Raw genomic sequence first — 42757 nt, forward strand, 5'->3', positions numbered from 1 at the left:
GTATTTTTGCATATGCCTGTTCGCTATTCATAATAGGTGAAAATTTAATAAGTATATGGCGAGCTTTCACTTCGGTAACCGAAATCGGCATATTGCCACTTTGTATATCATTAAGTTTTAGGATATGAAAACCGACACTAGAACGTATAGGTCCAATGATATCGCCTTTTTTAGCATGCTGAATTCGTTGAGCAAAAACGGTTGGCAATTCTTCAACTTTACTCCAGCCCATTTGCCCGCCTTTTAAAGCATTAGGATCGGCAGAGTAAGTAATGGCCAGCTTACCAAAATCAGCGCCTTGCTTTAATTGGGCGATAATTTTATTTACCGTAGCCATCGCTGATTGACTTTGTTCATTAGTTGGATTTTCTGGTAATGGGATCAAAATATGGCTTAAGTTAACATTAGCATCTTGGCCAGCTTGTGAATTAAGTTGGGCAGCCAGTGAGTCTACTTCTTGCGGCAGGACGGTTATCCGTCGACGAACTTCATTATTACGTACTTCTGCGATCATCATTTCTCTACGAACATCGCTGCGGTAATTTTGTATATTGATACTATCCATTGACAATCGTTGTTGTAGTTGGCCAACCGTTAATCTATTTTGGGCTGCAATATTGGCGATAGTAGCATCTATTGCTTGATCAGGGATCTGGATCTGCATTTTTTCGGCTATTTGCATAATAATTTTGTCAATGATCAAGCGTTCTAATATTTGTTGACGTAATGCATTTTCATCAGGAATTTGTTGTCCTGCATTTCTGGCGTTTATTCTTACTATATCTAGCATATTATCTACGTTACTTTGTAGCACAACGCCATCATTAACAATAGCAGTCACTTTATCCAATGGTTGTGGCGCGGCCAGTGTGGTAGTGCTAACAGTGAACAACAAGCCAATAATCAGTTTTCTCCAATAATTCATAAGGTTCTCATTTTGTTCGATTATATTAAGGTTTGATCCTATTTCAGGTTTCTTCTATTTGATAGTTGAAAATATCAATTTTATTAGAAGGCTCGTTGATAAGGTAAAATACCACTAGCAAGCATATCCTGACTTCCCAAATTATGATTATTATTTAGGCCTCTTAGTTCCACATTGATTGACCAGCGATTATCATAGTCACTATTGAAGTTTTGTTGTTGCCAGCCGACGATTTTACGCTCATAGCCCATATTAATTGACCAGCAGCACGTACTATATTGTAAACCGATTAATCGACTGGCGGGTTGGTTTTCTTTTAGATCATGATAGTATGAGCCAACAAAACCCCAGCGCTCACCTAAAGGCCAGCTCACTACCACCCCCATTTGAGAAATTCCTTTTTGAAAGGCTGGTGCGTTTCTAACTGTTGCTTGAATATAATCGCAATCGACAAAGCGGTAATTTAGCTGAATTAAACGATCTGAATCCAGGCGATATTCGGTCACAACATTCCCCATTGTAATATCACCCAGCCGTCTATCATACTGGAGCCCACCACGCAGTCCCCAGTTATCGGTTAAGAGTAAATAAGTATCACCGGCCCATAATAATGAACCGGTATTACTTTTATCTTCAATTGGTAAATTGGAATCTTCAGTTCTGGGCCGCTCAAAATAGTATATTTGTCCGACAGAAAAATTAAAACGTTCGGTTAATTCTTCATCATAAATACGCGTAGTGATACCGGTCGTTAATTGGTTAGCTGAAGCGATACGATCTAAGCCGCTATAAATGCGGTTACGAAATAAACCGTTATAGTCAGCCTGTAGCAGGGATGAATCATAATTATTAATATCACTTTGGTCGCGATAAGGTATATAAAGATATTGCACCCGAGGTTCTAACGTTTGTACATAATTGCTATTTGTCAGCAGGTCACGTTCGAAAACCAGTTTCGCATCAGAAGTTACTGACGGTAAGACGCGAGTAACATGTTTTTTTAGCGTGCCATTAGCCAGTTTGTCAGGGATATCCTGATCATAATAAGTTGCCATTACCCTTACAGTATTGTTAATACTGGCCCAATCATTTGCTAGTGGTAGGTTCAATTCTGGCTCGATATGTAACCGAGTAGCATCAGGATTATTGGCCCCAACACTGGTAATACGCGCTGCTTGGGCATAAGTTTTCAGATCAAATGGCCCCAGATCATATTTATAAAAATTTAGGTCTAATTGCGGTTCAGTTTTGTAAGCTTTACTATTCGGTGAATCGACAAAAACCTGAAACTGTTTATGTGTTAAGGTTGCATTCCAGTTAGGTTGTGCATAACCGACACTGAATTTCTGAGTGGCATAGCCGTCAGTACTATTACCATATTTAGAGGTAAAATCGGTGAAATATTTTGGATCACTGACTTTGGTATAATCGATATTAAAACGCCATACTTGATTGAGTACGCCCGAATGACCCCAATATAGAAGCCAGCGATCATCACTATCACGAGCGGGATACTTGCCACTATTTTTATCTTTAATATAACTGCGGTCGTGTTTTAGCCAATCAACGGCAACGGTACCGGTTCCAGCAATTGTCAGATAACGAAACTCGTTATTCAGTTTTACGCCACGAAAGGTCATAAATTGTGGCGTAATGGTTGCATCGTAGTTAGGTGCAATATTCCAGTAAAAGGGTAGTGCAAAGTCTAAGCCTGAACCTTTAGAATAACTACCATTAGGTAGTAGAAAACCGGATCGACGTTTATTGCCAATCGGTAATTGTAAATAAGGGCTATAAAAAACAGGTACATTAGCAATGCGAAAACGTGCATTCCATATTTCGGCAACCTGTTCTTGGCGGTCTAAAATAACTTCTGAGCCAACAACGCTCCAGCTATCATTACCTGGAAGGCAGGCAGTAAACATGCCTTTTTCTAAAATGGTGTAGCGATTTTCTCCGCGTAATTTCATTTTATTTGCGTAGCCGCGACCCTGACGCCCGACCATCAAATAGTCACCTTTTTCGACATCGGTATCTTTATTACTAAGATTTGACCATGCCTTTGGCCCTTTTAGGATGATTTGTGGATCATCATAATGTACATTTCCTGTTGCTACTACCGTACGTAATGGATTTTTACTTGTCGTTTCTGTTTGGGTCAATTTAACTTCATCGGCGGTGAGAGTCTGGTTACCTTGTTGAATATCTACATTACCTTTATACTCGATGAAATGAGGATATTCACCAGCCACATCTTTTGCGGTGATATGGATGGGTAGATCATTGGGATTACCTTTCACGATGGGTTTAGTATATACCGGTACCCCTAGCATGCATTGTTCTGTTAGATCAGCATGGGCCTGTTGGCTATGAACAGCTATCCAAATCATGGTAGCAAGTAGTGTCGGGTGACTTTTTTTCATCATTCTGTATGTAGTTCCTTCATCGATATTATCGTGTAGGCAAAAGTTCAACAATTAACGTACTTAACGGCTCTCGTCTGTATAAAACCATCAGCTATATATTCAGGTTATTAGGCACAGAGTAGAATGAGTAGTATGATAATGCAAAATTATACTCAGGGCATTGGGGAATTGAGAAGTTTATGCGGTATTGGGGAAAAATTATTGGTGTTATGTTGGGGATCATGTCTGGCACTCATATTTGGGGTGTTATCATCGGTTTCATTATCGGTCATGCATATGATAAAGCATCAGAACAGCAAAATTTAGAGAAAACAGGCACTAAGCAGAGCCGTCAGGCACTTTTTTTTGTCAGCACATTTCAGATTTTAGGCCATTTAACGAAAGCAAAAGGCCGAGTCACTGAAGTTGATATTCAACTAACAACAAACCTGATGGATAGAATGCAGTTGCATGGTGATGCCAGAATTTCAGCACAAAATGCATTTAGAGAAGGTAAGGAACAAAATTTTCCTCTAAGACAAACGCTGAAAAAATTACGCCGAGCTTGTTTCGGTCGATTTGATCTTATCCAGATGTTTCTGGAAATTCAAATACAAGCTGCTTTTGCCGATGGCGCTTTACATCCAAATGAGCGAAAAGTACTGTTTATTATTGCTGAAGAGTTAGGCATTTCACATAATCAGTTTGAACAATTCTTACATATGATGGAAGGCGGTCGACGGTTTGAGCATAGTAGTAACTATTCTTATGGTTCCAATCGCTATCGACATACTGCTCAAGGACCAACATTAGCGGATGCTTGTAAGGTATTAGGTGTGCAACCTGATGATGAACAAACCAAAATTAAACGTGCTTATCGTAAATTAATGGCTGAACATCATACAGATAAATTGGTTGCTAAAGGATTACCACCAGAAATGATGGAAATTGCCAAACAAAAAGCACAATCCATTCAATTAGCTTATGATTTAATTAAAAAAGAGCGTCACTTTAAATAGTATATAATATTAAACGTTAGTTGAATAAATTTTCCAGCTGTTAAAAATCGGCTTTACACGTGAAGTGGATAGGTGACCCATAAACTGGGTGCGTAATGTAAAGCGCTTCTGCGTGTAATTGTAAACGTGAAGAGAGTATTAGCGCTGCTTGATGAGCATAGAATCGATCACCAATAATAGGATGACCCAGTGACAGCAAATGAACACGTAGTTGATGTGAGCGACCTGTAATCGGAACAAGTTTAACTCGCGTTGTTTGTTCTTCATAAGCTAACACTTCGTATTTAGTTTGTGCTTGTTTACCGGTTGTAAAGCACACTTTTTGTTTAGGCCGATTAGGCCAATCGCAGATCAGAGGCAGATCAATAAGTCCTTTTTTATTGGTAATAAGACCCCAAACCCTTGCTTGATAAATTTTTTGTGGCTCTCTTTCACGGAATTGACGTTTTAACTCTTTTTCTGCGCTTTTATTCAATGCCACGACCATAACTCCGCTGGTTGCCATATCAAGGCGATGAACGGATTCAGCTGTTGGAAAATCCGCCTGAACCCGTGTCATAATACTGTCTTTATGTTCGGCGGCTTTACCAGGTACTGATAACAAACCACTAGGTTTGTTCACCACAATAATATGCTGATCTTGATAAAGAACGTGTAGCCAGGGATCGATAGGCGGATTGTAAAACATATCAGTTGCTCCAACGTGGCCAAAAACTTTATTGTTTCTGGCGATAAATAATTACTGATGGGTAACAATCACCAGGCGTATAGAATCTAATCGCCAATTAGCTTGATCAATATTGAGCAATAATTGTTGGCGTTCATATTCAATAGCGCTTAATTCATCAGGACGAATATTCGGATTGACAGATTTTAATGCCTCTAATCGCGAATACTCTAACGATAATATTTTATCCGCTTGTGTTTTTGCTTCGGCAATCAACATGCTTGCTTCTTTTTCTATTATGGCTTTAGAAAGTTGCAGTATGTTATGTACCTCTTTTTGTACGGCATTTACCAGTTTACTACCAGTATGGCGATTCACAGTATTTAGCTGACGATTAAAACTTTCAAATTCTACTTGCTTAGCCAGATCATTACCTTTTAAATCCATTAGAATACGAATTGGCGTTGGCGGTAAAAAGCGAGTGACTTGTAGATTTTTGGGTGCTTGTGCCTCAACAACATAAATTAATTCAGTAAGTAGTGTACCGACTGGTAAGGTTTTATTTTTCAATAAAGACACAGCACAACTGCCAATTTCGCCAGAAAGGATCAAATCCATACCATTACGAATAATCGGGTGTTCCCAGCTAATAAATTCGGTATCTTCTTTAGACAATGCTTGAGTACGATCGAAGATAATAGTACAACCATCTTGCGGCAAGCCAGGAAAATCAGGTATCAACATATGTTCAGCAGGCGTAAGAACGATCAGATTATCACTGCGATCTTCTTGGTTAATACCAATGATATCGAACAAATTTAATGAAAAATTAATCAAATCAATACTATTATCTTGTTCTGCAATTTTTTTGGCTAAATCTTGACCAATTTCGCCACCATTAGAATTCATTTCTAATAAGCGATCACGCCCTTGCTCTAATTGGGTTTTGAGTTGGTTATGTTTAGCTCGGCAAGCTTTAATAAAATCGTCAAAGTTATCAATGACGGTGGGTTTAGCCAAATACTCAACCAGTTGCTGATAATATTGATCATAAATAGCGCGACCAGTTGGACAAGTATACTCAAAGGCATCAAGCCCCTCATGATACCAACGTAGCAAAATAGCTTGGGCAGTATTTTCAAGGTAAGGTACGCTAATTTGGATATCCCGATTTTGACCGATACGATACAGACGTCCAATTCTTTGCTCAAGCAAATCAGGATTAAAAGGCAAATCAAACATAACTAACTGGTTGGCGAATTGGAAATTACGTCCTTCAGAGCCAATTTCAGAGCATAGTAATACCTGGGCACCTTGTTCTTGGGAGGCAAAATAGGCAGCCGCCCGATCCCGTTCGAGTAATGATAGATTTTCATGAAAAACGGCCGCTCTGATCGCTTCTTTTTCTCTTAGTACCTGTTCCAATTGTAAGGCAGTAGTTGCTTGAGAGCAGATAACTAAAACTTTTTCTTGCCGATGAGTTGTTAAGAAATGCTTTAGCCATTCAACCCGGGGATCAAAATTCCACCAAGTTGCATTTTCACCTTCAAACGTCTGATAGATTTGTTCAGGGTAGAGCATCTCCCGCGCACTGATATCAACGGATTTCTTAGCATTCATGATGCCAGCAACTTTAATCGCCGTTTGGTACTGTGGGGGTAAAGGTAATTTAATAGCGTGTAATTCACGCCGAGGAAAGCCTTTAACGCCATTACGGGTATTGCGAAATAGTAAACGGCTCGTTCCATGACGATCCATCAACATGGTAATCAATTCGCGACGTGCTTTTTTACTTTCTTCATTATCAATGTTACTGGCTTTAAGAAGAGGCTCAATATCCTGCTCCTTAATTAATTCTGTTAGTAAATTTTGCTGCTTATTATTTAATTTTTCACCAGAAAGGAGCAAACTAACGGCTTCGGCAACCGGGCTATAATTTTGTTGTTCTTCAATGAAGTGTTGATAGCTATGAAAGCGATTAGGATCCAGTAAACGTAGGCGAGCAAAATGGCTCTCTTGACCCAGCTGTTCAGGGGTGGCGGTTAATAACAGCACTGAAGGAATTTGCTGAGCCAGCGTGTCGATAGCTTGGTATTCGCGGCTAGGCGACTCTTCACTCCATATCAGGTGATGGGCTTCATCAACAACCATCATATCCCAACTGGCTTCTAGCAGATGATCAAAACGTTTTTTATTGCGGCGAACGAAATCAAGAGAACAGATGACCAGCTGCTCTGTTTCAAAAGGATTCTCACTATCGTGTAATGATTCGGTATAACGGCTGTCATCAAACAGCGAAAAACGCAAATTAAAACGACGTAGCATTTCGACTAACCATTGGTGTTGCAAACTTTCAGGTACGATAATCAGTACTCGTTCAATACGTCCAGCAAGTAACTGTTGATGAATGATCATTCCTGCTTCAATAGTTTTGCCTAATCCAACTTCGTCCGCTAATAAAACACGTGGATGGTGGCGTTTACCTACTTCTTGAGCAATATAAAGTTGGTGAGGGATCAAATTGGCACGCATACCTCTTAGTCCACCGATTTGGTGACCAAATTGTTGGTATTGGAAACGCAAGGCGCGATAGCGTAATGCAAAACGATCCATTCGATCAAGTTGACCGGCAAACAAACGATCTTGTGGTTTATTAAAAGTTAACTTGCTATCAAGAAACACTTCGCGCAGGCTGACGTTTTTTTCATCAGAATCGATACGAGTTCCTGTATAGACAAGTACTCCCTCGTCTTGTTGTACATTGTCAACTCTCAACTGCCAGCCTTCATGGCTGGTGATCAGATCGCCTTCATTAAACATAACGCGTGTAATTGGTGCATTATTTATTGAATAAAGGCGATTTTCTCCACTTGCAGGGAAAAGTACTGTAACCATGCGGCTATCAATAGCTACCACGGTACCTAATCCAAGTTCACTTTCTGTATCGCTTATCCAGCGTTGACCAAGAATAAATGGCATAAATTTTAACTCAGTTTATCCGTATGTTTGAGAAAATTATGGGTTGTTCATTTTGAAGAGAGTAATTATATTAATCATAAAACAATATCTTACTCTCTTTTTGAAAGGACTGTATGTTAATAAATGCGGTGCCAATAGTCGCCTATAAAAATGCTTTTTTATAAGATATTATTATTTATTTGTGTTTTAACAGAGAATGTTAAGGTATTAAGCAGATGAAAAAAAGAACAAATCACCATTTTTTATTATTCTACATCCTACTGTTTTTGCTCATTAATTTATAATTAACTAATATATAAAGAAAATTATATAGATGTTATGGCTAATTTAATATTGATAAAAATAAAGCATAGAAATAAAAATGCTACGTTATTTAAAATTTTTTACTGGAGGATAAATATTTTTATCACATCTATTAAAATTATCTGCTTAATTTCTAAAACCCAACTTAATCTAATAAATATTAGTATAAATAATACATCAATATTAGATTAAGATTGGGTAGTTAATTAACTTTTTTCTATAATTTCTGAAAAAATAACATTAATCATCATTTTTTAAGATTAAATCAAAGTGGAAGCCATCAACTCTTTCGAATTCTAATTCAAATGGTAAGGTATCTGAATTGACTTCAATTTGATTTTCTACAGCATTATATTCAAAGTAAGTAGCAGTGTTAAATTTAACTAAATTATATCTATCATAAATGACGAGATGAGCAACATGTTGCATACCATCATCAAGAATATCACCAACTGTTACAAAATCTTTGTCTGAATCGATATTTGCTGGTTCGTCGATTCCATGTACGCGGATAAAAGCCCGGTAAGGAAAACCATCACCAGTTTTGTTTAAAAAACGAATGGCTAATTGTTCTTTATTATTTGACATATATAACCTCATCTAGTATTTGGTATATTAAAATTTTGCTAATTAGATGCGCATCTATATTTTATATAACACATAAGCTACATTGCTTTAAGTTATATATAAAATCAAATTTAAAATTTAGAATTTTCATTATTAAATTTTGTTATTATTTTTTTATTGTTATTGAAAAAATGGATTTTTATATAAAGTATAAAAAATAAATTTTATTTATATAAAAATATAAGGTAATGATATAACATCATGATGAAAATTTTTATAAGATTAATGAAGTTATTATAATATTTTTAGTCTTCAATTATTAATTCTTAAAAGTATAAAATAAACATGGTTATAGTTAATAATAAATTTAACAAAGTATTTGATATCACTCTTTAATAATTTTTTAGTTATTTAACAAATTAAAATTAGCTTTATTATTTTTGGTTAATTGCTTTCGCATATTAGTCATTTTTATTTTTTTAATCACTAAAAATAATTAGTTAAGTTAGTTATTTTGTAATTAGTGAGCAACAATCTTAGCTTTTTATAATAATATTATATGTAATAAAAATTTTCGTTTAATATATCCATTCATTTAATAAAATTTTGTGCTATTTTAAATAATCTTTTAAAAAAAATGTTTTTTTATCGATATTATATAATAAGTTATTTAATTTTTTGTTAAATTGATAGAGTACTATAATCGCTTATATCTATGTTATTCTTGCTAAAAGCGAGATGAAATAATCAATATTAAGATAAAAAATGATGGAAAAAGTTACGCTTAATTTTATTTACTCAATTATTGATTCTTCTATATCATATAAAAAAATAAATAATTATTAAATTTTGTTATAATTTGTGACATGTAGGTATTTTGTTTTAAATATTTATTTTATGTTCTCAATTTATTGAAAAAATAAATTTTTTGTGGATTGATATTTTTAATATTTAAGGATTTTTTAAATAAAAAACAAAAAATAGATACGTTTTTAATAAAATTGTGAAAACATATATCTTTGTATTAGAAAAAGTAGTCTGAGTATTAATACAACAAATAGTATTATAAAGGTCGAAAAATACCATCCAATTTTTTGCCAAAGTGTGAATTAATAATTAATTATTATAAATAATGTCAAAAATGAGATATACCCAGCAGTTTACTTGCGGGTGTTAATCCATTAATTAAACAATCTGGTTGACCATCATAGGCAATTTTTCCATCTGCAATTATGATAGACCGAGTTGCTATTTGGCTAGCATCTTCCAAATTATGGGAAACCATCAGTAAGGTTAATTGGCGTTCATCACACACCTGTTTAAGTAATGTTAACATTTCATTACGTAAAGCTGGATCGAGAGCAGAAAAAGGTTCATCTAACAATAAAATCGGTTTTTGGCGGATCAAACAACGAGCTAACGCAGTACGTTGGCGTTGTCCGCCTGATATTTGTGCAGGCAAACGAGTGATACAATTATTAAGAGAAACTTGTTCTATGATCTGTTTTACTGCGCGATGTTGAGCTCTTTCTAATCTTAAATTTGGTGAAATGCCTAACGCAATATTTTGCCAAACAGTTAAATGAGAAAAGAGGTTATTTTCCTGAAAAAGGATAGAAACTGGCCGCTTGGCGGGTGGTGTAGCAGTATGATTTTGGCTATTTAGCCAAATTTCCCCCTGTTTGGGATATTGAAATCCAGCGATCAAATCCAGTAGAGTACTTTTTCCTGCGCCACTAGGGCCTAATATAGCCACCCTTTCAGCTCTATTTACTTGAAAATCAAACTGCATTGTTAGATTTTCATAACAATAGACAAGTTGATCTAATTTAATCATGCTCTTTTCCTGATAAATATTCTAATAAACTGAATAAGCTGAAACAAAGTAATAGCATTAACAACGCGGTAACTGCCGCATCATTATTACGGTAAGAGCCTAATTGTTGATAGAGATAATAAGGTAGGGTACGAAAGTTCTCATTACCAAACAGTGCAATAATACCAAAATCACCTATTGAGAGTATACAGGCAAAAGCGAAGGCTTGTCCTATTGTACGTTTCAAAGCTTTTAATTCAATTAGAGCTAGTCGATTTATGCCTTTGATCTGTAATGAAAGGCATAATAAATTATAGCGTTCAGCTAAGTCATCCATCTGATTTTCTAATATTTTTAAGGCATAAGGAATAGCCATTAAAGCATTCGTCAAGATGATTAAACTATAAGGCGAGTAGGTTAAATTAATAGTATTATTTAGCAATAAAAAGAAGCCGGTAGCTAAAACTATGCCTGGCATTGCAAGTATTAATAATCCACTTAATTCGAAAGTTCGATAAAGTAGTATTGAGCGGCGCAGACGTAATTCACGACTACTCCAAAGCAACATCATAGTAAGAATAATACAAAGTACCCCAGCACTAATAGCGATAAAAATCGAATTAATGGCTGCTTGCCATAAGCCAGGCTGTTGTAACACGTGTAATAGCGTTAAGTTTAAACCATCAACGATAATAGCCAAGAAAGGCGGAATTAAGAAAAATAGGGTCATACTAATCAGTAATGTATCCCACCATTTCTGCCATCGACTATCAGCTGGATTTGTCCACCGCAATTGTCGACTAGCACCGACGGAAAAGACGACATTTAATTTTTGACTTAATAATACTAGCCCTAAACAGCAAAAAAGTTGGATCAGAGCCAGCAAAGCAGCTTTATTGAGATCAAAATCATAACTTAATGATTGATAGATAGCGAGTTCAATGGTGGTTGCAGCAGGCCCCCCGCCAAGCGTCAGTACGGTAGCAAAACTGGCGAAGCACAACATAAAAATCAGAGCTGATGTTGGTAAAATTTGTCGTCTAAGATAAGGCCATTCAACAATCCGAAAATGTTGCCATTGGTTCATGCCGAGTTGTGCGGTAAGCTGACGTTGCTCAACTGCAATATTCTCTAGCGCAAGCAACAGCATCCGCATAGCTAATGGTAAATTAAAAAAGACATGTGCTAATAAAATGCCTTTTAGGCCGTAGGGGGTAAATTGGTAATTAATACCTAACCATTGACAAAATTGAGCAATCCATCCCACCCGACCATAGACGGTTAATAAGCCAAAAATGGCCACTAGTACTGGCAATACCAGTGTCATCGAACATAAGCGTAAAAACAGTATCCGACCCGGAAAATGGCGTCGAAAAAGGGCTTTGGCGAGAAATATTGCAGGGATAACGGATAAGACGGTCGATAGTAATGCTTGCCAAAATGTAAAGCCAATGACGTGCCATAAATAGCTGGCATCAATAAATTCTTGCCAGCTTATTTGCGGGGCATGTAACCATAAAGTGCTGAAAGTAACTACCGCAATAGTGATTAATAGGCCGGACACAACTATGCCAGGCCAAAGTGAACTCCCTATTGGTGGCTGACGGCATTTTGCCATAAATTGATCCATTGATTGCGATGTTGAGTAATATCTTCTGCATTAAATTGTAATGATTTTTTTTGCACAGGTATTTGTTGATAAACGTCGGGTAAGGGTATATCAATGACTGGATACATCCAATTGGTTGTCGGCAACGTTTTTTGGAACGTTGGTGATAGCATAAATTGCATGAATTGTTGAGCTAGTTTAGGCTGCTTGCTGGTTGCTAATTGGGCAGCCACTTCAATTTGCAGATAGTGCCCCTCACTAAATAGTGCCGCAGCATAATTATTTTTTTTATCATTTAACAGATGAAAACCTGGTGAAGAGCTATAACTGAGGACAAAATCGCTTTCACCTTTTAAAAACAATCCATATGATTCGCTCCAACCTTTAGTGACGGTTACGGTTTTTTTGGCTATTTTTTGCCAAGCCTGAGCACTGTTTTGCCCATAAATTTTTTGTATCCAAAGTAATAGCCCTAAACCTGGTGTACTGGTACGTGGATCTTGGTAAATAATTTTCCATGGCTGGGGGCCATTAATAAGTTCATCAAGACTTTTAGGCACTTCGGTGATCCGCGTCTTATCATAAATAAAAGCAAAATAACCATAATCGTAAGGGATAAAAATATTGTTATCCCATTTTATAGGTAATTTCAGTTGACTGATGTCAATTTTACTTTCAGTAAATAAGCCCGTTTTTTTTGCTAGATCAATTAAGTTATTATCAAGTCCGAGCACAATATCAGCTGGGCTATTTTTTCCTTCCATTCTAAGGCGATTTAATAACGCAACCCCATCACTTAGGCCAATTAGCTTCAGTTCACAATGACAGATTTGTTCGAAGGCAGGCTTTATTGTAGGCCCTGGCCCCCAATCTGCGATAAAGGAATCATAAGTGTAAACGGTTAATATAGGTTTTGCCTGAAGAGCGAAAGCTGAACAACAAATTAAACCAATACTAACTATTTTTAGCAGTATATTCTTCAATACTGAGTTCTCCTATATAATTAAATAAAAGTGATGCTCTAGGATCTGAGGAATGGACAGTAATGAAGCTATTTATTGATGAATAAATCATTAGAGTGGCTCAAATCCCTACGCCGATGTTAATCGGATCAGGTTCGACGAGTTTTTCTCAGCCAGCTATTAACAATATTAATCATAGCAGGCACCCCGTTGAGATGGCCTTATTGTAAGATGTTATCTTATAATTGCAAATACTATATTTGATAAAGGCTTACCATATAGAGTAGTATGAAACAATAAGTTATCTTTTAAATTTTTAACGAGGTAGTCAGATGGTTGACAATGATGGCTACCGCCCGAATGTAGGAATTGTAATTTGTAATCGGCAGGGCCAGGTATTATGGGCTCGTCGCTATGGGCAACATTCATGGCAGTTCCCTCAAGGGGGCATTAATCCTGAAGAATCGCCAGAACAGGCAATGTATCGGGAATTATTCGAAGAGGTTGGGTTGGATCGTAAAGATGTTAAAATATTAGCGTCTACCCGGAACTGGTTACGTTACAAATTACCTAAACGTTTGGTGCGTTGGGACACAAAGCCAGTTTGTATAGGGCAAAAGCAACGTTGGTTTTTGTTACAGTTGGTTTGTAATGAATATAATATTAATGTGCAAACAAGTAAAACGCCTGAATTTGATAGTTGGTGTTGGGTGAGTTATTGGTATCCTGTGCGTCAGGTTGTTTCTTTTAAACGCGATGTTTATCGGCGTGTTATGAAAGAATTTGCTCCGATGGTTATGTCACTGCAAAATAGTACAATGACATCAAATAAAAGCCATACCTATAGGCGTAAACGTGGCTAAATAAATTTAGCGAAAGAAAGTAGGTTTATGTTTATTTTAATAGCCAACTTTTGTCGTTTTGAAAGCGAAGTGAGAGTAGTGAAAGCTACTCTTGTTTATTTTTTGGAAAATTTACTAGCCAAAGTATGCATTAGATAGATTTGTTGATGAATTTAATCAATAAAATACTATTAGATTTTAAACCGCATGCAGTCATGCAATTCTATCAAGCTCTATAAAACTAAAGAGTGGAGACGATGAATAATAGTTATATTGTGTTTCCTAATATTGATCCTGTTATATTCTCGATTGGTCCAGTAGCCCTTCATTGGTATGGTTTGATGTATTTGGTGGGATTTGTTTTCGCTCTATGGTTGGCAAAACAGAGAGCCGGAAAAGCAAATAGTGGCTGGACCAAAAACGAAGTTGAAAATCTGCTCTATATTGGTTTCTTAGGTGTCTTTATCGGTGGACGTTTAGGCTATGTTTTATTTTATAATTTGCCGGCCTTCCTGAGCAATCCTTTGTATCTATTTAAAGTTTGGGACGGAGGAATGTCTTTTCATGGTGGGTTAATTGGTGTGATATGCGCTATGTGGTGGTATGCACGCAGAACTCATCGCCATTTTTTTCAAGTTGCCGATTTTGTTCCCCCATTAATCCCATTTGGATTAGGTATGGGACGTATTGGTAATTTTATTAATGGTGAACTTTGGGGACGTGTAACATTAGATACACCATGGGCAATGTTATTCCCAGGCTCACGAGCAGAAGACATTCAGATTGTTAGTCAAGACCCTTCTTTATTACCGATTTTAGAGCAGTATGGCGTATTACCACGACACCCTTCCCAACTTTATGAGATGTTTTTTGAAGGGATCATTTTATTTATTATTTTGAATCTGTTTATTCGTAAACCACGCCCAATGGGCAGTGTTTCAGGATTGTTTTTGATTGGTTATGGGGCTTTCCGTATTTTTGTTGAATTTTTCCGTCAGCCGGATGCGCAGTTGGGGCTATTTGGTGGTGTAAGTATGGGACAAATTTTGTCAGTTCCTATGATCATTATTGGTATTTTAATGATGATCTGGGCCTATAAGAAAGATAGCCATTGTACGGACTATTCCATTACTAGCAAGGCAGAAAAGAGTAAGTAGCAGAAAATTTTAATACAGTGTTTTTATTTATAGTATTAAATAATAGATTCTAAGCGAGTAATAATAATGAAACAATATCTGGATTTATGTCAGCGTATTATTGATAAAGGTCAGTGGGTAGCAAATAAACGCACTGGAGTTCGGTGTTTAACGGTTATCAATGCTGATCTTGAATATGATGTCGCAAATAACCAGTTTCCTTTAATTACGACTCGCAAAAGTTTTTATAAAGCGGCTATTGCTGAATTATTAGGTTATCTAAGAGGTTATTCTAACTCTGCACAATTTCGTGATATTGGCTGTAATACATGGAATGCCAATGCGAATGAAAATCAGGCATGGCTCAATAATCCGAACCGTAAAGGTGAAGATGACATGGGGCGAGTTTATGGTGTTCAGGGGCGTTCATGGCAACGGCCTAATGGTACTTATTTAGATCAGCTGCAAAAAGTTATTAGCAACCTTTCGGCAGGAATAGATGATCGTGCCGAGATAATCACTTTTTACAATCCGGGTGAGTTTGAATTAGGTTGTTTACGCCCTTGTATGCATACGTACACTTTTTCTCTGCTAGCTGATACGCTTTATTTAACTTCATATCAACGTAGTTGTGATGTTCCTTTGGGACTAAACTTTAATCAAATTCAATGTTTTGTTTTACTGGCACTGGTTGCTCAGATCACGGGTCACAAACCAGGTAAGGCTTACCATAAGATAGTGAATGCTCACATTTATGAAAATCAACTTTCGATTATGCGTGATATCCAGTTGAAGCGTACTCCTTATTCTTTGCCGCAACTACGTATTAATCCTAATATTAAAACATTAGAAGATATTGAAACCTGGGTGACTAGTGATGATTTTGAAGTAATTGGTTACCAATATCATGATGCAATTAAATATCCATTTACGGTATGACATTTTTTATGGGTTGCTTTGATCATTAACATCAAGAAGGTGACTACCATCTTATTTGCTGTTTTTAATTAATATTATGGTTTAATTAATAAATAGCTACTAAAAACATTAAAATCTGGGAGGCGTTTCTATCTTTGCTCCCCAGTTTTTTGTAATACCAATTTTTTAATAGATCTGTTTCCCTTCTATCTTATTTGAGCATTTATTTTTTTATCCTAAATACATAACAATAGTTTGCATTAATTGTGCTACATATGGCAAAAATATATGCGCCAACAAGGGTTCACTCTGCTTGAAATTATGATTGCGATTGCCATAGCAGCCTTGATTGCTGTTGTTAGCATTAAGGGGTGGCGAAATTATCAACAAAAAATACATTTAATTGTTGTTACGCAAAAAGTTGCCGCTTTTATTGCCCGTCATCAAATGCAGGCGGCTTATTTGAATCAAGAGAGGCAATTGATAGTTCAAACGGATAAAACTTCAAATTGGATGCTGATAGTTGCAATTAAAGGTAAAAAAGATACCCAGCAAAGTACGGAGATGAAGTGGATTAATAGGCATAATGAAGTAGTGTTGCATAATTACAGTCGAATATCGACCTTGTTGCTAGGTAAAAGAGGAACGGAATTACCGACAACTTTACGTTTTAGCAATCAATCAGCAGAGATCTCGATCATTATTTCGGGTTTGGGACGAGTGCGTTTATGTAGTAATCAAAGGCTGGGGGGAATAGCTAAATGCTAAATAAACACATTTCTTTTAATTGTAAGCAACAAGGTTTTTCTCTGATAGAAGTCCTAATCAGCTTAATAATAAGTAGTATTGTTTTTCTCGCTATCATAACGCTATATCCATTACTGACGCAGCAAATCAATCGATTATATCAAGCTTATCATCTTGATATTGTGGCGAGACAATTCTTATTAATGTTGGAAAAAGATGTTCGACGTTCAGGTTATTGTTTTGGTGATTGTGTCGGAGTGGCATTGAAAATTAGTGAAAAACGAGGCGAGGCAAAGCATTCCTGTATTCATCTTATTTACGATTACAATTTAGATGGCAAATGGCAAAAAGCAACAGATGAGACTTCTGATTTCTTTATCTATCGTATTCATCGAGGTAAGCTGGAAATACACCGTAGCGGAGTAGATTGTGAAGGGCAAGGATGGATAAACCTATTTGATCCCAAACAGATAATAGTTTCACAATTTGCTTTAAAAGAGGTGATCATGGATGAAAAACGTTTTTTAGCTGTATTTTTAAGTCTATCTCCGCGAGCATATCCAGATCTATTAGGGGAATACCAACTAAAAATTTATTTAAGAAATCAATCGATATGAAACTGATAAATTGGTTTTTTCCTCACAAGTTTGAACAGCAAGGGAGCGTTTTATTAATGGCAATAATAATGCTTATTTCTATGAGTTTATTAATGTTAAAAGCGTTGCATCATCATCAGAATAATATATTGCAGATGTTGGAAAGTGAACGAAGTTATTGGCTTTTTTTGAGCAAGCTGAGTCTGCATTGGCTTGGGGAAAATATCAACCTTGGGTTATGACTAAGCAAAAAAATGCCTCATGGTCTTGTCTGCAACCGTTAGGCGCTAATTTTAAAAGTTGTTTGCGTTACTATAAAAATGATTATTATCTATTAGCTGGCCATGCTTATTTTGAGGGTAAAGCTATATTTACACTTTATCAATGGCTTAAGAAAGATAAAAATGCCATATCTGGTTTTGTTCCTCTAAAACAGGGATGGTTGGATTTTTGTCCAGTTAAAAGAGCGGAATTTTGTCAATGAAAAATTCTAAGCCTAACAGGCAATCTGGAATGGCAATAACCGAAGTTATGGTAGCTATAGCCTTATTTGCTATTTCAGCTATCGCATTAATAAAATATGTTCATAATCTAATGGCTGGATTTTCTCTCGCATGGCAAAAAACACAGCAATTTCGCATGATGCACACTTTTTTTGAAAGTGGAGAAGCGATGCTAGGCATTGACTCTATTAGTGCCGATATAACAAATAATATGCCTAAAAATATTGATTTATCATATCGTTACGTGAACATTACAGATAATTGTAAGCAGATATTAGTTACATTTAAGATGCCTTATTAACCAATTAACTGCTGCATCAAGGTGGTACTGTTCGTCAGGAAAAGATTATGCTACAAATTTATCATTCTAATCAATTAGATATTCACAAAGAGCTTATTTCTAGTTTGATCAAAAATAATCCCTTGACACAGCCGTTTGAGCAAGAAATTATTTTGGTTCAAAGTCCAGGTATGTCGCAATGGCTACAAATAGAGCTTGCGCAAAGCTTGGGAATTGCCGCTAACATTTCTTTTCCGCTACCGGCAACTTTTATTTGGGACATGTTTACTCGGGTTTTATCTGATATCCCATCAGAGAGTGCTTTTACCAAAAAGGCAATGACTTGGAAATTAATGACAATTTTACCTTCCTTACTACAAGAACCTGAATTCAAGCCTCTTAGACAATATCTTAATGAGGATATGGGTAAACGTAAGTTGTATCAGTTATCAGCTCGGATTGCGGATCTGTTTGACCAATATTTAGTTTACCGTCCCCAATGGTTAGAAAGCTGGCGTAAAAAACAACTAATTGAGGGCTTAAGTGATAATCAGCAATGGCAAAAACGTCTTTGGTTAGCGTTGACAGAGTATACGGAAAAGCTTAATCAATCTAAATGGCATCGGGCAAATCTCTATCAACAATTTATACAAAGTTTGCATGCTAATCTGCCTTCACATATTAGGTTGCCGAAACGTGTATTTATCTGTGGTATCGCCGCATTACCTCCGGTTTATTTGCAGGCATTAAATGCCCTTGGCCAGCATATTGATATTCATTTAATGTTTACTAATCCATGTCGTTATTATTGGGGAGATATTCAGAGCTATGCTTCTTTGGCAAAACTTGAACGACGCAAGTTAAAAAATTATCGAAATAACCATGAAATTGCGCGTTTCAAGGGAGAAAGTTCGCCTGATACGTTATTTAATCAACAAGGTGAACAATTTCTAACTAATCCGCTATTAGCTTCTTGGGGTAAATTAGGCCGTGACAACCTCTATTTTCTGTCTCAGTTGGAGCTATCTAATGAAGTTGCTGCCTTTGTAGATTTACCACGTGATTGTTTGTTGCACCAAGTTCAGCGAGATATTTTAGATTTAGAAGATCATGCGCAACTTGGTTTAACCGAAGCGAGTTATAATAATAGTCTTTCAAAAAGACAATTAAGCAAACAAGATAAATCATTGACATTTCATTCATGCCATAGCCCACAACGTGAAATTGAAGTATTGCAAGATTATTTATTGCGCCTCTTTGAAGACGATCCAAATCTAACACCCAAAGATATAATTGTAATGGTGGCAGATATTGATAGTTACGCACCTTATATCCAAGCGGTGTTTAGTCATGTGTCCCCTGAACGTCGGTTACCTTTTTCTATTTCAGATAGAAAAGCCAGGCAGGTACATCCTATTTTGCAAGCTTTTATTTCGTTACTTGATTTACCCCAAAGTCGTTTTACCACAGAACAAGTATTAGCTTTATTAGAAGTGCCAGCAGTGGCTCGTCGATTTTCTATTTACGATGATGAATTACTTTTATTGCGACGATGGATTAACGAATCAGGTATCCGTTGGGGGCTTGATGATGAAAACATTGCAATGCTGGAATTACCAGCAACAGGGCAAAATACCTGGGCTTTTGGTTTAAATAGAATGTTGCTTGGTTATGTGATGGATAGTCATGTAGGAACTTGGAATAAAATTTTACCTTATGATGAATGTACAGGGTTATCCGCTAAATTAGCTGGGCAGCTTGCCGCATTTATTGATTCATTGGCTAGTTGGAGAAGTAAACTTAATCAGGAAAGAAAATTGTCAGAATGGTTGCCATTATGTCAATGCCTGTTAGATGCTTTTTTTGAGACTGATGAACAAATTGAAGCGATATTCATATTTATGCTCCAGCAATGGCAAAAAACGATTGAGACTGGAATAGTGGCAAAATATGAAGAAATAGTTCCTCTATCGCTTATTCGTGATGAATTAGCAACCTGTTTTGATGATGAAAAGATCAGTCAACGTTTTCTTGCAGGGGCAATTAATTTTTGTACTCTAATGCCTATGCGTTCTATTCCTTTTAAGGTTGTGTGTTTATTAGGTATGAACGACAGGATATATCCACGCTCAATACCTCCACTGGGTTTTGATTTAATGGCTGAGCAGCCACAACGCGGTGACAGAAAGCTTCGGGATGATGATCGCTATCTATTTTTGGAAGCTTTAAATTCCGCTTCTCAACTATTTTATGTTAGCTATATTGGGCATGCTATACGTGACAATCAAGAACATAATCCCTCGGTGCTAGTAAATGAATTACTTGATTATATTAGCCAAAGTTTTTGTTTAGAGGGTGATGAACATTTAAATATTGATCTTAGTGCTGATAGAGTAAAAGAACATTTAGTGATTAAACATACGCGAGTACCTTTTGCGACAGAGAATTATTTGCCTAATAGCATTCATCAGAGTTATGCTAGTGAATGGTTATCAGCAGCCAGAAAACAAGGTAATCCACGGCCTGAATTCTGTACTCCGTTAATGCCAATGATAGAACATGACAATGAAATATTATTAGAGCAGTTACTCTCTTTTTATCGACACCCGATCCGGGCTTTTTTTCAACAAAGGTTAAAAGTTAATTTTTTTAATGAAGAAGTACAATTACCGGAGGATGAGCCTTTTATTGTAAATAATTTACAACGATATAAATATAATGAACGCTTACTTAAGGCGATGATTTATGAAGAGTCACTGGAGGAGCTGTTAACGACTTTGCGTGCAACGGGTGGATTACCGGCAGAACATTTTGGTCAAATTTATTGGGAAAAACAGATCCAAGATATGCAGCCATTAGCTGATAAAGTAAAGATAAATTGTCATGAATATTTTAATAAACTATTTGTCGAACCCTTTGAGAATATTCGTTTGGCTGGACAATTACGAAATATTCAGCAAAACGGTATTATTCGTTATCGTCCTGCAAATTTAACGATTAATGATGGTTTATCTCTATGGATAGAACATTTAATTTTTTGTTTAACTGTTAGATCTGGTGAAAGTTACTATTGGGGAAGAGATAATAGTGAATGGTGTTTTGAGTCAGTGGACAAATATCAGGCGAAAGTATATTTACAACAGCTCATTAATGGTTATCAAGAGGGGATGAATTCGCCATTACCACTTTTTAATAAAAGTGGTTGGAATTGGTTAATGTCATGCTATAACAAAAAAAGTGAACAATTTGATTTTGAGTCTGAGGCTGTTTTGCGAAAAGCAAAAATGCAGCTTATCCACTCCTTACAAGGTATCTATAATCAGCCAGGTGAAATGGAAGATAGCTATATTGGTCGTGCTTTCAGTAAAATAGATAGTAATTTGCTTGAAACAATACAAAAAAAGGCACGTACTTATTTATTGCCAATGGCAATCTATAGAAAAAATAAAAAGAGGATGTAATAAGATGCTTAAAGTAACAAGGGTTGTTATGAAAAACATGATAGTCGTGCTCTTATTACTATTTGGTACGGTAAGTTTTGCTAAGCAGAATTGGCAAGTTTTACCTGATAGGATAAACAAAAGTGAAAAACATACTCGAGGGTATCAGGCGATAAAACTTTCTAATAATATGATTGTATTGCTAATATCTGATCCGAAGGCCAGTAAATCATTAGCTGCGGTTACCTTACCAGTTGGCACAATGGAAAGTTCTGATCAAGAACTTGGTTTGGCACATTACCTTGAACACATGGTATTGATGGGCTCTAAACGCTATCCTGAGTCAGGTGAAATATCAGAATTTTTGCAAAAACATGGTGGCAATCATAATGCTAGTACGGCTTCTAATCTTACTGCTTACTATTTAGAAGTTGAAAATGGTGCTTTAAAAGCAGCCACAGATCGCTTGGCAAGTGCATTAGCCGAGCCATTACTTGATCCTAAAAATGCCGATCGAGAACGTAATGCAGTCAATGCAGAATTAACCATGGCACGTGCTCGCGATGAAATGCGATTATGGCAAGTGCGTTCTGAAACACTTAATCCGGCTCATCCTAATTCACGTTTTTCTGGTGGAAATTTAGAAACCTTAAGCGATAAGCCTGGTAGTCATTTACAGACTGAGCTCAAGAATTTTTATTATCGCTATTACTCAGCTAATTTAATGAAAGGTATTTTGTATGGCAATGACTCATTGAGTCAATTAGCCAAAATCGCAGCTGAAACTTTTGGTCGTATTCCAAATCGAAAGGCTATTGTTCCTGAAATAACGGTACCCGCTATAACCGATAAAGAAAAAGGAATAATAATTCATTATGTGCCAGCACAACCTAAAAAAGTTCTGCAACTTGAATTTAGTATTGCAAATAATTTAACAGAATTTCGCAGTAAGTCAGATGAATATATTGGCTATTTGATAGGAAATCGAAGTCAAAATACCCTTGCTGATTGGTTACTAAAGAATGGTCTTGCTGAAGAGATTAATGTTGACGTTGTACTAGATGTTGATCGTAATAATGGCATTTTTTCAATAAACGTTTTATTAACGGATAAGGGATTGGGAAATAGAGATAAGATTATTGTGGCAATATTTTCCTATATTGATTTATTAAAAGAACAAGGTATTAAGAGTGGTTATTTTAACGAGATCGCTAATGTTCTGAAGCTTTCATTTCAACATAATTCTATTGTTCGTGATATGAATTATATTCAGCAACTATCTAATCAAATGTTGAATATCCCAATTGCACATGTGCTTGATGCTAATTACATTGCTGATCGCTTTGATCCAAAAGCAATAAGCAGCCGTTTAGCAGAATTAACTCCCTATAATGCCAGAATTTGGTTTATCGCACCGAATGAACCACATAATAAAGAAGCCTATTTTCTCAATGCTCCTTATCAAGTTGATAAAATTAACAGCCAACAATATCAACGATGGTCTGAATTAAAAAAATCAATGCATTTTTCGTTACCTGAATTGAACCCTTATATTGCTGATGATTTTTCTTTAATTAAAAGTTCTCGTCATTATCAGCATCCAGAATTGGTATATGAGCAAGGAAATGTGCGGGTAGTCTATATGCCAAGTCAATATTTTGCTGATGAACCTAAAGGTGGGATTGCGATAGATTTACGTAATGAGCAGAGCAGTAAAACGGCAAAAACTCAAGTTAGTGCAGTGTTATTAGAATACCTGGCCTCTTTAAAATTGTCTCAATTAAGTTACCAAGCTTCCGTCGCCGGAATGGAACTGGTGGTATCTTCAAATTTAGGCCTGCAATTGAAAACCAGTGGTTATACTCAACATCTAGCGGAATTGACGACAAAAATGGTTAAGGAATTTCTTACCTTCACAATTTCTGCTGACGAAGTTACACAAGCAAAATCATGGTATAGGGAACAGCTTGAAGTTAGCAATAATCTTAAAGCCTTTGAGTTGGCAATGCAGCCGAAACAACGTTTAGAAAAAGTACCTTATTTTGAGCAAGAACAGCGCTTGAAGGCCCTGGAAACGATCACAGCAAATGACATCCTAAACTACCGTCAAGAGACTATTGACAATGCTGCTTTACAAGCGATTGTATTCGGCAATCTAACACAAAAGCAAGGCATTGATATTATTAAGTCTATTGCCCATTTATTGAATAATAAAGGCAAGAATTGGTGGAGAGGGGATATTATTGTTGTTGATAAACAGCATAAAGTAAATTTCCAACATCAGGTAAATAGTACAGATAATGCGTTAGCAGAAATATTTATTCCGACAGGATATGATCGTTATAGTGGATTTGTCTTATCAAATATTTTGGCCAATATTTTACATCCTTGGTTTTTTGAGCAACTTAGGACGCAAGAACAATTAGGCTATGCTGTTTTTGCCTTTACTACTAGCCTTGGTGAGCAATGGGGATTAGGTTTTTTATTGCAAAGTAATAATAAAACCCCTGCGTATTTGAATACACGCTATCAAAACTTTTATCAATTAGCCTTTAAAAAATTAAATGCAAATGCCAAAAAAAGAATTTGAGCAATACAAAAAGGCACTATTGACGGAAATGGAACAGCCTCCGCAAACTTTTTATGAGGAGATAGATCGTTTTTTACCAGATTTTGCGAGGAATAACTTTGCTTTTGATAGCAGAAAAAAATTAATCAAAGTATTGAAAACGGTTACACAGCAAGATCTATTAACTTTTTATAACAATGCCGTTTTGCAACAAACAGGTTTAGCTTTTGTTTCACAAATTATTGCAAAAGAGGTTAATAAAGAAGGCTATGCTCAATTGAAAGATTGGATAACTTATCCGACTGCATCTGAATTACAAAAGATTTTGCCAATTGAGGTAGATGCTAAGTGAGTAATCGGCGAATACAGGCTTATCAACTGGATCCTTATTGTTTGCCTCTCTATGGCCAGCGATTGATAGAAGCTTCAGCAGGAACAGGAAAAACCTATACGATAGCTTTACTCTATTTGCGATTGTTATTAGGTGTTGGGCAAAAAAATGCATTTTCTCGCCCATTAAGTGTTGAAGAGATTTTAGTCGTCACTTTTACTGAAGCGGCAACCGATGAGTTACGATCACGTATTCGCCACAATATTCATCAAATGAGAATGGCCTGTATTAGAGATGGTATTGGTTTTGATGAAAATTCAATATTCCGAATCTTACTATCTTCTATTGCAGATAAAGAGGTGGCTGCTCAATGGTTACTTGCTGCTGAACGTCAAATGGATGAAGCGGCAATTTATACTATCCATGGATTCTGTCAACGCATGTTGGTGCATAATGCTTTTGAGTCAGGTATGCTATTTGAGCAATCAAGAATAAAAGATGAATATACCATACAAAAACAGGCTTGTGCTGATTTTTGGCGCTGCAACTGCTATCCACTTAATTATTCTATATCAAAAGTTATTGTTGATGAATGGAGTGACCCAGAGGCACTTTTAGCCGAAATAAAGCCTTATTTACAAGGCGATATTCCGAATCTTGTTAACCAATCGATTGAAGCGCAATCAATAAAACAGCGTCATCAGACCCTAATTGACAGGATAAAAAAAGTAAAAGCGTTGTGGCTTTTAAATTCAGCAAGTTTCATTGATTTAATTACTAATTCCGCTATTAATAAACGTAGTTATAGTCGCCGTAATTTACCGGGTTGGATAGCCGTGGTCACTGGTTGGGCTCAATCAGCAACAGTCGATTATAAAACCCCTAAAGAACTAGCTCGTTTTTGCCAATCTGAACTGATAGATAAAACACCGACAGGTCAAGTACCTGAACATGAGGTTTTTCGTGCTATTGATAATTTGATGCAACAATCACTTACATTACGCAATATCATTATTTCAAAAGCGATTATTGACGTTCGTCAAACAATTGTTAAAGAGAAAAGACGACGTGGAGAGATTGGATTTGATGATTTATTAAGTCATTTAGATCAGGCACTACATGCAGAAGGTGGTGAGCTATTATCTAACACGATCCGTAATCGTTACCCGGTTGTTATGGTTGATGAGTTTCAAGATACTGATCCGCAACAATATCGCATTTTTCAACGTATTTATCAGGGGCATAATCATTGTGGTTTGTTATTTATTGGCGATCCTAAACAAGCTATTTATGCTTTCCGTGGGGCGGATATTTTTACTTATCTTAAAGCTAAAGATCAGATTGAATCACACTATACTCTTGATACTAATTGGCGCTCTTCACCAAGTATGGTAGCAGCTATTAATCAATTATTCAGTCGGGCAACAAAACCGTTTTTATTTGAGCAAATACCTTTTAACACAGTTGATTCAGCCTCTTCAAATCAGCATTTAGCATTTATTCATAAAACAGCAAAATTATCAGCTTTAAATTTTTGTTATTTAGATAAAGAAGCGGTTTCAACCTTGGACTATCAACAAACGATGGCCTATCAGTGTGCTAGTCAGATTTGTGATTGGCTTAAAGGGGGTGAGAATGGAACAACCTGGCTGTATCGAAATGATGTAAAACAGCCGGTAACAGCTGCGGATATTATGGTGTTAGTCAGAAGTCGTCGCGAAGCAGTAATGATACGAGAAGCATTAAGTAAATTTAATATTTCGTCAGTTTTTCTTTCTAATCAAGAAAGCGTTTTTGCTACTGATGAAGCGCGCGATCTATTATGGTTATTACAAGCCGTGCTCTCACCTGAAAAGGAGCGTACGCTGCGTTGTGCATTAGCTACTCGTTTAGTTGGACTAAGTGCACAAGATATTGAGCAATTAAATCAAGATGAAAATCAGTGGGAGATACGGGTTGAAGAGTTTGCCAATTATTTATTGATTTGGCAGCGACATGGTATTTTGCCTGCATTACGAGCTATTATGGTTAACCATCGGATTGCTGAAAACCTACTGATGGATAATATAGATGGTGAAAGGCGCTTGATGGATGTGATGCATCTGAGTGAATTGTTGCAAGAAGCTGAATTACAGCTTGAAAGTGAGCATGCTCTAGTTCGTTGGTTAGCTCAGCAGATCGATCACCCCGATCCGTTAGTAGAAAATCAGCAAATACGTCTAGAGAGTGATAGTCACTTGGTGAGTATTAGTACGATCCATAAATCTAAAGGTTTAGAATTCCCGATTGTTTGGTTACCTTTTGCCTGTCAATTCTCGCAGCAAAAATTGGCAACGTTCCATGATCGTGATAATTTTCAAACTTGTCTTGATCTGGCCCAACAAGAAGAGAGCATCAGGCTGGCTAATGAAGAGCGTTTAGCCGAAGATCTGCGGCTGTTATATATTGCACTAACGCGCTCAAAATATCATTGTAGTGTTGGTATTGCACCTTTAATAAAAGGTCGTCCTAGTGGGGAAAGTGGTAATACGGATTTGCATCAAAGCGCATTAGGTTATTTATTGCAAAATGGACAGCCAGGTAATGCGACTTTATTGCGTGATGCTCTAGGTGCATTAGCGAGTGAAAATATTAGCATCACACCTGTTAGTGATATTAACTTATCGCCTTGGTACCCGAAAGAAAATACACCCGTGAAGTTATTGGCTCGAAATTTTACAGGACAGATCCAAAATACCTGGCGGGTTACGAGTTATTCAGGATTAACCTATCATGATATGTATTCTGATAAATTTACTGCTAGTGATATAAGTATTGAGATTGCTATACAAGATTTGGCACCTAAAATGGACGTTGATGCACAAGGTGACAGCTCATTGGTTCAAGGTGAAATAGCAGAGTGGAGTGTTCATACCTTTCCTAAGGGGGCCACAGCAGGAACTTTTTTGCATTCCCTGTTGGAATTACTGCCATTTAATCAACATCCACAAGAGTCTTGGTTAGCTGAAAAATTAGAGCAAGCCGGTTTTTCCGCTGATTGGGCACCGGTGCTTAAAATGTGGCTAATAAATATTTTTGACACACCTTTACTTAGTGATAGCCTCAGCTTGTCAACGATCACGCCAGAGAATCAATTAAATGAAATGCAATTTCATTTACCGATAGAAAAATTGTTATTGCCATCTGCATTAGATAGGCTAACTCATCAATATGATGTTTTATCTCAACGTTGTCCACCGCTTAGTTTTGAGCCAGTAACGGGCGTTTTAAAAGGTTATATTGATTTAGTTTTTTGCTGGCAAGACAAATTTTATCTGCTTGATTATAAATCAAATTGGTTAGGGGAAAATGGTCTGGCATATAGCCAGGAGGCCATACAGAATGCCATGATTGATCATAGATATGATTTACAGTATCAGCTTTATACATTAGCTATGCATCGTTATTTACGGAATCGTTTACCTAATTATGATTATCAAAAACATTTTGGTGGGGTTATCTACCTTTTTTTGCGTGGATTTGATGCGAAAAACCCTGGTTATGGTATTTATCACACTATTCCTCCTTATGCGTTTATTAATAGCCTGGATGAGTTATTTAATGCAACTAATCGAGGTGAGCAATGATGATAACTTTACTAAAGCGAGCTGCTGAGCTTAATTTGTTTAGTTGTTTAGACATACAACTTGCTATTCGGTTAGCTGATGATGAAAACCCATTATTGTTATTAATATTTGCAATATTAAGTGCTGAAACTCGAGCAGGTCATGTTTGTTTATTTATTGATAAGCTCGAACCCGCTTATTTATTTGAAGGTAGACAGACGGAAATGGCTTTTATGCTCTGGGAAATGGCAGGAGCACCTGATAGTAACAGGATTTATTCTGAGCTTAAACAATGTAATGCAGTTTGTGAGGCACCTCAATTAGCAGCAAAACCATTAGTATTATCAGATAACAAACTTTATTTTCAGCGGATGTGGGCTGATGAAGGACTAGTGGCTGATTTTTTTTCTCGCCATTTGTTAGAAACCGTTGATGAACAGCGATTAGCGACTATTTTAACTGGTTTTTTTGCGTCCTCGAAAACTCAAGATTGGCAAAAAATAGCTGTTGCTGTTGCAGTAACCAGTCGGATCGCAGTTATTTCTGGTGGGCCGGGTACAGGAAAAACCACGACAGTGGCACGTTTATTAGCTACTTTAGTCCAATTAAGTGATGAAAAGTTAATCATTCAGCTAGCGGCGCCGACAGGAAAAGCGGCTGCTCGATTAACGGAATCATTAAATAATGCATTATTAAAACTGAATTTATCTGCTGATGAGTATGCGGTTATGCCAGAACAAGCGCAGACTGTGCATCGATTATTAGGCGCTCAACCCAATAGCCAATTATTACGTTATCACAAAGACAATCCACTTTTGCTAGACGTTTTAATTATTGATGAGGCATCGATGGTTGATCTGTCTATGATGGCTAGATTAATTGAAGCTCTACCAGATCATGCCCGTGTCATTTTGCTAGCTGATAAAGATCAATTAGCTTCTGTTGAAGCGGGCGCTGTCCTAGGCGATCTTTGTCGTTTTTCAGAATCGGGATACAGTCGTGAAAGAGCGGCACAACTGACTAAAATCACAGCTTGTAATTTATCTGATTTTATATCGAATGATGGGCCAGAGGTTAAAGATAGTATTTGTTTATTACGAAAAAGTTATCGTTTTGATGCGCAATCAGGAATTGGTCGACTAGCTACTACAATTAACAAAGGTAATATTAAACAGGTTGAGCAACTATTAGCGCAGCAAAATGCGGATATTGCTTTTCATTCAATTGCTTCGTCTGAGAAATATGGCAAATTACTTTTTGATGCGGCTGAATGTTACCGTTGCTATCTGGATATGATAAAAACGGGTCGAGATCCCGAAGAAATCCTGACTACTTTTAATCGTTATCGTTTATTAGCTGCTTTGAGGGAAGGACCATACGGGGTTACAGGGTTAAATGATAAATTAGAACAGCTTTTACATCGTCAAGGAAGTATTCGACGGCCTACCTATACCTGGAATAAAAATTATGAAGGTCGTCCAATAATGATCACCAAAAATGATCGTCCTCTTGGCTTATTTAATGGTGATATTGGTGTTATGTTACGGGATGGTCAACAAGATTTAAAAGCCTATTTTCAGTTGCCTAATGGGGTGATAAAAAAAATACAACCCAGTCGTTTACCTCAGCATGAAACTGCGTTTGTTATGACAGTACATAAATCTCAAGGATCAGAATTTGAACATGCCGCATTAGTTTTACCGCCAATTTTTACTCCTATTATTAGTAAAGAGCTTATTTATACTGCAATTACCAGAGCAAAAATTCAGTTGACGATTTATGCTGAGCGTCATGTTTTTGCTAAAGCGTTAATGACCTCAACGGAACGGCATAGTGGTTTGACTGAGCGCTTACTTTAATGAAAGTAGAACCCATTTTATTCGTTATTTTGTTTGATATTATTAATAGTGAATATTAATAGCGATAAAAGTAAAAAATAATAAATATTTAATTGTAGCGAACTGAATTGAAGTATTGCGATATATAACTTTAGTTTTTGCTTTAATTAATTAGTAACTTATTGCTATCAATTATTTTAATTCTGCTATTGATTGTTTTTTAGAAGTATAAATGATTGATATTTGAGATGCTGCAAAATATCTTTGCGATTTACTCTTATTCAATGGGAGGATACAAATAAAATGTTAAATTCAACATATCAGATTGGGAATTATTCATCTCAAATAGTTAATCAACAGGTTGCTTCTGCGCAAATGGATACGACTACGAATACAGAGAATAAACTTAGCTCTCAATTAAAAACAGTAGGAAATTCTAGTATCGATCTACTTGCGGTAAAAGAAAAGGAAAATGATTTATTTGAGGTAATTAAAAGTAATGAATATCTTCTAACTATTGCCAATACATCTCAATCTACTGAGCAAGCTGATAGGTTTTATCGAGCTGGATTAGCTGTCGGGATTGTTAATGATTTTTCAACCTCTGATATAGAGGTACAAATAGACCACGCAAAAATTAAGACTAATAACATTTGTGGAGATTTTCCTGTAGAAAATTCTTCTATAGAAAATCAAAGTTATGACCAAAAAGCGGCAATTAAATATAGAGGGATAGGTTTTGTGAAGAGTCTTCTATCAGTTGCTTCTAGTACTCCTTTGGACTCGACCGTCTATGCTCAGGCATTAAATATTGGTAGTGTGGCTAAAAATAGGGGAGTGACCGACAGTACAATGGTTAAGCATTTTTCAACTATGTGGAATGTGCGTGATGGTTTACATCAAAAGCAGCCGCACCACTTGCAGCAGCAATAAAAAATAATTAATTAACCGTTATTTTATTTTCGGCTCTTCTCTTCGTTAAATATAGAGGAGCCGATATTTTTTGTTTTTTGCTTAAGAGTAATAGAAAACGTTATTTATTTAAATAGTGCATTTTTTTATTGTAATTGGGTTTATTAATTAAATTTTTAATTAATTTTATGGTATTTAATTAATATTAAGTATTAAAATTTTTGAGCATCGTTGATAATTATAAAGCGCTTGTTTTTTTATTGGCAACATATCAACTTTTGCTGGAAAAAATCCTCTTTCTAGAAACCAGTGAGTACTTCGGGTTGTTAATACAAAAAGTTTTTCTAAATTTAAATTGTTGGCTTGTAGAGTAATGTGTTTAAGCAGTTTTTCACCCCTTGATAAATTACGATAATCAGGATGTACAGCCAGGCAAGCCATTTCTCCAGACTTTTCTTCTAAATAGTCATAAAGTGCTACGCAAGCGATGATCATATTTTCTCGCTCGATGATAGTAAATTTGTCAATTTCTATTTCTAATTGCTCACGTGAACGGCAAATTAATATTCCTTGCTGTTCCAACGGTTGAATTAATTCTAATATTCCTGCTATATCATTGATATTAGCTCGACGAATTTGTTCACAATTTTCCATGATAATTTGGCTACCGATACCTTCATGAGAGAAAAGTTCTTGTAATAAAGCACCATTCTCTTGATAGCTTATCAAATGGCTACGACGAACACCTTGCCGGCATGCTTTAATTGCGCTATATAAAAAATGCAGTATCTCAGAATGATAATTTGGCTGTTTTTCCAATTCAGCAATATACTTTTCAGCTTCATTCGGCGAGAGTTCCGATAATATATTGCCATTTTTATCACTAATTCCTTGTGAAGAGCAAAATCCAATTAATTTTTCTGCTTTTAATTTTATTGCCAATTGTGTTGCGATTGTTTCTGTCCACAAATTAAAACTTTCTCCGGTGACCGAAACAGCAATTGGGCTAATTAATATAATGGAGCCGTTTTTTAAATGATGGTTGATGGATACTTCATCGATTCTTCGTATACCTCCGCTATGGCAGTAATCAACACCATCGTCAATCCCTAAAGGTTGAGCAATAATAAAATTACCACTGACGACATTTATATGGGCACTTTGCAATGGCGTATTGTTGAGACTCATTGATAACAGAGCAGTAATATCTAATTGTAATGTCCCCGATATTTGTTTAGCTAACTCTAGGGTATTTGCATCAGTGACGCGAATATTTTTATGGTAGATTATCGGATATTGTTGGTTTATGAGTTTTTTATCTATCTGTGGGCGTATGCCATAAACAATAACTAGCCGAATATCTAGACTGTGTAATAAACCGATATCGCTAATGATATGAGCAAAATTTTTATCTGCGATAGCGTTACCGTTTAATGTAATAACAAAGGTTTTATCGCGATGTATATTAATATAGGGAACAGAGTGGCGAAATCCATTAACTAAATCAGTACGACGTCCTTTCATATGTTCCTCATATAAATGACTGTTCTTAATGAAAGTATTTTTATGATTTTTGATACAAAATAGCAAGAAGAAATGCATGAAAAATCATCATTATTGCTTCAGAATATATTAGTAGCTAATTATTCATAAAGAGCAATTTATTAATGACAGCTCATTAATGATTGGTTAAAGTTTTCTATAGTTATTTTTTTGTTGTTGATAATATTGAGCGGTTTATAATTATTTGATGCTTTAAGTGGATTTTTCGATGGATCATTCAAATCACGGTTTTTCAAGACGACGTCTTCTGCAAGGTGCAGTGGCTACTATGCTGTTAAGTATTAGTCCATTCGGGCTAGCTTCATCTTCAAGTATAGTTGCTATTCGTATCTGGCCTGCCTCTAGTTATACCCGAGTAACGTTAGAATCGAATATTGCTTTAAAATATCGTCAATTTGCTTTATCTGGGCCTGATCGTATTGTTGTTGATTTAGAAAATATGCAGTTAAATAGTGTGTTGAAGGGCATTAGCCAGCAAATCAGTTCACGTGATCCTTATTTAAAATTAGTCAGAGTAGGCCAATTTGATCAAAAAACGGTTCGCTTAGTTTTTGAAGTAAAAACTCATGTTGAACCTCAAATGTTTACTATTGCGCCTGTTGCTGGTTTTAAACATCGTTTAGTGGTTGATTTTTATCCTGCTTCAGGTGTTTACACTGATGATGATCCGTTGTTAGCGCTATTAGAAGATTATAACAAAGGTAAATTGGATAATACGTTGCCGGTTAAAGCGAAAAAGCCAGCGGGTAAAGCCGGGAGAGATAGGCCAATTATCATCATGATCGATCCTGGTCATGGTGGAGAAGATCCTGGTGCTATAGGAAAATATAAAACGCGGGAAAAAGATATCGTATTGCAAATTGCACGTAGATTAAAAATATTAATTAATCGTGAACCTAAGATGAAAGTTTATATGACTCGTAATGAAGATGTTTTTATTCCTTTAAAAGTGCGAGTTGCAAAAGCGCGGAAAATGCAAGCTGATTTATTTGTTTCTATTCACGCTGATGCCTTTACTAATCGTAAGGCGAGAGGTTCCTCAGTATTTGCATTATCGACCAAAGGAGCAACCAGTAATACCGCCCGTTATTTAGCTCAAACACAGAATGAGGCCGATCTGGTTGGTGGTGTCAGTAAAAGTGGTGATAAATATCTTGATCACACCATGTTTGATTTAGTTCAGACGGCGACTATTAATGATAGTTTGAAATTTGGGACAGAAGTGCTTAAACGGATGGGTAACGTTAACAAATTGCATAAAAACATTGTTGATCAAGCGGGTTTTGCGGTATTAAAGGCACCAGACATCCCGTCAATTCTAGTTGAAACTGCTTTTATCAGTAATATTGAAGAAGAGCGAAAACTAAAGACAGCAAAATTCCAACAGCAGATGGCAGAATCCATTTTTCGGGGTATTAAAGCTTATTTCGACAACGGCGGAAAACTGGCTTTGCGTTAAGTGAGTTAATTAGATAGATAATAGTCCTGTTGGGAAACTAATTTGATATTGAATGAAAGGTGGTTGCGGGGGCCGGATTTGAACCGACGACCTTCGGGTTATGAGCCCGACGAGCTACCGAGCTGCTCCACCCCGCGTCTGAAATGATTAAGGTTTTTATATTGGTTGCGGGAGCCGGATTTGAACCGACGACCTTCGGGTTATGAGCCCGACGAGCTACCAAGCTGCTCCATCCCGCGTCCGATAGCGGCTCACTATACTCAGGATCAGATCCGATGCAAGTTTTTTTCTTAAATATTGCGATATTTTTTTATATTTTGTACATAAAAGAGACTTGATGATTGTTTTTTGTTCTTTTATGCAAATTAGCCATCATGCTTATTGATATACTTTGTCAGCAAAAAATCGATAGCGAAATATGTAATCAACAAACATAAATTCATAACTTCACGAGTTTCGCACCAATAAAAAAACGCTCTATTTTTAAGTTTAATTCAGCATAATATGTAAATAGATAAAACCTTATAAATTAAATATAACTTATTGTAAATTAAGTAAATTTATGCATTTCAGTAACTTGCAGATTAATCATTACTTTTAAGCCATTTCTAGAATTTTATAGGCCTGTGCGAAACTCGTGAACTTTTTTAATGGTCATATAAAAATAGTTATTTAATGATTAGCTTAAATCAGTAAAATATTTTATCGGAAATTATCTTATCAAATGGGGTAGGGTATAATTTATTGCTAATTTAAAAATACAGAATAAGATGCAATTCAGTTGATAAGTATGATACAGATAATATGCTCTAGTCGTTATCACATGATTGACTATGCCATGCAGATGAATAGATAACGAATTAGTTTTTGTTATCATAATAGATTAATCAGGATTTGAATTAATAAATTAGTTTCTTTTTTATTATTGGTGAACCCGCTATTTTTGTTAGCTAAGGTTAGACATGCAATTACTTCTTTCAGATGCTTGGTTGCGGCGCTTCGCAGGTATTGGCCGCCTCTATGGTCAAAAAGCATTAATGCTTTTTGCTCGTTCTCACATTTGTGTTGTTGGTATTGGCGGCGTAGGCTCATGGGCAGCGGAAGCATTAGCAAGAACCGGGATCGGCACTATTACTCTGATTGATCTGGATGATGTGTGCGTGATAAATATTAATCGACAATTGCATGCATTAAGCGACACTATTGGTCAATCAAAAGTTGAAGTGATGAAATCACGTATTTTGCAAATTAACCCTAAGTGTCAAGTTAATATTATTGATGATTTTGTCTCGGCCAGCAATCTAGCTGAGTTGATATCTATTCAATTTGATTATGTGATTGATGCTATTGATAGCATGCGGCCTAAAGCTGCTTTATTAGCTTATTGTCGCCGTCATAAAATACCTGTCGTCACAACGGGAGGGGCTGGTGGGCAAATTGATCCGACACAGATCCAAGTCAAAGATTTAGCAAAAACGATCCATGATCCCTTCCTTAGCAGCAAAATTACGTGAAAGATTAAAAAGTGATTTTAAAATAGTTAAAAATAGTAAAGGTAAATTGGGTATTGACTGTGTTTTCTCAACCGAACAGTTAGTTTACCCACAAAGTGATGGAACTGTTTGTAAGGCTAAAAGTAATGCCGGAGGAACAATGCGTATGGATTGCGCCGCTGGTTTGGGTGCGGCAACAATGGTAACTGCTAGTTTTGGTTTTATTGCTGTTTCTCATGTATTAAAAAAATTGCAGCGTAAAATGATAGCTAGCGAAAAAGTATGAAATAATTTTTTTAATTATTAGCGATCAAAGCTCGTTTTGGGCAATTTAGCGAGTTGATTTTCAGTATAATCTGTTAAGGCAATAGCGTAATTTTCAGCTTGTTGCCAATAATGGCTTTCATCCAGTCTATAACACGAGTTTCGCACAGGCATATAAAGTTCTAGAAATGGCTTAAAAGCAATGGTTAATCTGTAAGTTACTAAAACACATAAATTTTATTAAATTACAATAATTTGTATTTAATTTATAAGGTTTTGTCTATTTATATATCATGCTGAATTAAACTTAAAAATAGCGCGTTTTTTTATTGGTGCGAAACTCGTGTATAACAGTGTTGAACGCTAACACTCCGGCAATATTTGGCGTACCTGCTTCAAATCGATACAGATACCTAATCCTATTGGGTCATACAGTTTGTGGGCTGAGAAGACAAAAAAATCAATGTCTAAAGCTTGTACATCAATACCACGATGCACAATACCTTGTGTACCATCAACCATGACTAAAATATTATGTTGATAAGCTAGCCGAGTGATAGCCTGAATATCGGGTTATTCACCGGTAACATTCGACATTTAGCTAATGGCAATGATCCCACGAGTTTCGCACCAATAAATAAACGCTCTATCTTTAAGTTTAATCCAGCATAATATATAAATAGACAGAATCTTATAAATCAAAAGCAACTTATTGTAATTTAATAAAATTTATGTGTTTTAGTAACTTGAAGATTAATCATCGATTTTAAGCCATTTCTAGTATTTTATACGCCTGTGCGAAACTCGTGGATCCGAGTTTTTGTGTTAATAAGTGTTGTTAGGTGTTTAATTTACAGTTGTTTAAGTTCTTATAAGGGCCATTTAACGACTTTAGCACCAGTCTGTTCAGCCATTATCAACCATGGGATCAAATTGGCATGATGTTCAATTTCGCTAACAATTATTTCGTCATTAGATTGCAGGTGAGCGCGAAAATAGCCTTGTGTAATAAAATTAATCGATTCAGTACTACCTTTTGTCCAAATAATTTCCTCGGCTTGATTGGCATTGATAAGTTCAGCAACTTTCTTGCCAGCACGAGTTTCGCACCAATAAAAAAACGCTCTATTTTTAAGTTTAATTCAGCATAATATGTAAATAGATAAAACCTTATAAATTAAATATAACTTATTGTAAATTAAGTGAATTTATGCATTTCAGTAACTTGCAGATTAATCATTACTTTTAAGCTATTTCTAGAATTTTATAGGCCTGTGCGAAACTCGTGGCCAGTTTGTTCATAAATATGTGTTGTTGTTTGTGCTGTAGGATGTTGGCCTCGATCAACGGAGGTATTAATATGTTATTAGTAATCAACCGTTGCCGCGATCATACTCTTGGGCTTAAGGGCTATTGCTGCGCTGTTTAGAAAAATAGTTTTGTCTTGTTGTTGAGTAGCAGGAAAATATTGGCGAAATTGTGTTATAGAAAATGTTTTTGTCATGAAAACCACAGCTATCAAAATATTTAGGATCTATATTGTGTAATTATTACAATTTTATCTTGTCCTAAATGATCTTTTTCATAAGGTTTGTTATATTTATTTAAATTAGAAAAGTAGTATTAGTCCTGATTAATAATATCTATTCTATCAGTATCATATGTATATCATCCGATTATATTCGGCGATGAGAAAGATATTTATTTAGCGAATATAAAAAAACGCCGCAATTTATTGCGGCGCGTTAAAATAACTATGGACAGACAAGGTAAATGTATAGGAGTGAAAATACTAGTATTAACTACTCAACCTGGAAAAACCAGATAATTTGTAAACACAACATCACAACCATAAAGCCAAGAATTTTAAATAAATTAACTGCTTAGCGATTCATTCAGGCCTAGGAAGCAGCCTTACTATAGACATATACTGGTTTCTCTACAATGGACAATTTATAATGCTTCAGATTATAAAAACTAATGGATATATAAGGATGAGTAAGACGCGATCATGTCAAAATGTATGCCTCCTCTTAATGCATTAAGGGTATTTGATGCGGCAGCACGCCATTTAAGTTTTACTAAAGCAGCAGAGGAGCTTTTTGTTACTCAGGCTGCAATAAGTCATCAAATAAAAGGTTTGGAAAATTTCTTGGGTTTGAAATTATTTCGTCGGCGTAATCGTTCATTATTATTGACTGAAGAAGGGCAAAGTTATTATTTAGATATTAAAGAAATTTTTTCTTCGTTACGTGAAGCTACTCGGAAACTACAGGCTCTCAGTGCAAAGGGAGCATTAACCGTCAGTTTATTACCAAGTTTTGCTATTCAATGGTTAGTGCCGCGTCTATCGAGTTTTAATCGTGCTTATCCTGATATCGATGTGCGTATTCAGGCTGTTGATCACGAGGGAGCTAAAATGGCTGATGATGTTGATGTGGCAATCTTTTATGGTTATGGTAATTGGCCAGGCTTAAGAACAGATCGTTTGTATGCGGAATACTTAATACCAGTCTGTGCGCCAGCCTTATTAGCGGGGCGTTACCCATTGAAAAAACCGCAAGATTTGATTCATCATACATTGCTACATGATTCTTCTCGACGTGATTGGCAAGCTTATGCACGTCAATTATCATTACAAGACATTATTAACGTAGAACAAGGACCCATTTTCAGTCATAGTGCTATGGTTATTCAAGCCGCAATTCATGGTCAAGGAATCGCCTTGATTAATAACGTTATGACAAAAAATGAACTTGGTACCGGTCGTTTGGTATGTCCGTTTAATGATGTTTTAGTCAGTAAAAAAGCTTTCTATTTAGTTTGTCATGATAATCAAGCGGAGTTAGGTAAGATTGCTGCATTTCGTCAATGGATCCTCGCAAAAGCAGCTAGCGAGCAGCAAAAATGGGGATTTGTTACCGGTGAGTTGTAAACTATATGGCAAGTAAAATAATTAATTTAAAAAGAAAAGGATATTAACGTGAATGCTCGTTTAATGTTGATATTTTCAGGAATTAGTGGATTTTTTTGTGTCGCATTTCGCGCAATAGGTTCACATTTATTATCACCTCTACTAAACCATGATCAAATAGAATGGATTCGTATTGGTTTACGTTATCAGTCAATGCATACTTTAGTTCTTATGATATTAGGCGCTATCTTATTGCGTAAAGTTATTTTATGGTTTTATTGGGGGGGAATTTTCTTCAGTATAGGCATTTTATTGTTCAGTGGTAGTTTTTATTGTATGGCACTTTTACAAGCAAAATATTTTGCCCATTTGGCACCAGTAGGCGGTTTTTGCTTTTTAATTGGCTGGATATTAATTGTTATTGGTGCAACTCGGCTTAGGAATCCAACAATACGTCATGAATAATAATATTATTTTATATTGTCGTTCAGGATTTGAAAAAGAGTGTGCGGCAGAAATTACTGATAAGGCTACCCAGATCGGCGTTTATGGCTATGCCAAAGTAAAAGATAATAGCGGTTATGTTTTATTTGAATGTTATCAGCCTACTGATGCAGATCGTCTAGCTAAAGATATACCCTTTGGTACATTAATATTTGCTCGTCAACTAGTGGTTGTTAGCCAGTTATTGAAAGATTTGCCATCGAACGATCGCGTATCGCCGATTGTTGCGTTATTGCAAGGTGTGGTTGAACGAGCCGGTGAGTTACGAGTTGAAGTGCCGGATACCAATGAGAGTAAAGAGCTACTGAAATTTTGCCGTAAATTTACTGTGCCTTTACGCCATGCGCTTCGTCAACAAAAAATATTGTTGCTGAAAGAAAACCATCAACGTCCGGTTATACATGTATTTTTTATTGCTGCCGGCTGTTGCTATGTTGGCTATTCTTATGCGAATAACAATTCCCCTTTTTTTATGGGGATCCCGCGGTTAAAACTGCCAGCGGATGCGCCAAGTCGTTCAACATTAAACTGGAAGAAGCATTTCATCTATTTATTCCTTGTGATGAGTGGGAAGAGCGTTTAGCATCGGGTATGAAGGCTGTTGATCTGGGTGCTTGTCCAGGCGGATGGACCTATCAATTAGTGAAGCGCAGTATGATGGTCGATGCGGTTGATAATGGATCAATGGTCGAGAGTTTAATGCAAACAGGTCAGGTACGGCATTATCGAACTGATGGTTTTAAATTTACTCCACACACTAAGAATATTAGTTGGTTGGTGTGTGATATGGTTGAAAAACCGGCAAAAGTTGCTGCTTTGATAACAGATTGGTTGTTAAAAGGCTGGTGCCGGGAAGCGATATTTAATTTAAAGCTACCGATGAAAAAACGTTATCAAGAGGTTTCATCAATTTTGAACAAAATATCACAGACACTAAACGAAAATGGTATTAATGCTCAAATCCAAGCGAAGCAACTCTACCATGATCGCGAAGAGATCACGGTACATATAAGACGAGTTTGGTCAGCCTCTATACCAGAGCGGGATTAGAAGAACAGTGATTAACAATAAAATTTTTATTTTTTATTGTGTTATGGTGTAAATCTGAGTTGTTGTAAATTTCCATTTAACTGTAGATCGGTTTTGAGAGAGGCAACCTGTCGGCTAATAAAGGCTATTTTTTGCGCCGGTTCAATCCGTTTACGCCATTTTTCGGGTAAGGAATGGATATTAGCAAAAATGGCCTCTAATGTGGGATATTGCTGAAGTAAAGTTGCTGCTGTTTTAGGGCCAATGCCGGTTATGCCAGGGATTTTACTACTATTTATGCCAGTTAGTCCCCAATAATCCTGCAGCTGCTCAGGTTTAACCCCAAACTCTTTATTAACAAAGGATAAATCAAGCCAACGTTTTTGAAAATAATCACGAATATAGATCGATGATGAAAGTAGCTGACAATAGCCTTTATTTGTTGAAATGATGGTAACACGATAGCCAGCGGTGGCCACTTTAATTGCTAACGTTGCCGCTAGATCGTCAGCTTCATTTTCGATGGCATGCCAACAAGCTAATCCTTGCGCCTTAAATGCGATTTCAAGGTTTTTTATTTCGTGATAAAGATCATCTGGCATTGCTTGTCTGCCAGCTTTGTATTGAGGTAAAAGTTGTTGCCGCCAGTTATTTGTCTGATGTTCTTTGTTATCGAATATTGCTACAGCGTGGGTAGGCGAAGTATGGTTAATTAGCTGGCGAAGAGTTGAAACGCAAGCTTGTTCGCAAGGGCTTCCTTGAACAGCATGAATTCGTCTGATTAGATTTAAAGCATCAACAATAAGTAAGTGGATCATAATTTTTTGTGCATAGTCTTGTCAGTTATTTAATAATTTCATAGCAGGGTATATAGGCTGCCTTGCTAGGTAGTTTCATTCTATGTTGACTAACAAACCCTCGTAATAATGTATCCATATGAGCCATAATTTTGGCATCACCATGAAGTTTATAGGGGCCATGCTTTTCAATTTCTTTCATACCTACTTCTTTCACATTACCGGCAACAATACCCGAAAAGGCTCGTCGTAAGTTAGCGGCCAATTTTTCCGGCTGTTTTGGATCACAAAATAGGTTAAGTTTTGCCATATTATCATGGGTTGGTGTAAAGGGTTTTTGTAATTCTGAATTAACTTTTATTGACCAATTGAAGCTATAGGCATCACCAGTATTGAGACGATTTTCTTTTACTTGTGGCATCTGTTTTTTCATTTCACGTGCTACAGCTTTTGGATCATCAATAATAATCTGATAATAATTGCAGGCCTGTTCACCGAGGGTATGCTTAATGAAATCATCGAGGGTGTCAAAATAGGCTTGGCTCTCTTTTGGGCCAGTTAAAATTAATGGTAATACCTGATTATTATTGGCAGGATCCATTAAAATTCCCAATAAATAAAGTAGTTCCTCTGTAGTACCAGCACCGCCAGGAAAGATAATGATACCATGAGCAACTCGAACAAATGCTTCAAGGCGTTTTTCAATATCTGGCATGATAACAAGTTCATTAACTAGAGGGTTAGGTGGCTCAGCAGCGATAATGGAAGGTTCAGTTAAACCAAGAAAGCGGCCATTTTTATAACGCTGTTGTGCATGGCCTACTGCGGCACCTTTCATCGGCGCTTCCATTGCGCCAGGGCCACAGCCAGTGCAAATATTTAATTCACGTAATCCTAATTCATTTCCAACCTTGCGGGCATAAAGATATTCAATTTCATTTATTGAATGGCCTCCCCAGCAAACAATAGTATTCGGATCTTCATCGAGATGTAGTGCGCGGGCATTACGCAGAATGGTAAAAATAATATTAGTGATACTGATGCTGTCATGCAGACTTAATGCGAGCAGTTTTTCTGCTGAAATAATCTGGGTATGAACAAAAAGAATATCTCTTAACACAGAAAATAAGTTTGCTTGTAGTGAACGGATAATTCTGCCATCGACAAAAGCTTTTTCAGGCGGGTTAATTAATTCCAGTTTGACACCGCGCTCACGTTGTAGAACATTGATATCAAAATTGGGATATTTAGCGATTAATTCTTTACTATTATCTGTCTTGCTACCTGAATTAAGTACAGCTAAGGAGCAGTTTCTAAATAGCTGATAAAGATCGCTACTGGCAGTGCGTTTAAGGATACTAACTTCAATTTGAGATAGTAGATCCATTGAGCCTAACGGGCTGACATGTGTTATCAATTTAAACTCCTTACTGCCGTGCTAATCGCATCATTGTTGGCTGAAAACTCTCATTACTACGCCAAGGATTGATGTCCAAGCCGCCCCGACGTGTATAACGGGCATAAACGCTTAACTTATCGGGTTGACATAGCTGAAGAATATCATTGAATATTCGCTCGACACATTGTTCATGAAATTCGTTATGGTGTCTGAAAGAGACTAAATAACGGAGTAGTTTTTCTCTATCAATTTTAGCGCCACAATAATGAATTTGTATTGAACCCCAGTCAGGTTGGTTAGTAATTAAGCAATTAGATTTTAGCAGATGGCTAACTAATGTTTCCTCTGCCTTTATATTCGTGGTTG

The 42757-nt window shown here is 36.3% G+C and carries 28 protein-coding genes, 2 tRNA genes, 5 pseudogenes and 1 riboswitch (1 of these 36 cut by a window edge); of the genes and pseudogenes, 18 read left to right on the forward strand and 17 right to left on the reverse strand.

The window, feature by feature from the left end:
* Both surA and lptD read right to left on the reverse strand, forming a co-directional pair.
* A protein-coding gene (gene surA, locus V3224_RS01385) for a peptidylprolyl isomerase SurA (RefSeq protein ID WP_334468040.1) crosses the window boundary here: on the reverse strand, positions 1-925 show its 5' portion. Its footprint begins 377 nt before the window's first position; 925 of the gene's 1302 nt are visible here — the first part of the coding sequence; the start codon lies at positions 923-925; the stop codon falls past the left edge of the window.
* An 83-nt stretch (positions 926-1008) separates the two neighbouring features.
* A complete protein-coding gene (lptD, locus tag V3224_RS01390) occupies positions 1009-3348 on the reverse strand; it encodes an LPS assembly protein LptD (protein ID WP_334468098.1) in 2340 nt (779 codons plus the stop codon).
* A gap of 182 nt (positions 3349-3530) precedes the next feature.
* On the opposite strand from lptD, the gene djlA reads away from it, so the two are divergent.
* Positions 3531-4349: a co-chaperone DjlA gene (djlA, locus tag V3224_RS01395; protein ID WP_334468042.1), complete on the forward strand. Its 819-nt coding sequence runs from the start codon at positions 3531-3533 to the stop codon at positions 4347-4349.
* 40 nt (positions 4350-4389) lie between these two features.
* On the opposite strand, the gene rluA is transcribed toward djlA, so the two are convergent.
* From rluA to thiB, 6 genes are all read right to left on the reverse strand, one after another.
* Complete coding sequence (rluA, locus tag V3224_RS01400; protein ID WP_334468044.1) at positions 4390-5037, reverse strand: bifunctional tRNA pseudouridine(32) synthase/23S rRNA pseudouridine(746) synthase RluA; 648 nt, start codon at positions 5035-5037, stop codon at positions 4390-4392.
* Between the two features lie 51 nt (positions 5038-5088).
* A complete protein-coding gene (gene rapA / locus V3224_RS01405; RefSeq protein ID WP_334468046.1) occupies positions 5089-7995 on the reverse strand; it encodes an RNA polymerase-associated protein RapA in 2907 nt (968 codons plus the stop codon).
* Positions 7996-8538: 543 nt separating this feature from the next.
* Positions 8539-8886 (reverse strand): hypothetical protein, encoded by a 348-nt coding sequence (locus V3224_RS01410; RefSeq protein WP_334468048.1) that lies wholly within the window; start codon positions 8884-8886, stop codon positions 8539-8541.
* Positions 8887-10000: 1114 nt separating this feature from the next.
* Positions 10001-10702, reverse strand: a complete 702-nt coding sequence (gene thiQ, locus V3224_RS01415; protein WP_334468049.1) for a thiamine ABC transporter ATP-binding protein ThiQ — start codon at positions 10700-10702, stop codon at positions 10001-10003.
* A complete protein-coding gene (gene thiP, locus V3224_RS01420; protein WP_334468051.1) occupies positions 10695-12299 on the reverse strand; it encodes a thiamine/thiamine pyrophosphate ABC transporter permease ThiP in 1605 nt (534 codons plus the stop codon). The genes thiQ and thiP overlap by 8 nt, the downstream gene beginning before the upstream one ends.
* Positions 12272-13264 carry a thiamine ABC transporter substrate binding subunit gene (gene thiB, locus V3224_RS01425; RefSeq protein ID WP_334468099.1) on the reverse strand — a complete coding sequence of 331 codons (993 nt, stop codon included), beginning with the start codon at positions 13262-13264 and terminating at the stop codon, positions 12272-12274. The genes thiP and thiB overlap by 28 nt, the downstream gene beginning before the upstream one ends.
* Positions 13265-13360: 96 nt before the next feature.
* Positions 13361-13472: riboswitch (TPP riboswitch) on the reverse strand.
* Between the two features lie 112 nt (positions 13473-13584).
* On the opposite strand from thiB, the gene rppH reads away from it, so the two are divergent.
* The 12 genes and pseudogenes from rppH (at position 13585) to V3224_RS01485 (ending at position 30990) form a co-directional block, all read left to right on the forward strand.
* On the forward strand, positions 13585-14115 hold the full coding sequence (gene rppH / locus V3224_RS01430; RefSeq protein ID WP_334468052.1) for an RNA pyrophosphohydrolase: 531 nt from the start codon (positions 13585-13587) through the stop codon (positions 14113-14115).
* 236 nt (positions 14116-14351) lie between these two features.
* A complete protein-coding gene (lgt, locus tag V3224_RS01435; protein WP_334468054.1) occupies positions 14352-15251 on the forward strand; it encodes a prolipoprotein diacylglyceryl transferase in 900 nt (299 codons plus the stop codon).
* A 66-nt stretch (positions 15252-15317) separates the two neighbouring features.
* Positions 15318-16169 (forward strand): thymidylate synthase, encoded by an 852-nt coding sequence (locus V3224_RS01440; protein WP_334468056.1) that lies wholly within the window; start codon positions 15318-15320, stop codon positions 16167-16169.
* Positions 16170-16436: 267 nt separating this feature from the next.
* The gene (locus tag V3224_RS01445) at positions 16437-16916 is read left to right on the forward strand and encodes a prepilin-type N-terminal cleavage/methylation domain-containing protein (protein ID WP_334468057.1); all 480 of its coding nucleotides are present in this window, start codon (positions 16437-16439) and stop codon (positions 16914-16916) included.
* Positions 16910-17512 carry a prepilin peptidase-dependent protein gene (locus tag V3224_RS01450; RefSeq protein WP_334468058.1) on the forward strand — a complete coding sequence of 201 codons (603 nt, stop codon included), beginning with the start codon at positions 16910-16912 and terminating at the stop codon, positions 17510-17512. The genes V3224_RS01445 and V3224_RS01450 overlap by 7 nt, the downstream gene beginning before the upstream one ends.
* 157 nt (positions 17513-17669) lie before the next feature.
* Positions 17670-17975: a DUF2509 family protein gene (locus V3224_RS01455; protein ID WP_334468059.1), complete on the forward strand. Its 306-nt coding sequence runs from the start codon at positions 17670-17672 to the stop codon at positions 17973-17975.
* Positions 17972-18295 carry a type IV pilus modification PilV family protein gene (locus V3224_RS01460; protein ID WP_334468100.1) on the forward strand — a complete coding sequence of 108 codons (324 nt, stop codon included), beginning with the start codon at positions 17972-17974 and terminating at the stop codon, positions 18293-18295. The genes V3224_RS01455 and V3224_RS01460 overlap by 4 nt, the downstream gene beginning before the upstream one ends.
* Positions 18296-18342: 47 nt before the next feature.
* Positions 18343-21735, forward strand: coding sequence for an exodeoxyribonuclease V subunit gamma (recC, locus tag V3224_RS01465; RefSeq protein WP_334468060.1), 3393 nt, complete (start codon positions 18343-18345; stop codon positions 21733-21735).
* Between the two features lie 4 nt (positions 21736-21739).
* Positions 21740-24635: pseudogene (ptrA, locus tag V3224_RS01470) on the forward strand (pitrilysin).
* Positions 24632-28240 (forward strand): exodeoxyribonuclease V subunit beta, encoded by a 3609-nt coding sequence (gene recB, locus V3224_RS01475; RefSeq protein WP_334468061.1) that lies wholly within the window; start codon positions 24632-24634, stop codon positions 28238-28240. Before ptrA ends, recB begins: the two are co-directional and overlap by 4 nt.
* Positions 28240-30078 carry an exodeoxyribonuclease V subunit alpha gene (recD, locus tag V3224_RS01480; protein WP_334468101.1) on the forward strand — a complete coding sequence of 613 codons (1839 nt, stop codon included), beginning with the start codon at positions 28240-28242 and terminating at the stop codon, positions 30076-30078. Before recB ends, recD begins: the two co-directional genes overlap by 1 nt.
* Before the next feature lie 282 nt (positions 30079-30360).
* Entirely contained in the window at positions 30361-30990 is a 630-nt protein-coding gene (locus V3224_RS01485) for a hypothetical protein (protein ID WP_334468062.1), read from the forward strand.
* Between the two features lie 174 nt (positions 30991-31164).
* Here the strand turns inward: V3224_RS01485 and argA are convergent, their stop codons facing one another.
* Entirely contained in the window at positions 31165-32493 is a 1329-nt protein-coding gene (gene argA, locus V3224_RS01490; RefSeq protein WP_334468063.1) for an amino-acid N-acetyltransferase, read from the reverse strand.
* 247 nt (positions 32494-32740) lie between these two features.
* On the opposite strand from argA, the gene amiC reads away from it, so the two are divergent.
* Positions 32741-33991, forward strand: a complete 1251-nt coding sequence (amiC, locus tag V3224_RS01495; protein ID WP_334468064.1) for an N-acetylmuramoyl-L-alanine amidase AmiC — start codon at positions 32741-32743, stop codon at positions 33989-33991.
* A 60-nt stretch (positions 33992-34051) separates the two neighbouring features.
* Here amiC and V3224_RS01500 read toward each other — a convergent pair.
* Together V3224_RS01500 and V3224_RS01505 are read right to left on the reverse strand one after the other, a co-directional pair.
* Positions 34052-34128, reverse strand: a tRNA-Met gene (locus V3224_RS01500).
* 25 nt (positions 34129-34153) lie between these two features.
* A tRNA-Met gene (locus V3224_RS01505) sits at positions 34154-34230 on the reverse strand.
* Positions 34231-34953: 723 nt separating this feature from the next.
* Here V3224_RS01505 and tcdA point away from each other — a divergent pair.
* Positions 34954-35770 (forward strand): annotated as a pseudogene (gene tcdA / locus V3224_RS01510) (tRNA cyclic N6-threonylcarbamoyladenosine(37) synthase TcdA).
* A 17-nt stretch (positions 35771-35787) separates the two neighbouring features.
* Here the strand turns inward: tcdA and V3224_RS01515 are convergent.
* From V3224_RS01515 to V3224_RS01525, 3 genes and pseudogenes are all read right to left on the reverse strand, one after another.
* Entirely contained in the window at positions 35788-35916 is a 129-nt protein-coding gene (locus V3224_RS01515) for a hypothetical protein (RefSeq protein ID WP_334468066.1), read from the reverse strand.
* Between the two features lie 195 nt (positions 35917-36111).
* Positions 36112-36270: an aminotransferase class V-fold PLP-dependent enzyme gene (locus V3224_RS29655; protein ID WP_442889669.1), complete on the reverse strand. Its 159-nt coding sequence runs from the start codon at positions 36268-36270 to the stop codon at positions 36112-36114.
* 350 nt (positions 36271-36620) lie between these two features.
* Positions 36621-36839 (reverse strand): annotated as a pseudogene (locus V3224_RS01525) (aminotransferase class V-fold PLP-dependent enzyme); the annotation flags it as partial.
* 920 nt (positions 36840-37759) lie between these two features.
* On the opposite strand from V3224_RS01525, the gene V3224_RS01530 reads away from it, so the two are divergent.
* The 3 genes and pseudogenes from V3224_RS01530 (at position 37760) to rlmM (ending at position 40216) form a co-directional block, all read left to right on the forward strand.
* The gene (locus V3224_RS01530) at positions 37760-38683 is read left to right on the forward strand and encodes a transcriptional regulator GcvA (protein ID WP_334468068.1); all 924 of its coding nucleotides are present in this window, start codon (positions 37760-37762) and stop codon (positions 38681-38683) included.
* A gap of 48 nt (positions 38684-38731) precedes the next feature.
* On the forward strand, positions 38732-39127 hold the full coding sequence (locus V3224_RS01535) for a DUF423 domain-containing protein (protein WP_334468070.1): 396 nt from the start codon (positions 38732-38734) through the stop codon (positions 39125-39127).
* A pseudogene (gene rlmM / locus V3224_RS01540) lies at positions 39120-40216 on the forward strand (23S rRNA (cytidine(2498)-2'-O)-methyltransferase RlmM). The gene V3224_RS01535 and the pseudogene rlmM overlap by 8 nt, the downstream one beginning before the upstream one ends.
* Before the next feature lie 41 nt (positions 40217-40257).
* Here the strand turns inward: rlmM and xni are convergent.
* The 3 genes and pseudogenes from xni to queF all read right to left on the reverse strand — a co-directional run.
* Complete coding sequence (gene xni / locus V3224_RS01545) at positions 40258-41016, reverse strand: flap endonuclease Xni (RefSeq protein WP_334468102.1); 759 nt, start codon at positions 41014-41016, stop codon at positions 40258-40260.
* A gap of 22 nt (positions 41017-41038) precedes the next feature.
* A complete protein-coding gene (gene ppnN, locus V3224_RS01550) occupies positions 41039-42409 on the reverse strand; it encodes a nucleotide 5'-monophosphate nucleosidase PpnN (protein WP_334468071.1) in 1371 nt (456 codons plus the stop codon).
* A 10-nt stretch (positions 42410-42419) separates the two neighbouring features.
* Positions 42420-42757 (reverse strand): annotated as a pseudogene (gene queF, locus V3224_RS01555) (NADPH-dependent 7-cyano-7-deazaguanine reductase QueF); the annotation flags it as partial.

It is taken from the genome of Arsenophonus sp. PmNCSU2021_1, assembly GCF_036919435.1.
Lineage (GTDB): Bacteria > Pseudomonadota > Gammaproteobacteria > Enterobacterales > Enterobacteriaceae > Arsenophonus > Arsenophonus nilaparvatae.

Excerpts from the sequence above, each read along its gene's own strand:
- lptD (WP_334468098.1), bottom strand. The coding sequence starts at position 3,348 with ATGAAAAAAAGTCACCCGACACTACTTGCTACCATGATTTGGATAGCT.
- djlA (WP_334468042.1), top strand. The coding sequence starts at position 3,531 with ATGCGGTATTGGGGAAAAATTATTGGTGTTATGTTGGGGATCATGTCT.
- rluA (WP_334468044.1), bottom strand. The coding sequence starts at position 5,037 with ATGTTTTACAATCCGCCTATCGATCCCTGGCTACACGTTCTTTATCAA.
- rapA (WP_334468046.1), bottom strand. The coding sequence starts at position 7,995 with ATGCCATTTATTCTTGGTCAACGCTGGATAAGCGATACAGAAAGTGAA.
- V3224_RS01410 (WP_334468048.1), bottom strand. The coding sequence starts at position 8,886 with ATGTCAAATAATAAAGAACAATTAGCCATTCGTTTTTTAAACAAAACT.
- thiQ (WP_334468049.1), bottom strand. The coding sequence starts at position 10,702 with ATGATTAAATTAGATCAACTTGTCTATTGTTATGAAAATCTAACAATG.
- thiP (WP_334468051.1), bottom strand. The coding sequence starts at position 12,299 with ATGGCAAAATGCCGTCAGCCACCAATAGGGAGTTCACTTTGGCCTGGC.
- rppH (WP_334468052.1), top strand. The coding sequence starts at position 13,585 with ATGGTTGACAATGATGGCTACCGCCCGAATGTAGGAATTGTAATTTGT.
- lgt (WP_334468054.1), top strand. The coding sequence starts at position 14,352 with ATGAATAATAGTTATATTGTGTTTCCTAATATTGATCCTGTTATATTC.
- V3224_RS01440 (WP_334468056.1), top strand. The coding sequence starts at position 15,318 with ATGAAACAATATCTGGATTTATGTCAGCGTATTATTGATAAAGGTCAG.
- V3224_RS01445 (WP_334468057.1), top strand. The coding sequence starts at position 16,437 with ATGCGCCAACAAGGGTTCACTCTGCTTGAAATTATGATTGCGATTGCC.
- V3224_RS01450 (WP_334468058.1), top strand. The coding sequence starts at position 16,910 with ATGCTAAATAAACACATTTCTTTTAATTGTAAGCAACAAGGTTTTTCT.
- V3224_RS01460 (WP_334468100.1), top strand. The coding sequence starts at position 17,972 with ATGAAAAATTCTAAGCCTAACAGGCAATCTGGAATGGCAATAACCGAA.
- recC (WP_334468060.1), top strand. The coding sequence starts at position 18,343 with ATGCTACAAATTTATCATTCTAATCAATTAGATATTCACAAAGAGCTT.
- recD (WP_334468101.1), top strand. The coding sequence starts at position 28,240 with ATGATAACTTTACTAAAGCGAGCTGCTGAGCTTAATTTGTTTAGTTGT.
- V3224_RS01485 (WP_334468062.1), top strand. The coding sequence starts at position 30,361 with ATGTTAAATTCAACATATCAGATTGGGAATTATTCATCTCAAATAGTT.
- argA (WP_334468063.1), bottom strand. The coding sequence starts at position 32,493 with ATGAAAGGACGTCGTACTGATTTAGTTAATGGATTTCGCCACTCTGTT.
- amiC (WP_334468064.1), top strand. The coding sequence starts at position 32,741 with ATGGATCATTCAAATCACGGTTTTTCAAGACGACGTCTTCTGCAAGGT.
- V3224_RS29655 (WP_442889669.1), bottom strand. The coding sequence starts at position 36,270 with ATGGTTGATGGTACACAAGGTATTGTGCATCGTGGTATTGATGTACAA.
- V3224_RS01530 (WP_334468068.1), top strand. The coding sequence starts at position 37,760 with ATGTCAAAATGTATGCCTCCTCTTAATGCATTAAGGGTATTTGATGCG.